Genomic DNA, 57,671 nt, shown 5'->3' on the forward strand with positions numbered 1-57,671 from the left:
GAATGGTATGCAGCTCACTCACTGCTTCATCAACGAAAATTTTATCCACGTATTCCTCCAGGGCATGCTCGCATTAAATTCGGCGGCTAGTTTGCCACGAAGACGGCGATAAATCAGCACTCACGCGGCGCCAGAGCGTGAAAATTGCGTTTTGGCTGAACGAATGTCCCCTGAGTCGGGTAAACTAACGCAAAATAAAAGATGAGACGTTCGAATGAAAAAGAAAACATCGCTCAGCGAGGAGGACCAGGCGTTGTTCCGGCAGTTAATGACCGGCACCCGCCAGATTAAGCAGGACACCATTGTCCACCGGCCGCAACGTAAAAAAATCACAGAAGTCCCGGTCAAACGTCTGATACAGGAGCAGGCTGATGCCAGCCACTATTTCTCCGATGAATTTCAACCGTTATTGAATACCGACGGCCCGGTGAAATATGTACGTGCCGACGTCAGCCATTTCGAGCTGAAGAAAATGCGTCGGGGCGACTATTCGCCGGAGTTGTTCCTGGATTTGCACGGTCTGACGCAACAACAGGCCAAACAAGAGCTGGGGGCGCTGATTGCCGCCTGTCGCCGCGAGCATGTCTTTTGCGCCTGTGTGATGCACGGCCACGGAAAGCATATTCTTAAGCAACAAACGCCGTTATGGCTGGCGCAACATCCGCACGTTATGGCCTTCCATCAGGCGCCAAAAGAGTACGGCGGGGACGCTGCGCTGTTGGTATTGATTGAAGTAGAAGAGTGGTTGCCGCCGGAGCTTCCCTGACAATGCCGATTGCCGGATGGCGGCGCAAGCGCCTTATCCGGCCTACGGGGTCAGTGCAGGATGTAGGCCTGATAAGCGAAGCGCCATCAGGCACGGTATCCAACCGACGATAATAACGTTAAATCGCTTTTGCCATTTTCAGATTACACGGGCTCATCTGCCAGTTGAAAATCCCTTTGCCGCTTTCATCAAGCGTTACGCTGGCAATCGCAGATGTGGTGAACATTGGCGGCGTCTCGCCAGGACAGAGTTCAGACACCAGATATCCCACCAAAGGCAGGTGAGAGATCACTAACACCGATGCGACGCCTTCATTCGCCAGCGTCTGTAACCAGGCGCTGACCATACCGACATCGCCGCAAGGAGTAAGCTCCGGCAAAACGTCCACATTGCCAGGCAGGTTCATACACTCCCCTACCACATCCAACGTTTGTTCGGCTCGTAGAAACGGGCTCACCAGAACACGTTCGATATCCACTTTTTGACCTTTCAGCCAGTTCGCCATAAGGCGGGATTCGTCACAACCACACGAGGTTAAGGGACGAACCGAATCACTGGCGGCATCGAGGGCCGCGTCGCCGTGACGCATGATAAAAACTTGCATATTGCACCGCTTTTGTTAACCAGAATCACCCACATTCTTAGCAAAAACCCTGACGGGTATGATAAAAATGCGGTGGCCGGCATTGTGCCTTATCCATTCACCGAATGAAACGCTGTTTTTTACCTCAATGGCGTAAGTATAGTCAATCTTTGTTTACAAATTGACCACCACACAGTCATTCGGTGCGGTCTCGTCCTGATATGACCTTATTCCTTCAGGTCTGTTTCCCCACTGTTCCAGAAACGTTCACCGCGTTCAGCCATCCGCAATAAGCGCTCGCACGGGGTAAACCGGTCGCCATACTGCGTAGCCAGTCGTTGCAGAACCGCAACCACTTCACCCGCGCCGAGAGTGTCCATATAACGGAACGGGCCGCCAAGAAACGGCGGAAAACCAATACCAAATACCGCGCCGATGTCGCCATCACGCGCGCTGCGGATCACCTTCTCATCAAAGCAGCGCGCCGCTTCATTGAGCATTAACATCACGCACCGCTCAGCCATTTGCTGCGCAGAAAGTCGGCTCTGCCCTTGCGTACCAATAAGCCTATAAATTGCAGGGTCGACCTGTTTTTTGCTTTTACGCCCTTTCACGCCATAAAGATAGAAACCGCGACCATTTTTTCTGCCTTTGCGATCGTCATTCAAAATTGAGGCAACAACGTTTGCAGGCGCGCTAAAACGTTCGCCGTAAGCGGCCTCCAGTACAGGTATAATTTTAGTGCCTGTATCGATGCCAACCTCATCCAAAAGTTGGATTGGCCCGACCGGAAAACCAAACTTGACCAGCGCGGCATCGATCGCTTCGACGCGTTCGCCTTCGGTCAGCAGCCGTATTGCTTCGTTGATATACGGGGCAAGAATACGATTAACGTAGAACCCGGCTTTATCGCTGACCACAATCGGCGTTTTGCCCTGTTTTTTCGCCAGCTTAACGGTCGTGGCGATCGACTGCGCGGAGGTTGTCGCATGAGGAATGACCTCCACCAACGGCATTTTTTCTACCGGGCTAAAGAAGTGCAAACCAATCACCTGCTCAGGCCTGGCCGCGTTAGCCGCGATGTCGCCGATGGGTAAAGATGAGGTGTTGGAGGCAAAAATGGTGTGAGGAGCGCAGTTTTGCTCGACTTCCGCCACCATCTGCTGTTTTAACGCCAGATCTTCAAACACCGCTTCAATAACCAGATCCCGATGCGAGAAGCCGCGGTAATCCGTTGAGCCGGAGATTAGCGCCAGCTGTTTGTCGCGTTCGCCCGCTTTGATATGGCGGCGGCGAACTTTGGTTTCAAGCTGATCCCAGCTGTACTTCAGCGCGTGGTTGATGCCTTTAGCATTAATATCTTTGATGCGAACCGGCAAGCCGCCTTTACAGGCCGTCACGTAAGCAATACCGCCGCCCATCAGACCTCCGCCCAGCACGCCTACGCTGGCTAACGGGCCAGGCTGCGCGTCGCTCCCCGGATCTTTTTTCACTTCGGTGCTGGCAAAAAAGATATTCCGCAACGCCTGCGACTGCGGCGTCATCGCCAGTTCGCCAAACGCCCGCGCTTCCGCGTCGTATCCGCTGCTGCTTCCCTGCGCCAGCCCGGTTTCAATCACCTCAAGGATTCGCTCTGTCGCCGGGTAATTACCCTGCGTTTTCTGCCCGGTTTTTTTACTGACCATGCGAAACAGCAGCGTGCGCCCAAGCGGCCCCGCCAGAATACGTTCACGCACCGGTAAATTCCGCTGAGCGGAACGCCCTTTAATCGCCAGTTCCACAGCGGCCTCAAGCAAGATGGCATGCGGCACGACTTCGTCCACCAGGCCAACCCTGAGCGCTTGTTTTGGCCGTAACTGCTTACCGGTGAGGATCATGTCCAGCGCTGTACTCACCCCAACCAGGCGCGGTAATCGCTGCGTACCGCCAGACCCTGGCAGCAGCCCCAGTTGCACTTCCGGCAGGCCCAGCGCGGTTTTCGCATCATCAGTACAAATGCGCCGATGGCAAGCCAGCGCCATCTCTAACCCACCGCCGAGACACGCGCCGTGAATGGCGGCGACAACCGGAACAGACAGCGCCTGAATTTCAGCCATTATCTGCTGGCCCTGACGCGCCAGCGTTTCAGCTTCCTGCGCGCTTTTGCAGTTGCCGATCATGTTGATATCCGCCCCCGCGATAAAGTTATCCGGCTTCGCAGAAATAAAAACCACACCGCGCAGCGCCTTGTTTTCCCGAATCTGTTTCAGGATGGCGCGAACCTGCGTCGCGAACTCCGCCTTCAGGGTATTCATTTTCTCACCGGGGACATCAATAGAGACGACCGCGACGTTATCCAGACGCACGTTAAGCGTGAAAGCCGATGTCATGTCCATTATTCCGCCTCCAGAACCATTGCCGCCCCTAAACCCCCCGCAGCACACGCGGTCACCAGGCCAAAACCGCCTCCCCGACGGCGTAGCTCATGCAGGGTTTGCGTGATCATCCGCGCCCCCGTTGCGGCAAACGGATGTCCATAGGCAATCGACCCGCCGAGGACGTTAAACTTACTGTCATCCACTTCTCCGGTCGCATGCGCCCTGCCCAGCACGTCGCGGGCAAAACGCTCACTGCCAAGCAGTTGAATGTTAGCCAGCGTCTGAGCGGCAAAGGCTTCATGCATATCAATTAACGAGAGATCGGCCAGCGTTAATCCGGCCCGCTCCAGCGCCAGCGGCGTCGACCAGGCCGGGCCCAGCAGCATGTCCTGCCAGACGTCAATTGCGGTAAACGCATAGCTACGCAGATAGCCCAACGGCGCCAGGCCAAGTTCTTTAGCGCGAGACTCCGTCATCAGGATGACGGCTGCCGCGCCATCCGTCAGCGGCGTACTGTTCGCCGCCGTGACCGTCCCATGTTGTCGATCAAACGCGGGGCGCAGCTTCGCATAATCTGCCAGAGTAGAGTTGCCACGAATATTATTATCTTCAGAAAAAGGCTCTTTATACGGCGGCGCATATGTCGTCATTACCTCATCCGCCAGTTTACCTTCAGCCCAGGCCTGTGCGGCACGTTGATGGGAACGATGCGCCAGCGCATCCTGCTGCTCACGCGTAATGCCATAGGTTTTCGCCATTTGCTCGGCCGTATCGCCCATCCGCAGCCCGGTGGAATATTCAGCGACCGCGGGCGGAACAGGCATCAGGTCTCGCAGACGCAGGCGGGAAAAGAGTTTGAGTTTTTGCCCGGTCGTGCGGGCTTTATTGACGTCCACCAGTATACGCGCCAACTTTTTGCTGACGCCAATGGGTAACACGGAAGAGGAGTCCGCGCCGCCAGCAATCCCCGCGCGAATCGTCCCCGCCATCAGGCTTTCCGCAACATTCGCTACCGCCTGAAAACTGGTCGCGCACGCCCGGCTTACGCTGTAGGCATCGGTGTGAACATTCATCCCCGTACCCAGCACAATTTCCCGGGCGATGTTGGGAGCTTCAGGCATTTGCACCACCTGGCCAAAAACCAGTTGCTCAATAACCTCGGCAGGTATTTCACTGCGCGCCAGCAATTCCCCAACAACCATTTTTCCCAACTCAACAGCAGGAATGCCATGAAAAGCGGTGGCCTGACGAGCAAACGGCGTACGTAATCCGCTTACAATGGCGATACGATCGCCCTGGCGGGTAACCAGTGGTAAAGCCTGACTCATAACATTCCCCTGTAAAAAATAAAATAAGTGGTCTGACCTGATCACAGTCTTAACCAATTTTTTACATTTCGCCAAGCGGAGACGCCAGAAAGTGAGAGCTAAGACACAGAGGATAGTAACAGAGGGTTACGAAAATGCCCCTGCCAGAATTTGACAGGGGCATTCAAAGAAGGGGATTAACGCAGACCCAGCTGGAAGATCAGCGTTTCAGCTTCGCAGGCGAAGACAAAGTCGATGTCCAGACGCACGCCTTCAGCTTCTTCGGTAAAGGTGGATGTAATCTGGCAAGGTTCAGACTCCACGCCACGCGCTTTTTCTGTCAGAGCCGCCAGCGTCTCTTCGGCCTGCGCGCGGTTTTCAAACACACGGCTGTAAGACGCGGTGCAATCGGAGTTGTCCATAATGGTGCCAACATCCATACAGCAGCAAACCGGGGTTTCATCAGCACTGCATTTACTCATTGTAGATTTCCTCTGTATTTGCACTCAAAGTGCCAGATAAATATTGAGGATATTTTACGCTCGTGGAAAAAGGCTCTCCAGTCGTTAATGACGCAAAATGGGATAAGTGACCGAAATCACACTTAAAAATGATCTAAAACAAAAATCGCCCAATCGAGTGAGTGCGCCAGGCCTCAAATTTGCCAGCTGGATCGCGTTTCTACGATCACAATTGAAAAATATTATAAACATACTTGCAACATTCCAGCTGGTCAGACCTATACTCACGCCACTGGTCTGATTTCTCTGTCGTACCTCAGACCCTACACTTCGCGCTCCTGTTACGGCATGTAACATAGTTTGTATAAAAATAAATCGATGAGGTTATGGTCATGAGCCAGAAAACCCTGTTTACAAAGTCTGCTCTCGCAGTCGCAGTGGCAATCGTCTCCACACAGGCCTGGTCTGCAGGCTTTCAGTTAAACGAATTTTCTTCCTCTGGCCTTGGCCGGGCTTATTCGGGTGAAGGCGCTATCGCAGATGATGCCGGTAACGTTAGCCGCAACCCGGCGTTAATTATGATGTTCGATCGCCCCACCTTCTCTGCGGGTGCGGTGTATATCGATCCAGATGTCAATGTGACCGGCCGCTCTAACTTAACCGGGCAAAATGCCAACGCGAATAATATTGCGCCAACAGCGTGGGTTCCTAACCTGCACTTCGTTGCGCCGATCAACGATCAGTTCGGTTGGGGGGCATCCATTACCTCCAACTATGGCCTCGCCACCGAATTCAATAAAGATTATTCAGCCGGTATCTATGGCGGTAAAACAGACCTGCAAACGGTGAACCTGAACCTCAGCGGCGCCTATCGCCTGAATAATAGCTGGAGCTTCGGGGTCGGTTTTGATGCGGTTTACGCGAAGGCTAAAATTGAGCGCTACGCGGGTTCCCTCGGTCCGGTGCTTTCACAACAGCTGGTTGGACAAGGCGTACCCTCTCAGTGGACGGATGGCATTAACTCCCCTGACTCCCAGATCGCCCACCTGAAGGGTGATGAGTGGGGATTCGGCTGGAATGCAGGCATCCTGTATGAACTCGACAAGGATAACCGTTGGGGCCTGACCTACCGCTCTGAAGTGAAAATCGACTTCGAAGGCGATTACAAAAGCTCCATTAACCCAAATCTGAACAATATTTTCGCCAGTATGGGGCTTTCAAGCCTGCCATACGGCACTGGCGGCGCAACACAGAATGGTTCCTTAACCCTGAACCTGCCTGAAATGTGGGAAATCTCCGGTTATAACCGCGTCGCGCCGCAATGGGCTATCCACTATAGCCTGACTTATACCAGCTGGAGCCAGTTCCAGGAGTTAAAAGCCAAAGGCGACGACGGCCAGACGCTCTTCTATAAAGATGAAAGCTTTAAGGATGCGTACCGTATCGCGTTGGGTACGACCTACTACTACGATAAGAACTGGACTTTCCGTACCGGTATCGCGTATGACGATAGCCCGGTTCCGGCAAACAAACGTTCCATTTCTATTCCCGATCAGGACCGTCTGTGGCTGAGCGCGGGTGCAACTTACGCCTTCAATGAAGATGCTTCTATTGACGTTGGCGCATCCTATATGCACGGTCAGAACGTGAAATTCACCGAAGGGGAAGGCCCGGCAGCTTACTCCTTCAAGTCTGACGGTAAAGCCTGGCTGTTCGGTACGAACTTTAACTACGCGTTCTGATTTTCATCAGACGTAAAAAAAGGTGAGTCTTTTGACTCACCTTTTTTATTAGCCTCGTGTGGTTATTCAGAATCAATCTCTTTGAGATCGTCCTGAATCGCCTGGGCATTCGGGTTTTCCTGCGGTTTAAGCTTCCCGCCGTTAGCGATGAAGTCATGACGCTGGAAGTATGCTTCACGCACCAGAATATACGGGTCGGAAGACTGACGCAGCAGACCATCGGAATCCAGCAGTTGCGCGCGGGTTTCAATTCCTTCAATGGTCCATTTACCAATAGACATCGGCCAGGTGAGCCAGGAGAGTACCGGATAAAGGGTATCGGCCATATCACCGCCATCTTCACGCAGCGTGAAGCTGCCATAGAACGGAAGTTGCACGTAGGGGCCATACCCCACACCGTAATGGCCTAACGTACTGCCGAAACGGTGCGGTTCAACACGCTGTAGTTTTGGATTCGCCATCCCCGCAACATCAATAAAGCCCCCCATTCCCAAAATACTATTCAGGAAGAAGCGGGTGAAGTGCACCATGCCCTGATAGGGATCGCCCTGCAGGAAATAGTTCACCATAATCGCAGGCTCTTCGAGGTTGCTGGTAAAATTACTCAAACCATTTCTGGCAGGCTGCGGAACATAATCACGCCAGGCGACAGCGACCGGTCGAACGACATACGGGTCCAACACGTTAAAGTTGAAGTTGTACATGGTGCGGTTAAATCCTTCGAGCGGATCTGAACGCCCCTGCTGTTCTGTACCGGAGCTTGCACATCCCACCAGCAGTGTGCTCCCCAGCGCAAGCGCCGACAGGCGAAGCTTCATAAATGTCTCCCTGTTGATTATGGCTATCGCTGATTGCCATCCATGACGGAACGAGACCGTATCCGCCTGTTTAGGTGTGAGCGATTGTAACAGCACGTCAAATGATGTCTATATACTGATTCTTGTTGATTTGATCATAGCCTGTAACTCTGGCTCATGGCGGGTTTCATTCTAACCGGGCGGGTAAAAACGCGCGTCGCCTTTTTTGCGATTTCAGAGTTTGCCCTGCCTTCAGTCGGATAAAAGCCACTACGCTTTAGACAAATGTGTTCATCACGAGGTCTCACAATGGATAAATTCAGCGAAGAGAAAATTGATCAACACAGTGACGAACTCGAAGTCGAAAGCGAAGAAAAACAACGCGGGAAAAAGATAGAGGTCGACGAGGATCGCCTCCCCTCACGCGCGATGGCGATTCACGAACATATCCGCCAGGACGGCGAAAAAGAGCTGGAGCGTGACGCTATGGCGCTGCTGTGGTCAGCCATTGCCGCAGGGCTCTCAATGGGCGCCTCGCTACTGGCGAAAGGTATTTTTCACGTACAGCTGGACGGCGTCCCCGGCAGTTTTTTACTTGAGAATCTGGGTTATACCTTTGGTTTTATCATCGTCATCATGGCGCGCCAGCAGTTGTTTACTGAAAATACCGTCACCGCCGTTCTGCCGGTGATGCAAAACCCGACGATGGGCAACGCGGGTCTGCTGATGCGGCTCTGGAGCGTGGTGTTACTGGGCAACGTAGTCGGTACTGGCATCGCCGCATGGGCTTTTGAATATATGCCTATATTTGACGAAGAAACGCGTGATGCGTTTGTCAAAATCGGCATGGATGTGATGAAAAACAGCCCTGGCGAGATGTTTGCCAATGCCATTATCTCCGGCTGGATCATTGCCACAATGGTATGGATGTTTCCCGCTGCCGGCGCCGCAAAAATCGTGGTGATCATTCTGATGACCTGGCTTATCGCCCTCGCTGACACGACCCATATCGTCGTGGGTTCGGTTGAAATCCTCTATCTGGTGTTTAACGGCACGCTGCACTGGAGCGACTTTTTCTGGCCCTTTGCTTTGCCCACGCTGGCGGGGAATATCTGCGGCGGTACATTCATCTTCGCGCTTATGAGCCATGCGCAGATCCGTAATGATATGAGCGCCAGACGCAAAGAAGAGGCCAGGCTGCGTGCCGGAAAGAAGGCGGAAAAGCAGAAAAAACAGTCCTGAATGGCGACTGTTTGAGCAGTCAGGCGGCGATATACTTACTGTGCAGGGTAAAAAACGCTATACTCGTGCCGCCTCGTCTCCTTAGTTAAATGGATATAACGAGCCCCTCCTAAGGGCTAGTTGCAGGTTCGATTCCTGCAGGGGACACCATACATACCTCTCCTGACGTCTGCCGGGTTCAGTAAAACCGCCACAATCAGCCATCGTCTTGTGATTTTGCATTTCTACATTGCCACGAGGCAGACAGGATGATGCGTGATTCAGTCCTGCCGCCCCACAACGTTCTATTATTCACCAGACGGTATAAGCTGAACGCTTATTCTTATTCCTCTTGTATGACAAAGGATTCCGCTACACTCGCAGAAAAATAGTGTGTTGCTTTTTTATTCAGAATGACGTCATCCAGTTGCTGCTGTATTTGTCTGTCATCGACAGTCGCTCTGTCGTGCTGACGCAGATGTTCAGCCAATGACGACACCATGAATGTTTCAATAAATTCATTGGATTTCTCAGGAACTACAAACAGTCCCCAGGCGTAACCGCCATCCCTTAACCGGATATTTTTTAACTTTTTCATCAAACTGATAAATTGGCCATTCTTTTCAGCATCGACATGATAATAAACAGACACCAGCATCGGGCCGGTATGGCCGGTAATATCATTAAGACCGTCCTCAGCAAGGCTAAAGTGATCTGAATGCTGCAAGTTAATATTGTCATGGTCAATTTTTACCTTTAATACGCATAACCAGACAACGACAATACCGATTGCGGCAGAAAGTAATGCTGTGGTTACTGACGTATGCGAGGCAATTTGTCCCCAGACCAGAGAACCGAATGCCATTGACCCGGAAAATACGGTCAGGTACAAGGCCAGCCCTCTTGCGCGAACCCAGTCCGGGAGCGCTGTCTGGGCTGATATCATGAGCGTTGACAAGGTAATAATCCAGCTGAAACCAGCCACAATACTGGCGAAAATGGCGGCATATTGAGATGCTGCTCCGGCGAATATCAGTAATACGGCAGCAGTACCGAATGTTCCTGAGGTAATAAGAGCGCCGGCACTGAGTCGCTTACGCAGCGCGGGCAAACTGAATGCGCCACAGACAGCGCCGATCCCGATACTGGTTGTTAACACGCCATATAATGTTGCATCTCCCTGAAGTGAGAGTCTCACCACCAGCGGGAGCATTGCCCAATACGCGCTGGCAAAAACAAAGAAGCTGGCAGCCTTTATTATTGTTCTCATTAATTCAGGGCTGTAACGGGCATAACGCAAACCTGAAACCATTGCGGCAACAACAGATTCAGCCGGAAGACTCCCGTTCGTTTTTTCTTCTCCTTTCCACCACCATACCGCAGCAATAATCGCAATAAAACTCAACGCATTCAGAAGAAAAGGAAGATAAAGACCGACCTGTGAAATCAAAATACCGGCCAGCGCGGGCCCGATCGCCCGGCTGATGTTAATACCCATACTGTTTAACGCAATCCCGGATTTTAATTCATGAGGTTCAACAATAGCAGGTACAATGGCCTGCCATGCCGGGCCTAAAAACGCGGCGCCGGACCCGAGAATAAACGTGATGAATAATAACCATCCGATACTGACAACATTAAAATAGACGATAATTGCGAGCAGAGACGCGGCACACAGCATCATAATATTAACAAGAATAAGTAATTTTCTCTTGTCGAAAATATCCGCAATAGCCCCCGCAGGTAACGCCAGCAAGAATACGGGCAGCGTGGTCATTGCCTGAATAGCGGCAATCATGACAGGGTCCGGGCTTAAATTGGTCATCAACCAACCGGCGCCAACATCATTCATCCAGGTCCCGATATTGGAAAAGAGTGTGGCTATCCATAACATGAAGAAAACACGGTTACGTAAAGGTGACCATGCTGATGAATGTTGTTCTGCCATATAAATATGCCCTCCAGCTTAAGATGACCGGTAATCATTTACTTGTCACAGATATCAACGATATCGTAATCAAAATACAAAACAGGAAAAGAAGATTTATGGGGAATATTTAGATACAGTCCCTTATCTCATGACATTACCTTTTATAAAAATAAATAACAAGAATTAAAATCCGCGTTCAGACAATACCATCTCCGGTAGAAATGTGCCTGATAATCCTTAAATAAAGTGTTATCACTGAAAAATAGAGATTATTCATGGACATCACTCTCATTATAGAACACAACTACATAATCCAGTGGGTGAAAATCAACATTAACAACACATGTCGGACAGTGAATTTCAAAAAATGAGACAATAAATTCATATCGCGATATTGTGAGAAGCCAACAAATGAACCTCTAACAACTGCCAGAGAAAACATTCAGTACAAACAACACGTTAAACAACCCCCAATGCCGACACACCCAAATCGACTTATTCCACCTTATCGCAACAGATTCATTTTTAATAAATTATCGGCTTCTGGCGCAACTTGACAAATTACCTCTCAAGGACAATAGTTGTTACATCTTTGAAAATTTCGACATCCGTCGAAACTATTTATCATATACAGGAACGCAATGATGAATAATAAAATAAAGCGCATCAGTCAGGCTGTTACGTTAGCCCTTGCCATATCTGGCGTTAGTTATGCCGCAACCTCATCACAGGCCGCAAATTCAAAACAAACCGAGATACAAGCCTCAGAACCTTTTTCCGCGCATGTCCTCATTAGCGGGCTTGATGCCCCGTGGGATATGGTGTGGGGGCCGGATGATTATTTATGGGTAACCGAACGTAAAGCCGCTTCTATCGATCGTATCAACCCGAAAACCGGTGAGAAAAAAGTCGCCATTACGCTGAGCAGGGTTCATACCGGGCCGCAGCATGAAGGCGTTCTGGGCCTGGCGTTGTCACCGAACTTCATGAAACCGGGTGGCGATAATTATGTTTATACGGCCTATACCTATATGAACGGCGACAAGGAACACGCCAAAATCGTTCGCCTGGAATATGACGAAAAAACCCAGAAGCTAGGTAATGAAAAAGAGATCCTGGCTGGATTCCCGGCGGGCAATGACCACAACGGTGGACGCCTGCGCTTTGGCCCGGACGGGAAGTTGTATTATACCATCGGTGAACAAGGGCATAACCAGGGCGCGAATTTCTGTAAACCTATCGAAGCTCAGCGTATTCCCACTGAGAATGAACTGAAGAATAAAGACTATGCCGCCTATGCCGGTAAAGTGCTGCGTCTGAATACCGATGGTTCTATTCCAGATGATAACCCCGTTATTAAAGGCATCAAAAGCCACCTGTTTACTTACGGACACCGTAACCCTCAGGGACTGGTATTTATTGGCGATACCCTTTACGCATCCGAACAAGGGCCATCCTCCGATGACGAGCTGAATATCCTCGAACCCGGCGGCAACTATGGCTGGCCACACGTTGCCGGTTTCCAGGACGATCAGGCTTATGTTTATGCCAACTACTCTGAAGCGGCGAATTGCCCGTCTCTGACCTGGGACCCTAACCATATTCCGGCAGGCGTTCCGGTCCAGAAAGAAACAGAGTGGAAAGCCGCAGACTTTAAAGCGCCGATTAAAACGTTCTTTACGGTCAAAGAAGGCTTTACCTATAACGACGCCAGCTGCGGCCCGGATTCTTCATATATCTGCTGGCCGACAATTGCACCATCCAGCGTGGCATACTACCCGGAAAACGGCGTAATTAAAGGCTGGCGAAACTCGGTGATTATCAGCTCCATGAAAAATGGCGCGCTGTACCGTGTTCTGCTGAATGCCGATAAGAAAGATGTTCAGGGTGACGTCGCGAAATATTTCCACACGGCAAACCGTTACCGCATGGTGCTGGTCAGCCCGGACACCCGTAAAATCTACGTGGCGACGGATAACTTTGGTAATGTGATGGATGAATCCAACCATCCAACGCATAATCTGAGTAACCCGGGTTCTATTATCGTCTTTGAATACACGGGCAAATAATTCAATAACAGGCGAATACGAATAAGGTATTCGCCTGCTTTTTTATCCTGCGACCACCTGGTTTCTGCCCGCCTGTTTCGCCTGGTACATCAATTCATCAGCCCGTTTCAGCGACTGAGAGACAGAGTCAACGCCCGACGGCCACACCGTCACGCCAAGAGAAATGGTGATATGCCCTACCGTCTCTATCTTTGCGGCGGCGACCTCTTTTCTCAGCCGCTCCGCAATATCCGCCGCAGCCTCTACCGACGTCTCCGGGAAAAACATCATAAACTCCTCTCCTCCCATACGGCAGGCGGTATCATTTTTACGACAGCTTCGCTTCAGCAGCTGCGCCAGCGCTTTTAACGTAACATCGCCAATGTCATGACCAAACGTGTCGTTGACGGCTTTGAAGCGATCGATATCCAGAGAAATCACCGCAAACTGTCGCTGCTGATGTTCGTATTCAGCCAGCAGTTTCTCTGCCGCCCGTCGGTTGACCAGCCCGGTAAGCGGGTCAGTGCTGGCCTGATCGTTCAGCCATTTCATTTTCTCCCGGATTAATTCCATTCCCTGAAGCAACGCGCGCCTGAGTCGGGAGGCTTCGATATACCATGATCGAACGTTTCGTACTTTTTCTGCGGACTCATCGCTGTCCATCGAAATGGCGTGATCCGCCAGTTGACGCAATGGTCTGACGATTTCATTCCCCAGCCACCAGAGAATAAACAACCCCACAATACCCAGCGGTACAACGCCGCGTATCATTTGCCACATGAGCCCATCAAGCGCAGTAAGGGTTTTATCTTTTGGTTTTTGCGCCACAACGCCCCAGCCCGAGGTGTTTATACTGGCATACCCCGCCAGCATTTCCACGCCACGGGAGTTTGTCACCTCCATCGCGCCGCTCAGCCCTTGCTCCACGGCTTTCACTGCGGCATTGCCTTCCTCTTTTTCCCCTCTGCGGGCCGGATCGGGGTGATATAAGAGCTGGTCATTTTTATCAACGACATAAATATAGCTGTCATCATTGCGGAAATGATTAGAAATGAGCGCAGAAAGAACGTTGCTTCTTTGCAGATAAATCGCGCCGCCAATAAAACCGAGGTATTTCCCCTGCGCATTCCTGACGGGATGTGAAATATACACCACCAGATTACCGGACAGAGAATTGTAGGCGCTGCTGACCGTCGGCTGCATTTCTTTGAGAGCCTCGACGCCGCCTGGCGTGGTCAGCATTTTCCCCTTCAGGTTCAGGGATTCAGGCAGCACGCCAATAATTTTGCCTTTTTCATCCACCAGCGTAACGGAATCAAAACCAAAATCTCGCCGCTGCATCCTCATCATTTCACCAGAGATAATGCTCTCATCATCGAAATGCTGACCGATGACGCTCGCACTGTATTCCAGACGCTCCATGAAAACCGCCAGATACAAATCAATAGTGGAAGCAATCCTCTCCGCATATGCCTGGTTTTCACTGAGTTCATTCTCAATAAGTACCTGCTTCTGGACACGCCAGGCTGAATAGAAACTATTGAAAAGAGTAAGGAGGGTCATCAGAAACGCAAAAGCAATAATAAGCAGACGCAAATTCAGCATCTGTAACAGTTTTTTCTTCATGATTGTGCATCCTGCAAGGGTGAACGGTAAGCCTCTAGCCATACCGGTAACGTATTCGCCGACAATGGTCGGGAAAAAAGAAATCCCTGAAGTACGGAACAGCCCATTTTTCTCAGTTGCTGATGCTGATGGGTATTTTCCACACCTTCCGCCACAACCGTCAGGTCGAGGTTATGCCCAATACTGACAACCGCTTCGACCAGCGCATTGACGCGACGATCGCGGGCGAACCGGTCAATGAAGCTTTTATCAATTTTGACCTCCGTCACCGGCAGATACGCCAGGCTGGCCAGACTGGAAAAGCCGGTGCCGAAATCATCCATTGAGACCCCCGCGCCCATCGCACGAATCTCCCTGACCCGCGCAAGCATCTCGTCCGTCAGTTCCATCATGGCGCTTTCCGTAATTTCAATGGTCAGGATATTGCCGGGCAGCTGATATTCATTCAGCAGGTCGGCGATATAACGGGGTAAATCAGGCTTACGGAAGTTATGGGCAGACAGGTTTACAGATACTGCCGACACATTCGTGCCCTTTTCCCGCCATTCAAAAAGCTGTCGGCAGACTTCACGCAGCGCCCAGAGGCCGATATGCTCTATCTCTCCCGTCTCTTCAGCCAGAGGAATAAACGTCCCTGGAGAGATGTCGCCAGCGTGCGGATCGTGCCATCGGGTCAGCGCTTCAAAACCGTATACCTGCCCGTCCGCAGCCCTGATCTGAGGCTGATATTCCAGCCGCAAATGCCCCTCCGTAATCGCATTTCGCAGCGCCATGCCCAGTTTCAGACGTTGCATGACGGCCTGATTCAGTTCCGGGTTAAAAAACTGATAGCTTCCACCGCTTTCACGTACCCGCTCCATCGCGCTCTCGGCGTGGGCCAGCAGCGTTTCCCTGTCGCCGCCAATGGAATGGCTGATCCCAATACAGGCTTTAAGCTCGAAGGTCTGCCCGGCGGCGCTCATTTCAGCGCCAACGATATGCTGCATAAGCTCAGCCAGGTGTGAGGCCTCATCAACACGACAGGCGCTCGCCACCACAACAAACTGCGCGCCACCCACCCGGCTGATAAAGTGATGCGGCCCGAACCTCTCCTGCAAGCGGTTAGCCAGCGTGATAATCACCTGGTCGCCAGCGGAATACCCCAGTGACTCATTCACCTTACGAAAACGGTTAATATCGAGGAAAAACACGGCGAGTTCCGGTTCGTTACCCGACAGCAGTTTATCCAGATGGTGATAGAGATACTGACGATTGGGCAGCCCCGTAAGGGCATCGAACCGAACCAGCCGGTCGATTTGCTGGCGACCTTCCTCCCGCTCAATCGCCAGAGCGCAAAGATGAACGCTGGCATCGGCAATGCGAACCAGAAATGTATCCGGCTCATTCTGTGTCCTGAAATAAAAAGCAAACGTCCCTGCCACGGAACCATCTCGACGTTTTACAGGGTATGTCCAGCATGCCCGAAAACCATGAGGCAACATCTGATGTTTATAGGGAGCCCATAGAGGATCGGTGCTGATATCCTGGACCATGACGGGCTCGCCACGCACAGCACAAGTACCGCAGCTTGCCACGCCTTCACCGACGGCCACGCCATCCCAGTATTCACCATATTCTTTTGGAAAACCGGGAGCTGCCCACGGGCGCATCCGGTTATCGACGATCCGGCATACCGAGACCAGTACGCCTGGCGCAATATTTCCAATTCGCTGGCAGATGTAATCACCCGTTTCCTGGAAAGTCATCCGGCTGGTCAGCGCGGCCAGTACATCCCGTTCCAGATTACGAATATTACGTTCTTCCGTAATATCAACGAAGGTTACGACAAGGTTACGGGTCTGGCGGTGGTCACGCTCATTGAGGACAGGGTTTACCGAAACCCGGCTCCAGACTTCCCTGCCGTTTCTGGTCGCGGTGAGGAGTTCTTCCTGAAACCAGCGACTTCCCCGCAGATGTTCTTCCACACGCTTTAGCGCGTCATCGCTGTTTCCTGAAGACAGCAGGAAATCAGGGAATACCTGGTTCATGGCTTCATCTGCGCCATATCCAAACATGCTGGTGAACGCACGGTTGGTCTGGACAATACGACGTTGTTCATCCAGAACAACCACGGCTCTGTCCGTATTATTGACGGCAAGCAACAACAGACGGTTTTGCTCGCGCCTGGCCACCTCTTTGCTGACGTCCCGGGCGGCGGCCATGTAGTGGATGCGGCCATCCACGTCTATTTTGGAGAGCGAAAAGCTGGTCCAGACCTGCGTGCCGTCTTTTCGTTCCAGTTGAAGTTCACGATTCATCCCGACAACCCGGGAATTTCCCCCGTCGCGGTGATGGTGGACATAATCCCCATGAACATGCTTCAGAGGCCCGGGAATTAATATATTCATATCCCGGCCAAGCACTTCATCCCTGGAATAGCCCCACAATTTCTCTGCGGCTTCGTTAAAGAACAGAACCCGGTTACGCTCGTCGACGAGGACAACCGCCATGAACGTCTGCTCAAGAGCAGGAAACAGAATATTGTCAGCCGCAGCTTTCATTTTCAGATAACTCCTCAACAGATAATGCCTGACTGACGGAAAGTCGCATTATCCTGAACAATTGTCCCTGCAAACCACAGCCTCAGGCAGGCCGATACATGGTGATGACGTCACCTGCCGCGTTTCGCTATTCAAACCCTGTAGGAAAAGTCTACTGAAGCAAACGGATTACTTCCACTCAGCGGTATAAAATATGTCACGCTTATCATGCCTGCTATTCCTTTTCTGCCCGGTTCCTTTTCTTACGCAGTACGAAGCCATGTTTGCCGTTTTCATTACCTGAACGACAGCGCACATCAACAATAAAAATCTGACATAACCTAAATTTATATCACCATTTAAAAACCCCCGCATTTTTGTGCAGGGGTTTCTTTTCAACAAAAATCAGAGGGAAATATACTTCTTCAATACTCTGACCAACTGGGTCACAAACCCGTATTCATTATCATACCAGGCGACCGTTTTGACCAGTTGCACGCCATCAAATTCGGTCACTTCCGTTTGGGTCGCATCAAAAACGGAACCAAAATGGATGCCAATAATATCAGACGATACAATTGGCTCATCCGTATAGCCAAATGACTCATTATCAACTGTTGCATTTCTCAGCGCGTTATTGACCTCTTCAACGGTGACGGTCTTATTCAGGACGGTCACTAACTCCGTCACTGAACCCGTTTTTACCGGAATACGCTGGGCATGACCTTTCAGTTTCCCGTTAAGTTCAGGAATAACAAGACCAATCGCTTTGGCCGCCCCTGTCGTATGCGGGATAATATTTTCCGCCGCAGCACGAGAAGCCCTGAAGTCTTTACCTCGGGGACCATCCACTAGAGCTTGGGTGCCGGTATAAGCATGTACCGTCGTCATCGTGCCGACGTTAATACCAAAGGCGTCATTCAGGGCTTTTGCCACCGGCGCCAGACAGTTTGTCGTACAGGACGCAACGGAAATAATGTTATCAGCAGAAGTGAGCGTTTCATCATTCACATGATAAACGATGGTCTTCATATCGCCAGCAGGCGCGGAGATAAGCACTTTTTTCGCTCCGGCTTCAATATGGGCATTCGCTTTTTCTGCTGAGGTATAAAAACCGGTACATTCCACAACAACATCAATACCCAGGCTACCCCAGGGGATATCACCCGCATTTTTCTCAGCAAATACTTTGATGACTTTACCATTGACGATAATTGAACCGTCAGCATGGGAAACCGTGCCGTTAAAGGGACCATAGTTTGAATCATATTTCAGCAAATAAGCCAAAACATCCGGCGAGGTAAGATCGTTTATAGCGACAATTTCCACATTCAGTTCGGTTTCCAGAATCCGGCGTAATACCAGTCTGCCAATACGACCGAAACCATTGATGCCAATTCTTTTCATATTCAATCCTCAAAATAAAAGCGCTCATAAGACACTACCAACATACACAACAAGATTACCGATGCTGCATAATTTTATTGCTGGTTATCATCAAAAAAACTGCACAATAAAGTTCGATATAAGCATTATGATTATGATACGTTGATACATAATCAATAACCGAAAATGGCAGATGTATTATCATGTACAAAAGTGTGCTCGACGTTCTACTTGAATGGCTCCACAACAATACAGACAAACCATTACGAATTACTGACATAGCCGCGAGATCTGGATATTCTCCCTGGCACCTCCAGAGAATATTCAAGTCGCATACCGGCGTAACCCTTGGTCAGTATGTGACAGAGTTAAAATTAAATAAGGCCTTTGAACTTTTATCGACAACCAGAACACCGATAATGGATGTGTCCTTTATCGTAGGTTTTTCCAGTCAGCAAGCCTTTTCAAGACGATTCCATCAATACTTTGGGAAAACGCCAGGACAAGTCAGACGCGATATGACAGAAAAAAGAGAACGCGTTTAATTTCAACCGAACATCAGGCAAGCATAATTTTAAAGAGCAACGAACATCTTATCCCTTCTGGAATACCAGGGATTACATCGCTTTGATGATCATATGATAGTTATCAGCGTCGGCTTGACACGGCCATTTTATGTCACTGCCTGAGCCCATCAATACTCAAATAACATATTCACTATCCTGATTTAGTTGACAACATCGGCCCCTACATCACTCATATTTTTTTAATCGGGTCGACGATGCCGGCAATTCTTTCGGCCAGAAATGGCAATAAGATCCGGGTCACTGCGCTGCGCTGGCGATGTTTTGGATACAGCGCGCTGATCGTCAGCGGAGGCGGCGAGTAATCAGACAATATCTGCACTAAAGCACCTTGTTGCAGCGAGTCTTCAACGATAAAAAGCGGCAAAAGCGCAATACCGGCCCCCGCTTCTGCGGCCTCGCGGATCACGTCCCCGTTATTACTGCTCAGATTGCCTCTGACGGCATACGTATTCGGTGAATTTTCCTCCGTCAATTTCCAGCCGAATTGCCCCTCCCGACCATACAAAAGGCAGCTATGCTGCGCCAGTTCAGAAGGCGCCAGAGGCGTACCGTGCAAACGGAGATAATCCGGGCTGGCGCAAATCACCATCGGTAATTTACCCAGACAGCGAGCAATTAAGGTAGAGTCCATCAGGTTCCCGATGCGCAAAACCATATCGTAGCCTTCGCCCACCACATCAACATATCTGTCATTCATATCAATATGAACGGTAAGTTCTGGATGCGCCGCCTGAAATTCAACAATCAGGGGGGCAAGTCGCCTGATGCCGTATGTCATCGGCAGGCTAATCCTGAATGACCCGGCCAGTTTTTGCTGCCGGGCGGAGATAACCTGCTCGGCTTCATGAACCTCTTCCAGAATGCGCCGGGCATGATGAAAAAAAGCCTGGCCGGTATCCGTAACGGACAACTTTCGGGTATTTCGCACCAGTAATCGGGCTGAAACTTTTTTCTCCAGCGCGGCCATTCTTCTGCTGACAAATTGTTTGGATAGACTCAGGTGTTCGGCTGCTGCTGTAAAACTTCCCATATTTACGATGGTTACAAAAATTCGAATATCTTCTAAATGCATTACTGTCACCAGATACGGGACGTATGATTGTCCTGTTATGAATACAGTCCCTATAATAGTTTACCGATGGTGAAATCGTAAACCCCATGAGTCATGACAAGGAACAATATTTAATAAATAATAAGTTTCCAAAAGTTTTCTTAAACATGTTGTATAAAATTCTTAAACAAGACATGAGAAAAATATGATTGTCACATTTTAAAAGACAGTGAGTAATGTTTTTGAACATTGATGTTAGCCATAAAACTTCTAAACTGAGTCTGTCGTCACATTCTGACCGACAGATCAAAATGATGGTAAAGATATTCCCCTGTCATTAATCAGATGACGGATGGATAACAAATAAAAAGGAAGAGTACGCGGATAAGGAACGAACATTGCTGACAGCACGTATACCGTAACATGAAATAAATGCGACGGGAAAATGTTGAACGTCAGGAAGGAATAACACGGCATTATTCTCTTCGGGAATGCGCATTTCTAATCATGTTGTGCTTACACTATATTAGTTCAGGAGAAAGTGATATGTCTCATTACCTTGATGTCCTCACCCCGCAGAACAGTCAACTGATTTTTATCGACCAGCAACCCCAGATGGCCTTCGGGGTACAATCTATTGACCGTCAGGTACTGAAAAACAACGTTGTTGGCCTGGCCAAAGCGGCAAAACTGTTTAATATCCCCACCACCATCACGACCGTAGAAACCGAAAGTTTTTCCGGTAACACCTATCCCGAACTCCTGGCCGTTTTCCCGGAAAACAACATCCTGGAACGTACTTCAATGAACTCATGGGACGATCAGAACGTTCGTGATGCACTGGCGGCGAATGGTCGTAAGAAAGTGATTGTTTCCGGTCTGTGGACGGAAGTCTGTAACACCACGTTTGCCCTGTGTGCAGTCAAAGACGCGGATTATCAAATCTATATGGTGGTTGATGCTTCCGGCGGCACCTCCGTTGATGCGCACAAATACGCTATCGATCGTATGGTTCAGGCAGGCATCGTACCGGTAACCTGGCAGCAGGTCATTCTTGAGTGGCAGCGCGACTGGGCCCGTAAAGAGACCTACAACGGCATTATGGATATCGTGCGTGAACACTCCGGCGCCTACGGCATGGGCGTCGATTATGCCTATACTATGGTTCATAAAGCGCCTGAGCGCGTACAACACGGCGAACGTATCGGCCCAAACCCGGCTAAATAACACCTCCAACTGATTTACGGCAGGCGTAATGCACCACGCATTGCGCCTGTCCTGATGAGGTCCGCATGAAAATGTATATCCTTTCTCTGGGTGCCGGACTTCTTGTCGGCATTATTTACAGTTTGCTGAATGTCCGCTCCCCCGCCCCACCGCTGATAGCCCTCCTTGGCTTGCTGGGAATGCTGGTCGGCGAACAAGTTATTCCGGTAGGCAAACAACTTCTGTCCGGCACAGCCTTTTCTTCGGCCTGTACCAAAACACATGCCATCAGCCATATCTTCGGGCAGCTCCCCGGCCGCCAGGCAGCTGAAGACAGTCATTCCTCAGAGGAGAAACGCTCATGACACAACATGTTGTCGCAGACGTTATTCTGCATCATGGTCTGTTTACCACTCTCGATAAAAGCAACCCAACCGCCAGCGCCGTCGCAGTCAAAGACGGGAAGTTTCTCGCGGTTGGCGGCGACGCTGAAATTATGGCCTTCGCAGGTCCGGCAACCAAAGTCGTCGACCTGAAAGGCAAACGGGTATTACCCGGGCTGATTGATAACCACACGCACGTAGTACGCGGCGGGCTTAATTACAATATGGAGCTTCGCTGGGATGGCGTACGTTCGCTGGCTGACGCGATGGATATGTTGCGTCGGCAGGTGGCCATCACCCCGGCACCGCAGTGGGTTCGCGTGGTTGGCGGTTTTACTGAACATCAGTTTGTGGAAAAGCGTCTGCCAACCATCGAAGAGATCAACGCCATTGCGCCGGACACCCCGGTGTTTCTGCTGCATCTCTATGACCGCGCGCTCCTGAACGCCGCGGCTTTGCGTGCCGTCGGGTATACAAAAGAGACGCCGGAACCACCCGGAGGCGAGATAACCCGCGATGCGAAAGGCAATCCTACCGGATTATTACTGGCACGCCCCAACGCAGGCATCCTTTATGCCACGCTGGCCAAAGGCCCCAAACTGCCGTTTGACTACCAGGTTAACTCCACCCGCCATTTCATGCGTGAGCTGAATCGTCTGGGCGTAACCGGTGTCATCGACGCCGGTGGCGGATTCCAGAATTACCCCGATGACTACGCCGTTATTCAGAAACTTGCAGATGAAAATCTGATGACCGTGCGCCTGGCCTATAACCTCTTCACGCAGAAACCCCAGGAAGAGAAAGAGGATTTTCTCAACTGGACCCGCTCCGTCACCTACAAACAGGGTAACGACTACTTCCGCCATAACGGCGCCGGTGAAATGCTGGTATTTTCAGCGGCGGATTTCGAAGACTTCCGCCAGCCGCGACCGGATATGCCGCCGGAAATGGAAGGCGAGCTGGAAGAAGTTGTTCGCATTCTGGCGGAAAACCGCTGGCCCTGGCGTCTGCATGCCACCTATGACGAGACCATTTCTCGCGCCCTCGATGTTTTTGAGAAGGTCAATCAGGATATCCCGCTTGAAGGGATTAACTGGTTCTTCGACCACGCCGAAACAATTTCTGAGCGTTCAATCGATCGTATCGCGGCGTTAGGCGGCGGTATTGCGGTTCAGCACCGTATGGCATATCAGGGTGAATATTTCGTTGAGCGTTACGGTGCCGGCGCTGCGGAAGCCACGCCACCTATTGCCCGTATGCTGGAAAAAGGGGTGAAAGTGTCCGCCGGTACGGATGCCACCCGCGTAGCATCCTATAACCCGTGGGTTTCTCTCGCCTGGATGATCACCGGGAAAACCGTGGGAGGCATGCAGCTTTATCCGCGTCGTAACTGTCTGGATCGGGAAACAGCGCTCCGAATGTGGACGGAGAACGTCACCTGGTTCTCCAATGAAGAAGGTAAAAAAGGTCGTATTCAGGCCGGTCAGTTCGCTGATCTCATTGTGCCGGACAAAGACTTTTTTGCCTGCGCCGAGGATGAGATCTCCTTCCTGTCTTCAGAGTTAACGATGGTGGGCGGAAAAATCGTCTGGGGGGCGGGTCCTTTCGAATCCCTGGATGACAATCCTGTCCCACCCGCGATGCCAGACTGGTCGCCGACGCGCACCTTCAAAGGCTACGCCGCATGGGGAGAGCCAGAAGGCGCGGGGAAAAACTCGCTTGCCGTACGACAAATGGCGATGGCCTCCTGCGGTTGCTCTCACGGCTGCGGCCTGCACGGGCACGATCATGCTGGCGCATGGACATCCAGCCTGCCGGTATCGGATCTGAAAGGGTTCTTTGGCGCGCTTGGCTGCTCCTGCTGGGCTGTCTGACCGTGGAACCTGACATGACATTTTCACAACGTCTGACGCATGCCGTTCGCCCCCTTATCGGGGCGGCGGTATGCCGTTGGCTGGCTGGACGTGCAGAAAAAGACGGCTGACGAGTAAAAAAACATTCAACAATGGCGGTAATCCGTGGTGGATCATTCGTGACAGTCGTGAACTGTACCCGCCACTTACTCCGGGTAATATGCGCATGATATATCGATAACTTTCGAATTATTATCAGAAATTAACACAGTAATACTTTGTCGCTCTGAATAATATACTGCATTAAATGAAAACTGGACAATGGCATTGACCAGTAATTCCCCTGTTGTAAAACAACACCGCGCAGTGATAAATAGTGGTACTGCTGATCATTTTCAATACCATCCGCGATAATCGTATAGTTTTTATTTACTGCCGAACGAATAATATCATCAACACTCGCGACAGGTTCTTTGGAGTCCGAAATTAATCTGGTAACTGACTTTTCAATTCTGACAGCATCAACCGGAAGGTATAAATTACGGTCAGCATTTAAACGTTCTAAAAATAAGGAGCTCATTTTAATTTTAATGCCTTCGACACGTAACCTCCTGAGAACTGAATCAAACTCAAGCGTTGTATCACGATAAACAACCTCAGGAAATTCCAGCGTCAGTTTTACATCGCTGGGCAAGCGTTTTTGAAACTCAACAAACGAATCAATAAGTTCTGGCATAGCGATCATCGATTCACTAAGTCGGAAATTAATGTAGAATGTTCTCGGCAGTCTGAGGCGTAAAGAGAGTATATCTTTTTCCACCTGTCGTAAAATGAAGTTAACTAATGGAGATATCATCCCGGTTTTATTTGCCAGAGAGATAATCTCTTCATTAATAACGGATGTATCGTTCCCCTTCTTCCATCGCATGACCACTTCTGCGCCATATAACGCCCCGGAAGCACAATTCATGACGGGTTCGTAATAAGGAACGAACTGCTGTTTGCGCAGCCCCCGGCGAAGTTGTATATACCGGGACATCGCGATTCGTTGTAGCGTATAGTTAAACAGAAAAGCGGCAGGGACGGCAATCGCTGCGGATAAAAAGAGAATAAAAATAAAGTTAAGAACAGAAGCAATGCCCGTATGTTCCGGGTATTCCATTACCTGATAATCAAACATATTAGATTGTTGCCAGGCGGAGTTTTGAAAATCAATACTGTTTGTACTGATTAACTTATCATCGGAGAGAATATTTCCATTCACGTTAACAAGTAAACGACTGTCTGCAAGCAGCGACTTAAACCAGTAGGTACTGATCGTCACCACTATTGCGTTATTTCCTCTCACAGTAACGTAGGCTAATACAGGCTCCCCGCGAAATGCCGGCGTTTCATCAACTAAAAATAGCCGATTACCGTTCTCCCCTGCGGTTAAATTGCTGAGTTCAGGTTTTGCCATCCCGGATGAGCAATATACCTGCGAATCCTGCAACAGGAAAATGCCCCCAATATGCGGATAACGGTGTATCTGTTTCGTCAGCATACGCACCGTTTCATCTGAGCAGCGTTCTGTTAAATGCGCGGTCAACGAATCTGATATCTGTTTCGCTTCAAACAGCAGCGAATCTACGCGCTGGATTAATGCTCTTTTGTCATTATCTACCCGGCTGGACGCACCCAGCCAAAAAGTCACCATGCCGGTTATAGTGATGGTTAAGAATACGATCACAAAAACTAGCTTGTTTCCCACCAATCCCCCAGCATGTTGTTTCATTGAGTTCTGTAAAAGTCCCTTTAAATATAAGCAAGACTCATTGTCATCCTGGCTTACGTAGATTAAACCTCTATTAAAACCTCACTCCGCCTTTTTGTAAAGGTTTCAGGCGTGATGACAGAGAGTTTAACCGGTTTTCGCATTTGATTGTTTTTATACTCAACATACTCATGCCACAATCTCAGCCAGGCCAGATACTCAACGAAAAACTTTGTTGTTTTATTGATGCTCAGCTTTCGCAAGGCGTTCATTTTTTGATTACTGATCGTCTTTTCGCTGACCTTGAACTGTTCTGCAATTCGTCGTTGACTGATCCCCTGACAAACTTTTTTTATGACGCGTAACTCACTTACGGTTAATACTTCTCGATTCCGTCTGACAGCGGGATGAGATTTCGCTTTTGATAGCAGCGTTTCGATTTTGAATTTTCTGTTTTTCTCGGTGAGATAAATACGCCGACAATGTGAAAAAATCAAAATCGGTTCATGGAAAAAAGGCATCTTTGCCTCTTCAGTATCAAGCATATAGAGACAATCGCGCCCTGTATCAAACACAATCAAATTACGGGTGGTATTCAATGCCATTCTTTCTACTAATGCGCTAACCCCAAGATGGAAAAAACTATTTTCTGAGATTACAATCATTCATCCCTCACTCTATTCTTCCTGAAGAAAATTGTTTTTTAATGTTATAAAGATGAGAACTCACGACAGAAAAAGGGGGCACGACGCCCCCTTTCTGCTATTTAAAGTTATATTTAATCCCTACCATTGCTGAGGTGTCATTGTATCCTTTATCGCCCAGCTGGACGCCGACATTCCCCCAGACATTGAGTTGTTGATTAATTTGCCCCTCAACGCCCGTTTTTATTTCACCCAGATTACGCGCGCCTTCCTGCCGGATGCTGACACCATCCATTTTTGTGCCGAAATCGCGCATATTGTGGAGCCAGTTCACTTCCACGAACGGCTGGAACTCGCGCGCTTTGCCTTCATCAATCGCGCTGTGGCCTTTCAGGAAAGTACGTACGCCCAGTCGGGTCTGAACGTTGCCGTCCCCTTCACCGCTGATACGTGTGCCATTCGATTCACGATGATCGTCAGCTTCGACGCCCATCCAAATGGCCTGCGCCTGCGGCTGGATAAACCATTCATTTTTAGAACCCTTACTTCCTGCAAATTCACCCAGCTTGTGGGTGTACCCCAGCTCCAGCGACCCGGTGATCCCTTTGGATTTGTACGATTCGCTCTGAATATCCTGGCCTTTGACGCTGTTATTAAACCAGCTGTACTGTGCCCATGAATCCAGATAAGCGCCCTGATGCGTTTCATCATTGGCATACCACGTTGCATACACCCCGGCGCTGTAGCCGTTCACGGAACCGTCAGAGCGATACCCTGTCGATGAGGAGCGCGTGTTGCTGCTGTTGTGTCCATATCCGGCCATGACGCCAAGGTGCCAGCGATCCAGTCCGTCGCCGCTCCAGCGGGCAACATCACCCCCTACCTGCATCACATAGCGGTTACTCTGGGTTTTAAGCTGACCGGAGCTGTCCCGCCAGGCATTATGCCCGCCCGCCTGACGCATCCACATGCTGGTGACTTTCTTCTCGCCCGTCAGCGCGTCAATGTACTGCGTTTCGCCAAGACGATCGTGAAGCCGCGTAACAAACAGCGTATTGGCTGCCGCCAGGTTAGCTGTCCAGGAGCCCGGTTCAGGACGGATATCGGGTTCAGGTTTCGGGCCCGGCCCCGGATTTGGATCTGTCTTATGGCTGGTTAAATACCAGTTACCGTTGTTGTCGCCCTGACCACGGGCCAGTGAATAATCATACGCCCCGGCCACAATCCTGCCGTCCTGCGTAAACTCACCGTCGGACTGACCATCAACATGAATCACTTCAATGCCATTGATCGTCTGCGCGCCAGAACCGCCAGCATTCGTCACGCTGACGCCGGTTGTGCCAGAGGTGTTTCCTTTAACAATCAGTTTATCCGTGACGGAATTATCATCATTCAACGCGGTATTCAGATGAAGATGACCGCCATCTCCCTGATAGTTCCCGTTTACCACAAGCTGATTACCGGCATCTTTACCTTTGCTTCCGGTCCAGATATCGCCGCTGTTCGTCAGATTGCCGCCTACGGTAAAGCTGACAGGTGAAGAAACCGCTCTGCGAGCCGCGCTGACGTCATCGCCAATCAATAGCGTGCCCTGGTTAGCCATATTTCCGGCTACGCCGCCAAACCCGGATAAGCGCCCGTCTTTCCCGATATTGACCTGATGACTGGCCAGCGTGAACGCGTTATCCGCGCTGCCCAGAGTCAGACCACCGGCATTGATATCCGTCGCGCCGGTCCACTGGGCGCTGTCGCTAAGCGTGACGTTGCCGCTGCCATTCTTCACCACGCTCCCGCTACCTGTAACACCGTTCTCCAGCGACCAGTTTTCGTGAGTGTTCAGCACAAACTTACCGGCATTCTGAATCGCGGAGGTGCCTAACTGCTGCGCGGAAGAGGCCGTCAGCGTGGAGTCGTTGTCGATGTCGAAGGTCCCGGCAAAATGGCTATTGTTGCCAGCAAGCACCACATCACTGGCATCCAGTGCGACTTTCCCGGCATCGCTGATGCTGTTGTACAGCACGCCCGTGGCGTTGCTCAGATTAAGCAGTCCGGCGGCAACAATATCTCCGGTTCCCAGCCCCAGCGTATTATCCAGCACCGCCGTCGCGCCCTGAGCAATCGTGGTCGTCGCCTTCAGCCCCGTATTCGCCCCGGAGACATTCAGGGTTCCGCCTGCAACGGTGAGCTCCCCGTCGCCCGTCAGTACGCCAGACGCTTCACCACCGTTTGTCAACGTCAGATGACCGCCGTTCAAATCGGTCAGAGAGCCGCTTTCAGCCGTGAGCTTGCCGATGGTTTGTGAATGACCGCGCATATCAAACCCGGTATCGCCAGCCAGTTTCAGCTCGCGGGTATTTCCCAGCACGTTATCGTTCAGCATCGCCAGATTACCGCTGCGCACATCGGTGACGCCGCTGTAATCATTGTCCATATTCGACAGCGTCACCGTCTGGCCTTTCTGGCTGTCAAACGCCAGATCGCCGCTACCGGTCACTCTGGCGCTCAGGTCAGCCGCGTTGCCACTTTTCCCGTTCGCATCAAGGATAAGCGCATCGGCGTCTTTACCCAACAAATCGACCTGGGTCAGGCCATAGCTGACATAAAGTCCGTCATCACTGTCACCGCCGGTCAGACGATAGTCATACGTTCCTTTCGCCACCACCACGCCATTCTGGGCGATATCGGCAGTGATGCTATCGCTGATCACATTACCGTCTTTATCTTTCAGCACCAGGTTACCGGCGCCCCCCTGAACGGCGGTGTCAGAGGTCGCCAGTTTAATCAATGCCTGCGCGTCATCCTGTTCCAGTATTGGACGATGCGTATCAGCCTGAGGACGATCGTTACTGACCGTTCCGCTGTCAACCTGAACCGTACCGCGACCAGAGAGATCCATCGCGCCAGCGTGAATCGTTCCTAAAGCCGTTGGGTTACCCGGAGTTACGCCGTCAAACTGTACGGTCCCCCCTTTGAAATCCAGACCGCCGATATTCTGCTCGCCGCTGCCGACATGGGTAATGCTGCCATTTCCAGCTTGCAGCGTAGCGTTGCTAAGCGCCTGAGTATTCAGACCGTCAAGTTCAAAACGGCTGTTAGTAAGCGCCAGCGTACCGGCAAAACCATCTGCGGCATTATTAGCATCAAAGTTGAAGTGGTTATTCGCCGTATCAACGGCAACAACTCCCGTCCCGGCAAGATGGCTTTTAAAAGTCACATCCGCCGTATTCTTAATACTAAGCTGGCTGGAACCGTCAATGGTGTATCCGGTTCCCGCGCCATCAAGTTCGTCGTCACCCAGCCCCAGTGCAACGTTGTCGAGGGTAAAAACAGAATTATTCGCCAGCGCAATATGCTCCATGCCGTTAATGGCATCAGCACGGGTTAAAGTGTATGACGAATTCTCAAGCTGTAATGTGTCGTCGCCGCTGCCGCCATTTAATGACGTGAACAATGAGCCGCTTTCATTCTCGCTGATATTCTTCAGAATGAAGTTATCTTTGCCGCTGCCGCTGGTAATGTCAGTCGCAGTGCTTCCTGATTCAAGGATCACCGTATTGTCGCCATTAAGCAGATTCACCTGACCGACAATATTTGCCCCACTGGCATTGGTGAAGGTAATCCCGTTACCACTGTTCATTTCCAGCGCAGTGTGGCTGGCATCCAGCGCCAGGATATCGCCTTTATTGATAAAGCTCTCAAGTACGCCGTTATTCAAATCGACCACCGCCGCCTTGTCAGACACCGAGATCAGTTTGCCGGATTGCTCTACATTCTTCGTCGTCCCCTGGACAACCAGCGCTGATTTCCCGTCACTGTCCAGGACGTTAACGCTGGCACCGGTTTTCAGGTCGGTGGATGCTCGGGTAATAATCCCGTTCCCCTGAGCACCGTTCACATTGATCACCAGATCTCTGGAGTCAGACATATCCAGCGTCTGATCGGTGTCAGAGCCATCAGCCACGTTCTCAAACAGTATCCCTGTACCGCTGCCATTAATATTGATCGTGCCGGAGTTGGTTTGCGCCATCGATGCGCCGGTGTGAACACCCACGCCATTACCGACATTAATCGTGGTATTTTTCAACTGAATACCGCTAATCGCGGCTTTGTTTTCAATTGCGTTGCCGCTACCAGCGCTATCCATTGTGATAGTCGCACCATCAACCGTCAGGCCTTTCGCGCCAGTATCCAGTAAGATCCCGTGAGCGGTGCCCGCCGCCCGGGTTTCACCGTTACCATTCAGCGCCAGCGTGGCGTTGTTCCCAACCAGATAGGCAGCCTGGCCATCCGTTGCGGTCACCACGCCACTGTTGGTCACCTCTGAGTTAGCGCCCTGAATATTAACCGCCACGCCATTCACAGTGACATCAGAATGGTTTTCCAGGATCCCGCCATCCACCAGTATCCCGGTACTGTTGTCAGCCGTGAAATTAATCGAGCCTTCATGGATCAGACGGCCGCCATTTCTGGCGATGTAGCCAAATGCGCCGTCTGCCGTGTTTGCTGTCTCCAGCACCGCATAACTGGTTAATACGGAGTCACCTTTTTGCGCATCATTAACGGAGCCATCAAGGTTGTAATAGTTACCATCAACAATGCCGGCAGTGGTATCTTTCCCGGCCACCCTGACAATAACCGCATCCGAGGTAATTTCGCCCGTCGCGCCTCCTTCAATTCGGATGCCCGTCGCTCCTGTCCCCGTGACGCTAAGAGCAAGTTTACCGGAATCAAAGTGGCTACCAGCACCGGTTGTCCGAATAATCGTTGCGCCATCACCAGAAGCGTTTAGCTGCGCTGAGCTATCGGCAGAACCATAGAAGCTGGCGCCTCCGTCAACGCGGTACAGCGTGGCATTCTGGGTTGACGCGTCCTGAACGCTGGAGGCCGCGTTTTTGATAGTAGAACCCGCGCCAAAAATATAATAGCCCGTCTGATTAACGCCATCTTTGAAATTGACAGTACCATTCTCGGTAACATCAATTTCACCTTTATCACGCGCATGAACCCCAATAGCGCCATCGCCACTTAAATTTACGGTGCCAGACAATATTGCCAGCGCCTTTTCACCCTGGACGTAAATACCATAGTTGGCATAGTGGGTTACTGGGTCCAGTCCACCATTAATATTAATCGTGCCCGAACTGGTTATCTGACCATTTTCCAGCACCTGTATCCCGGTACTGTTCAGGCCGTTCAGATTAATGATGCCATCATGAACGACTTTAGCGGCCTGGGTTCCTGCGCGTGCAATAATACCAATATTCGAAGAAACGGACTCCCCGGTTACAGCACCATTGATATTAATGCTCCCTTTTTGATCGAGAGTTGCATTCCCGCCAACATCAATCGCTGTCGCATTCTGGACTTTACTGCCAATAATAATCTGTGAAGTATCGGAACCGTTATAAGTACCATTACCGTACAGATGAACCCCAATTGACTGCTGCTTGATCGCGATATCCGTGTTTGCATCATCAGGTGCACGCTGCGCCAGGCGACCAATATACAATGTGCCCCGGTTATTAAAGGTGGTGTTTTGTTGGGTAACGACGCCGATATTGGCACCATTACCTAATATACTGTTCGCCTCATTACTCGCTGCAATATTAATAGCACCATCATTATTAAGCGTGGCATTACCGCTCATCAACACGCCGGTATTACCATAATAGTTACCTCTGGCCGCAACATTTATCACGCCGCTGCTGTTGTTATTAATTACAGAGGAACCATTAGCCAGAATGGCAGTATGCGCACCTTGCGCTACGCCCGCCGCCCCACTTGAGAAAAAATCCGCCATTTCGGGGTTCGTGCCCGCATCAATAACGCCGTTGTTATCAACAAAAGACGTATTTCTCGCAGCAATGATATAAGCGCCGCGATAAGTATTACCTGCGGTACCAAGGGTGCCGTTGTTTGTCAGTCTGGCGCCATTTTCCAGGTTAACAACCGTAGCATCCGATCCCACTAACTGAATGTTGGCATCCTTATCGATAACCACATTGGTGCCGCTGCCCACGCCATGAATATAGGATACCGCATCCCTGTTAACAAAGGCTCTGATGGCATCATCAGCCGCAATACTCCCCGTATCAGCGAAGATCCCGTGCAGTGAGGTATCCCTGGCTTTATTCAGTTCATCAGCATATTGCGCCTCCGTTAGCTGAATTTGCCCATCCTGGAGCGCCTGAATCAACGCATCGTTATACGCCTTGAACTCATCAATGTTGGTAATATTCTGCTTACCAATAACGCTGTCAAACTCACCAACAAAATCAGCCGCCGTCATCCATGCCAGTGCATTGCTGGCGTCTTTTATATTGTTATCACTATTCCCCAGTTGAACGACTGTTTTAGACTGGTAGTTAAGGCTGCCGCCATTAGTGACATGATAAGCAGACGATAAGTTTTGCGTATTTACCGAACTTTTCATGATAACGTTGAACTGGTTATCCGCAGCACCGACCCAATTCCCCGTTTTCTGACCGACATCGACATCAAGAGAAGCGCCCGCCCCAACCTGATACAAATTACGATCGACATACTGACCATCTTTTCCGACGGGTTGAGAAACGACAACCCGGAAATCTTTGGCCGCTTCGGTCTGCATATCATTGTTATCATAAACTTTCATCGTTACCGTGCTACCGGTAACGGGGTCGGTGTAATTTATAGATTTGGTCTGCGAGCCCATACGGAAGATATCTTTATCCACCCATTGCCCGGAATCGCCAGTAATTAACCCATCCTCTCTGGCCTGACCAAGCGTTGTCCAGGTATATCCTGTTTCTCCTCGCTGTATTCCAGAAAAACCGCCTGTCAAATGCGTGGAACCAGAAATAATCTCTTCAAACGGATCCTGAGGAGAGAAATCATAAACCTGTAAATCGGCGGCGAATGTGCCAGTCGTTAAAATACACGAAATCGAAACAGCCAGCGCACTCATTAATGGGTATTTTAAAAGACTGCCAAAACTGGTGCTCCCGGCCGTGCTTTTACAATAACCACGCGCTAATTCAGATGCCACGACAAATATATTCAGCCTGGAGTTCCAGATGACTTTAAACACTTTATTCATAATTTTACCATTATTCAAAACGCCGCATTGATACGTGGCAAAACATTAAAAAGACACCATTCGCCCCAACGCATCGACTAGCAAATATCGATTTCTTGCCAGACAAGAAATCCAAATCGTTAAACAACCAATACTTCTCAGAACGTGGCGAGTTTATCACAAGCAACAAACATTGATCGATTACAACGATCGTATAGTTAATTTTGATAGGCGCTAACTATTAAAATTCAAATGATGATCGTTCATAGCGATCAATGCAGGAAAATAAAAATCATAGAAAAAACCGATATTTCCTTTTTAACCACATGATTTATATAGGTATAATTAATTACCTGACTTATATTTTTTATGTTTATTATTGTTTTTTTAAGGTGGAAAAGATTTATTTGATGGGGTAATCTGAACATCGATTATTTAATGTCTTAATTTGTTATCTAATTGATATAAAACATGTTTTTATTTAGTTAAGATTATTCTTAAAATCGCTGTTTTTTGATTTAAAATATCCTTTGTTAACTCATTTAATTAAATGCTTCCATCAATGAGAATATTTAAAGCAATTGTTATCACATTCAGAAGCGTCAGACTCTGACAGGCTTACCGGCCAGAAGCGGCTTTTCAGGGAAAACGAACATGTGCACACACATAAAAAACCATTTAAAAACAATAAATTAATAACAAAACCACCCCCATCAAAAAATATTTACGCATCTTAATTAATAATTTCTGGCTGATATTAATCCCCCGGTGGTACATTAGTTGTCCAAGCATTCATGCCCCTCGTGGTTTTGTCCTGACTAAGCTTTACACTCTTTACAGGAACCATTGTCGTACATGATGGCCTAACTATCGTGAGTGTACCGCTGCGGACAATGAATCTTCTGCGATACATATTGTTCGTATCAACAGAGGGTATTTATGTTCCCACAATGCAAATTTTCTCGTGCGCTACTGCACCCGCGCTACTGGCTTACCTGGTTTGGTCTTACTGTACTCTGGTTACTGGTGCTGCTTCCCTACCCCGTTTTACGCTTCCTGGGTACGCGAACCGGCAGACTTGCCCGTCCCTTTCTGAAACGTCGCGAATCCATCGCCCGTAAGAATCTTGAGCTTTGCTTCCCCAATCTGACGCCGGAAGAAAGGGAAAAGATGATAGTGGAGAACTTCCACTCCCTCGGTATGGCACTTATTGAAACGGGTATGGCGTGGTTCTGGCCTGATAAGCGGGTACGTAAATGGTTTGATGTGGACGGTCTGGATAACCTCACACAGGCGCAAGCGCAAAAACGCGGTGTGATGGTCGTAGGCGTCCACTTTATGTCGCTGGAATTAGGCGGTCGGGTCATGGGGCTGTGCCAGCCGATGATGGCGACATACCGCCCGCACAATAACTCGCTGATGGAGTGGGTTCAGACGCGGGGTCGCATGCGTTCAAATAAAGCGATGATTGGGCGCAACAATCTGCGCGGCATCGTCGGCGCGCTGAAAAAAGGTGAAGCCGTATGGTTCGCCCCGGATCAGGATTACGGCCGTAAAGGCAGTTCATTTGCTCCCTTCTTCGCGGTCAAAGACGTCGCAACGACTAACGGCACCTATGTGTTATCCCGCCTTTCCGGCGCAGCGATGCTGACCGTCACCATGATCAGAAAAGGTGATAACTCAGGTTATCGTCTGTATATCACGCCAGAAATGGAAGGCTACCCGGAAGAAGAGAACCAGGCGGCAGCCTATATGAACAAGATTATTGAGAAAGAGATTATGCGCGCACCTGAGCAATATCTCTGGATCCATCGTCGTTTCAAAACGCGCCCTTTAGGGGAAGCATCGTTGTATGTTTAAAAAAGGCCGCAAGGCCTTTTTTATTGCCCGGCGCTATCTTTTCACCTCAATATCCCTGTTAACCACCTGGTTTTTATGTGACTTTTTCTGAACAGCAATAGCGTCGCTGAATAGCAATTTATTACCGTCAGAAATTAAACTGTCGCCGAATCACGACAGTTGTAAGTTACTAAAAGTAAATAAAAAAATGCCTCTTGTCTCGCCTCATTTTTAGGCGTACATTAGCGCCGTCTGGAGCGATAACGCACAGAATTCTGAGGTGATGCCACAAGAAAGACGGAGAACATTCTCAATCTCATTCTGGCGGGCACCAGCTCTCTATACACAGGTAAATTTAAGTTCATTTAGGCGTGCTTAAAGCGACGCGGAGAGATGAAACGTGAAATATTTCTTTATGGGCATTTCATTTATGGTCATCGTTTGGGCCGGTACTTTTGCCCTGATGATCTAAATTGAAAAGATGCAGCAAAAAACAGGAGCCAGATGGCTCCTGTTTGCTTTTCTACTCGGTACCTTCTGTTACCGATTTCGCCCCCGCAGGCAGCAGGCCGTCTGCGCGGAACATGGTCTTAATACCTCTGATCGCCTGACGTATACGATCCCGGTTTTCTATCAGCGCGAAACGCACATGGGTGTCGCCGTAGTCGCCGAAACCGATCCCCGGCGACACGCACACTTTGGCGTCGTTGAGCAGCTTTTTCGCAAATTCCAGCGACCCCATTGCCGCGTACTGCTCCGGTATTTTTGCCCAGACATACATCGAGGCTTTTGGCATTTCGACCATCCATCCGGCTTCATGCAAGCCTTTCACCAGTACGTCGCGGCGACGTTTATACTGCTCAGCGATATCACGCACGCACTGTTGATCGCCTTCCAGCGCGGCAATCGCCGCCACCTGTAACGGCGTGAAGGTTCCGTAATCGTGGTAGCTCTTAATCCGCGACAGCGCACTGACTAACGTCTGGTTGCCCACCATAAAGCCAATGCGCCAGCCCGCCATGTTGTAACTTTTCGACAGGGTGAAAAACTCCACCGCCACGTCGCGCGCACCCGGCACCTGCATAATTGACGGCGCTTTCCAGCCGTCATATACGATATCGGCATAGGCCAGATCGTGGACCACCAGCACGTCGTAGCGTTTGGCCAGCGCAACCACTTTTTCGAAGAATTCTAACTCAACGCACTGTGCCGTCGGGTTGGAGGGGAAACCAAGAATCATCATCTTCGGTTTCGGGTAGCTTTCACGGATCGCACGTTCCAGCTCGTTGAAGAAATCCACGCCTTCCACCAGCGGAACCGAACGTACCTGCGCGCCAGCGATGACGGCGCCATAAATATGGATGGGATAACTGGGGTTCGGCACCAGCACGGTATCGCCATGATCAAGGGTTGCCAGCATCAGGTGCGCTAACCCTTCTTTCGAACCAATAGTGACGATCGCTTCCGTTTCTGGATCGATATCCACATCGTAACGTTCCTGATACCAGCGGGAGATCGCCCGGCGTAAACGCGGGATCCCGCGTGAGGTCGAGTAACCATGCGTATCCGGGCGTTGAGCCACCGTACAGAGTTTCTCGACGATATGAGGAGGCGTTGCCCCATCCGGGTTCCCCATGCTGAAGTCAATAATATCTTCGCCGCGCCGACGCGCAGCCATCTTCAGCTCAGCGGTAATGTTAAAAACGTAGGGAGGGAGACGATCAATACGCGTAAAGCGACGTTCAGGGCGGGTATCAGCCATAGTATCCTCAGATTCACGTTAGCGCCCGGACCGTCCGAGCGACGCTGCCACGACCGTGGCATGCTTAGAAAATAGCCTGAAAAAAATCCTCCTGTCGAGAGGCAAACGAAAATATTTTTCATCGGCTTAAAAGGGGAATACTAAAAAGAAAACGGGAATACTCAGCAAAATACCGCCCATAACAACCATCAATTAATTAACATTTTGATATCAATAAAATTACCTTAAGGCGTTCCTCATCCTGGTGAGGTCTTGTCATTTCTCTAACAAAAGATCAATCCCCTTTTAATATTATGGTTTTTCCTCATTAACAGCGCCGCATCAGCGGGCTGGTCATATGGGTGCGGGTTACCTATCATAGTGGTTTAACCCAGTCACAAGAGTCACCCGTGCACGAAATATTCAACATGCTGCTGGCGGTATTTGACCGGGCAGCGCTAATGCTGTTCTGTCTGTTTTTCCTCATCCGTATCCGCCTGTTTCGCGAACTGTTGCATAAGTCAGCGCACTCCCCGAAAGAGCTGCTCGCCGTTACCGCGATTTTCTCGATGTTCGCCCTGTTCAGCACCTGGTCCGGCGTACCGGTCGAAGGCTCGCTGGTGAATGTTCGCATCATCGCCGTGATGTCCGGGGGCATTTTGTTTGGCCCGTGGGTCGGGATCATTACGGGTGTGATCGCCGGTATTCACCGCTACCTTATCGATATTGGCGGGGTCACTGCCGTACCGTGTTTTATCACCAGTATTCTGGCGGGATGTATCGCGGGCTGGATAAACCGGAAAATCCCAAAAGCACAGCACTGGCGCGTGGGTATTTTGGGCGGGATGCTTTGTGAAACCTTGACCATGATTCTGGTCATTGTCTGGGCGCCGACCATCGCGCTGGGCGTAGATATCGTGTCCAAAATCGGTATCCCGATGATCCTCGGCAGCGTATGTATCGGTTTTATCGTGCTGCTGGTTCAAAGCGTGGAGGGCGAGAAAGAGGCCAGCGCCGCGCGGCAGGCCAAGCTGGCGCTGGATATCGCCAACAAAACGTTGCCGCTCTTTCGCCAGGTCAACAGCGAATCACTCCGCCAGGTGTGCGAAATCATCCGTCATGATATCCATGCCGACGCGGTAGCAATCACTAATACCGAACACGTTCTGGCCTATGTCGGCGTGGGGGAAACCAACTACCGCAATAACGATGATTTTGTCAGCCCGACCACGCAACAGGCCATCAATTACGGGAAAATCATCATTAAAAACAATGATGAAGCGCACCGCACGCCGGAAATACACTCAATGCTGGTCATCCCATTATGGGAAAAGGGCGTAGTGACCGGGACGCTAAAAATCTACTACTGCCACGCGCATCAGATCACCTCTTCCCTGCAAGAGATGGCGATCGGCCTGTCGCAGATTATCTCCACCCAACTGGAAGTGTCCCGCGCGGAGCAACTGCGGGAAATGGCAAATAAGGCAGAGCTGCGAGCGCTGCAAAGTAAAATTAATCCCCATTTCCTGTTTAATGCGCTGAACGCCATTTCGTCATCCATTCGGCTCAACCCGGACACCGCACGCCAGCTCATTTTTAATCTGTCACGCTATCTTCGCTATAACATTGAATTAAAAGATGATGAGCAAATTGATATCAAAAAGGAGCTGTATCAAATCAAGGACTACATCGCCATTGAGCAGGCTCGTTTTGGCGACAAGCTGACCGTCATTTATGATATTGATGAAGAGGTGAACTGCTACATTCCCAGCCTGCTTATTCAGCCGCTGGTAGAGAATGCAATCGTCCACGGCATTCAGCCCTGTAAAGGAAAAGGCGTAGTGACCATCAGCGTCGCCGAATGCGGCAATCGTGTGCGAATCACCGTCAGGGATACCGGCCACGGTATTGATCCTAAAGTAATTGAGCGGGTGGAGGCGAATGAAATGCCGGGAAATAAAATCGGCCTGCTGAATGTCCATCATCGCGTTAAGCTGTTATACGGTGAAGGGCTGCACATCCGCCGTCTGGAACCGGGCACCGAAATCGCCTTTTATGTACCCAATCAGCGCTCCCCTGCCGCCGCACCGGCAACGTTATTGCTTTAACCCGGAGATGAGTAGTGAAAGTCATCATCGTTGAAGATGAATTCCTGGCCCAGCAAGAATTAAGCTGGCTGATAAAAGAGCATAGCCAGATGGAGATTGTCGGTACGTTTGACGACGGTCTGGACGTGCTCAAATTTCTACAGCATAACCGCGTTGACGCCATTTTTCTGGACATCAATATTCCCTCGCTGGATGGCGTACTGCTGGCGCAAAACATCAGCCAGTTCGCCCATAAGCCGTTTATTGTGTTTATTACCGCATGGAAAGAGCACGCGGTAGAGGCGTTTGAACTGGAAGCATTTGACTACATACTGAAGCCGTACCAGGAATCACGCATCGTGGGGATGCTACAAAAGCTGGAGGCCGCCTGGCAACAGCAGCAGGCCGTCGCCGTTCCCGGCAGCCCTGTCGCCCGTGAAAACGACACCATTAATCTGATTAAAGATGAGCGCATTATCGTCACGCCGATCAACGATATCTATTACGCGGAAGCGCATGAAAAGATGACGTTTGTCTACACGCGACGGGAGTCGTATGTCATGCCGATGAATATCACCGAGTTTTGCAGCAAACTGCCAGCGTCGCATTTCTTTCGCTGCCACCGCTCGTTTTGTGTGAATTTAAACAAGATCCGCGAAATCGAACCCTGGTTTAACAACACGTACATCCTGCGGCTCAAAGATCTGGAATTTGAAATCCCGGTCAGTCGGAGTAAAGTGAAAGAGTTCAGGCAGTTAATGCATTTATGACGCAGGATTAAGTGATGAAAGAGCCAGGCTTGCCCGCAGACCAACAGTTTTTTGCCGATCTGTTCAGCGGCCTGGTGTTAAATCCGCAGCGGCTGGGACGCGTCTGGTTTGCCACGCAACATACCGCTCTCCCCACAGGCAGCCTGTGTATTGATTTACCGCGTCTCGACATCGTATTGCGCGGAGAATACGGTAACCTGCTCGAAAAAAAACAGCACGCCCTGACGGAGGGGGAGATGCTGTTTATCCCCGCCAGGGCGGCAAACCTGCCCGGTAGCGATAAACCGGTGATGCTGTTAAGTCTGGTGTTTGCCCCGGCCTGGTTAGGATTATCGTTTTACGATAACCGTACCGCTTCTCTGTTACGCCCGGTGCGACGCATTGAGTTAGCGCACCAGCAGCGCGGCGAAGGGGAAGCCATGCTCACGGCTCTGACCCACCTGAGCCGCTCGCCTCAGGCGCAGGATATTATTCAGCCTCTGGTTCTCAGCCTGCTGCATCTGTGCCGTAGCGTGGTCAATACTCGCCCGGACTCACGCCGCCCGCGCTCGGAATTTCTCTATCACAGTATGTGCAACTGGGTGCAGGACAACTACGCCCGGCCGCTGACGCGGGAAAGCGTGGCGCAGTTTTTCAATATCACGCCGAATCACTTATCAAAACTGTTCACCCAGCACGGCACCATGAGTTTTGTCGAGTATGTTCGCTGGGTGCGAATGGCGAAGGCGCGCATCATTTTGCAGAAGTACCATCTGTCGATTAGCGAGGTGGCGGAACGTTGCGGATATCACGACAGCGACTATTTTTGCCGCCTGTTTCGTCGGCAGTTTGGCCTGACGCCGGGAGAGTACAGCGCGCGTTTTCAGGGTTAACCGCCGGATGGCGGCGTAACGCCTTATCCGGCCTACATGTAAAACAAATAACCGGGCATAACCGCCGAATGGCGGCGTAAACGCCTTATCCGGCCTACATGTAAAACGGATAACCGGGCATAACCGCCGGATGCGGTGTACACGTAAAACGAATAATTGGCGTACACGTAGGCCCGGTAAGCGAAGCGCCACCGGGCATTCACTCAGACACTCAGATTCAAAACGTCAGTTCCGCCTCCAGCAGCGCCAGAAGACTTTCGGCATCCTGAGCGGCGAACAGCGACTGACGGAAGTTTTTATTCACCAGCTTACGCGCCAGCTGCGAAAAGACTTTCACATGGTTAATCCCTTCATCAGCGCCCAGCGTCAACATAATCACCAGCTCAACCTCGCCCATCTCCGACTGCCAGTCAACAGGGCGCGCCAGCCGCGCAATGCTGATGCTGGAATGGCGTATCCACTGTGATTTGGTATGCGGGATCGCCACGCCAAAACCGACAGCAGTCGTGACAATCTCCTCGCGTTGCCAGACATCCTCTTCCAGCTCAAACGGATGCTCAGTACGCCCGTTTACGCCGAGATTGCCGCAAAGAAACTGGATCACCTGCTCTTTGTTGCTCAATGACTCGCCCACAAAGATATTTTCCAGCGCCAGCAGCGGACGCACGTCTTTTTGCGGCGCAAACTGATTCAACAGCGTTTCAATCTCCTCTGCGCTACGACACTCACAGGCCTGCGCCGCAAGCGCCCGGCACGCCTGGCTGTCCATCTGCCGCAGCTGGCTTTTCACGCCAGGGATTCGCGGGCTGCTCATGCTTAATTCATCCAGTTCCAGCCCCAGCAGTAACGGTAAATATCGGCTTTCACCGCCCAGCTCGCCGCAAATCCCCACCCATTTTCCGTGCTGATGCGCCGTGCGGACAATCTGCTGCAACATGCGCAGAAATGACGGCGTAATCGGGTTATACAGCGGCGAGACACGCGGATTATTACGATCGACGGCATACAGATACTGGGTCATATCGTTCGAGCCGATGCTAAAGAAATCCACCTCATCGCAGAAGTGGTCGATGATGTAACAGACCGACGGAACTTCCACCATAATCCCCAGCGGGATCGTTGCAGCATGGCGCAGCCCATCTCTTTTGAGTTCCACGATCGCTTTTTGCAGCTCGCTTTTAACCCACAGGATCTGATCGAGACTGTGCACCATCGGGATCATCAGTTGCGCCTGACCAAAAGTTGCCGCACGCAAAATAGCGCGAAGCTGCGTGCGAAACAGCCCGGCAAACTCAGGATAAATACGCACGGCGCGATAGCCGAGGAAAGGGTTCTCTTCCTGCGGGATATTGAGATAGCGAATATTTTTATCGCCGCCAATGTCCATCGTGCGAAAAATAACCGGCTTCTCTCCCGCCGCAAGCAGTACCTGCTGGTAGGCCTCAAACTGTTCCTGTTCGTCAGGGGCGCTGTCGCGATCCATGAACAACATTTCGGTGCGGAACAGACCGATGCCTTCCGCGCCATTGGCAAACGCGCCCGGCGCTTCCAGCGCCGTACCAATATTGGCGGCGATATCAAGACGCTGATTATCCCGGGAAAAAGCAGGCAAAGACGCTTCTCTCGCCTGTTGCTGTTGACGCTTATCCGCCAGTTGCTGCGCAATGGCGTAATAGCCGCAGACGGCGGCGTTCGGGTTAATCGCCAGCACGCCGCACTGGGCATCCAGCACCGCAGGTTGCCCGGCGTAGCGACTGAGCGCGTCCAGGGGCAGCCCACTGAGCACCGGAATCGCGGATGCGCGCGCCAGAATCAGCGTGTGCGACGTTCTGCCGGTTTTCTCCAGAATCATGCCGGACAGGTGCTGCAAATCGAGGCTCAGGAACTGGCTTGGCGTCAGATCTTCCGCCACCAGAATGGTCGGCTGTTCAAGAATCAACGTATTACGCGGGCGTCGTTCCGGCCAGGTGATATGCAGCAACTGTTCGCTAATATCACGAATATCGCTTACCCGCTCGCGTAAGTAGTCGCTTGCGGAGGACGACAGCTTGTCGCACACCTGCTCCATATTGGCGATAATCGCCGCGCCCAGCCCCTTGTGCTGCTCGTCCATCAGGCGGCGAATGTTCCCCGCAAACTCGTCATCCTGGATCAGCGACAGATGGGCGCTAAGGATCGTTTTACTTTCACCGTCACGTTCGCGAAGCTGTTGATTAAGCTGCTCCGCCAGCGTCGCCAGGCTATGTTCAAGCCGGGTGCTGTCTTCCGCGCTGGCCGGAATTGCGCGATACGCCTCCAGATTGTCGTTTTGCCACAACGTGAGCGCGCCAGCGCCGACGCCGTTAGCCAATACCGCGCCATACAGTAAATCGGGATTCAGTCGAACCAGCGAGCGCGGCAGCGGATGCGCCGCCAGTTCCGCAGAGGTCGGCTGAACGCTGTCACTGTCGATAAACCGGTGCTGGAGATAGGTCTCCAGAGAACGCCTGGCCTGCTCTTCATCACTGCCGCTAATGTTCAGACTGCAACTGTCGTTAAACAGCGTTCCGGTGCCGATCAGCGCCAGCGAGCTTTTCGCGTCCGCGCGCGCATTCTGGCGATGGTTAATAAACGTCACCTCGCTTTGCCACTGGCTACACTGCTCTTTTAGTTCCCACGCCGGACGCGCATGCAGGCCATTTGGCAACGGGCAGAGAAATTGAATCGTTAACATAACAACTCCTGATTAACGCAAGACGCTCATCTGAAATCCGTAAGATGAACGACGGTCTCACGCGTAAGACGGGTAATAAGTGCCGATAAAAGTTGCTGCGTGTGGATAATGTCGCGGCAATCCGCAATGGACGCGGCGCAATGCCCGTGACGCGTGGCGGGCCCAATAACCACCGTCGGGGTTCCCGTCCCGGTCAAATGCACCGCTCCGCCATCCGTCCCTCCATTACTGAACATATCCAGTTGCAGCGGCAGACCGGAGTCACTGGCGACGCTTTCAACCCAGGCGGTCAGTTTGGGCGGCGCGATGAGCGACTTATCGGCAAGCACCAGCATCGGCCCTTTACCGATCTGCCGATGATTCGCCGCGCCATAATCAAAGTTTTTCGCCCAGCAGGCGGTGTCCAGCACGATAGCGATATCGGGAGCAACCGCGCGAGCGGCCGTTTGCCCGCCGCGTAACCCGACCTCTTCGCTGGAGCTGGCTACCAGCCAGACCTCGGCGGGCAGCGCTGCGTCATGCCATTCACGCAGCAGCATGATCAACAAGTAGCACCCCAGTCGGTCATCAAACGCTTTCCCCATTACCCGCTGGTGTGGCAGCACCTGAAACGCAGAGTCAAAAGTGACGCGATCGCCAGGTCGAACGCCCGCCTGGATCACCTCATCATATGAGCGTGCGCCAATATCGACCCGCAAGGCGCCAACCTCATTTCCATTACGCTCGCCATCCAGCAAACCGGGAATTTTACTGTCTTCCCGCGTGGTAATACGCACGGGCTGGAGCTGGCGGGCCGCCATACGCACGTTGCCGACCGGCAACACATCGATCGCCCCTTCCGACGAGATACTGCGCACAATAAACCCCACCTCATCCATGTGCGCGCAGATCATCACTTTCGGCCCATCGGACTCATTAAGACGGATCAGCACCGATCCCAGCCCGTCAAAGCGCACCTCTTTGTGCAGACGATCCGCTTCCTCCAGTAAGATCTGGCGCACTTCCTGCTCTGAGGAGGCAATGGCATCCGCCTCGCTCAGGGCTTTTAACAGCGATAAATCCATTATGCTTCTCCCGTGAGCAATACTGTTTTCGGCATCGTGTAGAGCACTTCCGCGCCGTCTTCCGTGACCAGTACGACATCTTCAATACGCACGCCGCCCTGCCCCGGCAGGTAAATGCCCGGCTCTACGGTCAGCAACATGCCTGCGGCAAGTCGGGTGGTATCCGTTGGTGAAAAGCGCGGCGCTTCATGCACCTCAATGCCGATAGCGTGCCCGGTGTTGTGGCCAAAATAATCGCCATAGCCCGCCGCCTCAATCACCCGACGAGCCGCAGCATCCACCGCCTGGCAGCACACGCCCGGACGAATGGCGGCAATCGCCGCCTGCTGCGCATCAAGAACCGTCTGGTAAACGGCGAACAGCGGATGAGATGCGACGGGCGCATCCTGCCCGCTCACGAGGAATGTTCGCGTCATATCCGAACAATACCCCTGATATTGCGCCCCAAAATCCAGGGTAATAAATTCACCCGCCGCGACGATTTTTTCGCTGGCTTTACCGTGGGGTAACGCCCCACGCCAGCCGCTGGCGACGATGGTGTCAAAAGAGGCTTTTTCCGCCCCCTGCTGGCGCATAAACCACTCCAGCTCCGCGGCAATTTCCCGTTCGCGAAGACCGGGGCGAATAAAACGGCGGATATGCTCCGCGCTGCAATCGGCAATCCGGCAGGCCTCGCGTATCAACGCTATTTCCTGTGCCGTTTTGATCTGTCGCAGCGCGTCCGGCGACGCGCTCACCAGCTTCGCCCGCAGCCTTTCCTGCCAGCGTTGCGCGCAATCCCAACTCACCTGCGCGCCTTCAAAACCAATGACCTGCAATTGCTCGTCGTCGATTATCTGGTTCACAATGGAAGTCAGCGTCTGCGACCCGGCCAACAGATGCAGTTGATCGCCATGCGCACGCGCTTCAACGTCAGCGTAATAACGGCCATCCACCAGCAGATGCGCGCTTTTATGCGTGATAAAAACAAATCCGGCGCTGCAGGAAATCCCCAAATGCGGTTGCTTGTTCTGCCGGGATGAAATCAATACCGCATCCAGGCGTTGTTCCACCAGCCACTGGCGAAGCGATGCACGTAACGTCATGATGTCAGTCCTTTTTTCAGAGGCTTTCAATCAGCAGTTTGCCTCTGCGATACATCATGTGACGCAGGAAAACGACCATCAGCGCCGTGATCACCGCCCCTAACACGATCCCCGCCATATAGACGCCAAGATTGCTCACCAGCGGCCATGCCCAAATCGCAGACTCAGGGAACCACTGCACGGCGCCCAGCCAGACGGCGGTTGTCGAGCCGACAATCGCGCCCACCATATACGAAGGGATTGCCGTGATCGGGCTTTCCAGCGCGAAAGGAATCGCTCCCTCGCTGATCCCCATAAACGCCAGGAACATCGCGGTTTTGCCTTGCGGATACAGTTGCGCGTTAAACAGGCGTTTACCGGTTAAACGACGATCGAGAATCGTTGCCAGCCCCAGACCAATCGGCGGGATCACAATCGCGATAGAACGCGCGGTGACGGGTAAAACGTGATCGGTAGTGAAACTAAAAGCGACAAATCCTGCGGCCTTGTTAATCGGGCCGCCGAGGTCGATCGCCGTTGCCGCCGAGATCCCCATCGCATACATCAGCGTTCCTTTTTCACCCGCCGCCGTCAGCAGCGTGCGGATACCGCCGTTGATCCATCCGCCAAACGGCGTGATCACGTAGTACATCGCCAGCATCACAAAAATGGCAGACAAAATGGGCAGCAAAAAGGTGGTTTTGAAGGCCAGTAAGAAATCAGGCAACTGGATTTTTTGATTCATCCACTTCACCAGATAGCCCGCGACAATCGAGATAATCAGCGCCCCGATGAACGTTGACGGTACGGGCGCGGTCGTTACCCATTGCAGGCTGGCCGGGTCAAAATTCAGTATCTGGGTTGGCTGGGTGGACATTAAGCCGCCGATGAATCCTGCGGGAAAGGCCAGCTTACCGCCGATAGAGTTAGCGACAAACGCCGCGAACATTGGAATCGCAAAGCCAAACAACACGCCGCCAAAGGATTGCGATAGCCAGGCGAATTTCAGTAATGAGAGGTTAAAACCGTCGAATTTTCCGCTATTCAGCGCATCCATAATGCCGGTATCTGCGGGAATTTTCAGCCAGCTATAGGCAATCAGCTGGCTGAAAGCGAGAATCACCCCACCCATGATTAACGTGGGCACCATGCGCGAAATACCCGACATGACGTGCTGCGGAAGTTCGCCCCAGAAGCTGTTACGGGAGGCCGGAGGGGTTTTTATTGCCGCTGCCGCACCGGATGCGCCATGCACAACGGTTGCACTGCGTTTTTTAATGGCCATATGTGTATCCCTGTCGAAAATTATTGTTGCTCTGCCGCAATCATCTCTTCGATTTCTTTAATGATACCGGCGGCGTTTTTTATCGCGTCCTGGAGCGTAATTTCATACACATCGCGCGACTCAAACCGTTCATTGTCTTCGGGGGTTACGGCAACGGAATGGATGATTAGCGTCGCCTCAGCGATATCCTGCGCCGTCAGGCGATTCTGGATGCCGTCCGCCCCCTGGGTTTCAATTTTCACCTCGTATCCCGCTTCAACCGCCGCCTCTTCCAGCGCCTGAGCCGCCATAAATGTGTGGGCCAGCCCCATCGGGCATGCGCAAACAGCAATAAGTTTTTTCGCCATAACAGACTCCTCCAGATAGTTAACGAGAGAAATTATGGCGGTGAGAGCCTGCGCATTGTTATCAGACAAATAATGCTTTTACTGGACAAATAATCCCGTTAAACAGAAATGTGACGGGCGTCGGAAAGGTCGGCGACGGGCACAAAAAAACCGCGTCAGTGACGCGGTTTAAGACCGGATAATGCATGTCATGCCCTGCCTGATGGCGCTAACGCGTATCAGGCCTGCCGATCTTCAATTACAGAATTTGCCCTAACGTCTGGCGCAAATGCGCGCCGGAGCCGAGCAGACCGGGATTATCATGCACAATCAGGTAAACCGGAATATCCTGAACGTAGGCTTTGAAACGGCCTTTGTCTTCAAACCCGCCACGAAAGCCGGAGGCTTTAAAGAACTCCAGGAAGCGCGGCACGATGCCGCCCGCAATGTAGACGCCGCCAAACGTGCCCAGCGTCAATGCCAGATTACCGCCAAAACGGCCCATAATGACGCAAAACAGCGACAGCGCACGACGAGAGTCAATGCAGGTATCCGCCAGCGCGCGTTCGGTAATATCTTTCGGTTGCAGATTTTCCGGCAGACGGCCATCAGATTTGACGATAGCACGATACAGATTCACCAGCCCTGGCCCCGACAACACGCGCTCGGCAGAGACGTGACCAATTTCCGCACGCAGTTCTTCGAGAATAATGCCTTCCTCTTCGCTGTTCGGCGCGAAGTCAACGTGACCACCCTCGCCCGGCAGGCTGATCCAGCGTTTATCGACATGAACCAGGTGTGCCACCCCTAATCCGGTTCCGGCGCCGTAAACGGCAATCGGTTTGCCGGCAACCGGTTCCGCGCCGCCGAACTGGATCAGATGCTCTTTGCGCAGCATCGGGATCGCCATCGACACGGCGGTAAAATCGTTGATGATTTCCAGATGGCTAAAGCCAAGATTCTTTTTCATCTCCGCAATAGAAAATGCCCAGGTGTGGTTAGTCATCGCCACCCAGTCACCGGTGATCGGGCAGGCGATAGCGATACAGCCGTCTTCCACCCTGGCGTTATGCTCGTCCAGATACACGCGCACCACGGCTTCGAGGCTCGGATAGTCCAGCCCGGAATAGGTTTTCGCCTGCGAAATCTCCCCGCTGGTCATATCGCACAGAGCAAGACGCGCGTTGGTGCCGCCTACATCACCTACTAAAGCATATTTTGTCATTCTTCTACTGCTCCGCTAAAGTCAGAATAAATCTTTGCCACACTGTAAATTCATGGGGGCATAACAACAACGGTCGAAAGGCGAGCTCCCCAAAAATATCGATCTGCATCACATAATTACTTTATCGTTTCAGCACCATTTGCAGCGATGCCGTCGGGCAGGCTGTGCAAACTAAGCATATGACTCAGTATTAAGGAATAGATCATGCTCCATCCGCGAGCCAGAACGATGCTGTTATTATCGCTTCCCGCACTCATTATTGGCATTGCCTCCAGTCTGGTATTGATCGCCGTGATGAAAGTCGCCTCCGTTTTACAGCGCCTGCTGTGGGAGCAAATCCCCGTCGGCCTAGGCATTGCTCATGATTCCCCCGTCTGGATTATCGGCATGCTCACGTTTACCGGGATCATGGTCGGGCTTGTCATCCGCTACAGCCCTGGGCATGCGGGCCCGGACCCGGCGACCGAACCGCTGATCGGCGCGCCGATGACCCCTGTCGCGCTTCCGGGCCTGCTGATCGCGCTCATTCTCGGCCTGGCAGGTGGAGTAAGCCTGGGGCCGGAGCATCCCATTATGGCGGTGAATATCGCGCTGGCCGTCGCTATCGGCGCGCGCCTTTTCCCACGCATAGGGGCGCTGGACTGGACGATCCTGGCTTCCGCAGGCACTATCGGCGCGCTGTTCGGCACCCCTGTCGCCGCCGCGCTGATTTTCTCGCAAACCCTGAACAGCTCTGACGATACGCCCTTGTGGGATCGTCTGTTCGCTCCGCTGATGGCGGCAGCCGCGGGATCGTTAACCACTAGCCTGTTCTTCCATCCGCACTTCTCCTTGCCGATTGCGCACTACACGCAAATGCGGCTGAGCGATATTTTCAGCGGCGCAGTGGTGGCGGCCATTGCGATTGCGGCGGGTATGGTGGCGGTATGGTGTTTACCACGTCTGCATTCGTTGGTGCATCGTCTGAAAAATCCGGTACTTATTCTCGGTATCGGTGGTTTTATGCTGGGGATTCTGGGCGTATTGGGCGGGCCGCTGACTCTCTTTAAAGGACTGGACGAGATGCAGCAGCTGGCGTTCAGCCAAACGCTGGGCGCCACGGACTACTTTATGCTGGCGATCGTTAAGCTGGGCGCGCTGGTTATCGCCGCCGCCTGCGGTTTCCGGGGCGGGCGTATCTTCCCGGCGGTCTTTGTGGGCGTGGCGCTGGGTCTGATGCTGCACGCGCATGTTGAAGCGGTTCCGGCGGCAATTACCGTCTCATGCGCGATTCTGGGGCTGATGCTGGTCGTAACCCGTGACGGCTGGCTGAGTCTGTTTATGGCCGCAGTCGTCGTACCGGACACCACCCTGCTTCCGCTGTTGTGCATCGTTATGCTTCCCGCCTGGCTCCTGCTGGCAGGCAAGCCGATGATGGCCGCCAACCGCCACGACAGATAACCAGCCACCGCGTTTACTCCCCGTTGCGCGATTCCAGCGCGCGGGTGACGGTACGCAGCAATTCCGGCAAATCGGCTTTCGGCAGCACGACCTCAATCAGCGAAAGCCGCTGCGGGGATTTCAGGCGCGCCAGCACTTCCTCCAGCTGGATAGCCTGCGTTACCCGCCAGCACTCCGCCTGACAGTTCGCACTGAGCGCCTGCGGAACCTGCGTCCAGTTCCATCCGGCGATATCGTTATAACGCTGGTTCGCCCCATGAATGGCGCGCTCCACGGTATAGCCATCGTTATTGAGCAGCAGAATGACCGGCGACTGTCCATCCCGCATCATCGACCCCAGTTCCTGAATCGTCAGCTGCGCCGCGCCGTCTCCGGTAATCAGAATCACTCGCCGTTCCGGGCAGGCGGTTTGCGCGCCAAAGGCGGCGGGCAAAGCATAGCCGATTGATCCCCAAAGCGGTTGCACCAGCACGTCCGCGCCAGCAGGCAGTGAAAGATCCGCCGCGCCAAACGCGGCGGTTCCCTGATCGGCAAGGATAATATCGCCCGGCAGCAGGTACGCCTGTACCGTATGCCAGAAGTTTTCTTGCGTCAGCGCCCCTTTCTCAATATGGCCGCCGGGCGCATGTGCCGGGGTCGGAGGAGGCGAAAATGAAAGTTCCAGACATAACTCACGCAACGTAGTGACCGCCTGCTCCATCGACAGACCGCTGAACCAGGTATTCCCAACGCGCGAAGCATGCGGCTGGATTTCAATCGTGCATTCCTGCGACAGTTGCTGTGTGAAACCCGCCGTCAGCGTATCAACAAACCGGGTGCCTACGCAGATAACGGTATCAGCCTCTTCAATCGCCTGACGCACCGATTCACTGCTGGCTCCGGCGCTGTATGTACCGACAAAATTCGGGTGCTGCTCATTAAACAGCCCTTTGCCCATGAGCAGCGTCGCATGCGCTATTGGCGTCTCCGCCATCCAGCGTTGTAAAACCGGCTGCAAGCCGAAACGCAGGGCGAGAAAGTCTGCCAGCAGCGCCACGCGCGGGCTGTTCATCAGCCGCTGGCGCGCGCGATAGCGAAACGCCGCCACCGTGTCATTTTCCCCTTCAGCACGGTCAGGTGTGAGAACGTTTACAGGAGGGACAGCAGGTCGTTTTGCCACATCCGCCGGTAACATCAGATAGCCGGGTCTGCGCATCGTCAGCATTTCGCGTAATACGCGGTCGATTTCATAACAGGCGTTCTGTTCATTCAACACGGCGCTGGCGGCCGTTACAGCCTGGCTTATACGGTAAAAATGCTGAAAGTCGCCATCGCCGAGAGTGTGATGCATCAGTTCGCCCCGTCGCTGTGCGCCGCTGCATGGCGCGCCGACAATATGCAGCACGGGAACGTACTCTGCGTAGCTTCCCGCCAGGCCATTAAGCGCGCTTAACTCCCCTACGCCGAAAGTGGTCAACAACGCCCCTGCCCCGGCTAACCGGGCGTAGCCATCAGCCGCATAGGCGGCATTCAGCTCATTCGCGCACCCTACCCAGCATACGTCACGATGCGCAATCACATGGTCAAGAAACTGCAAATTATAATCGCCCGGCACACCAAAAAGATGCCCGATACCGCAGCCTGCCAGTCTGTCCAGCAGGTAATCCGCAACGGAATATGGGGTTTGCATGACAGCTATCCTTCTGACGGTAACCTCATGTTGAGTATTAAAGAACTGTGATAGCTGTCCAGAAAAGCTGCTGCAAAAGGGGTGGAAAGCAGGATTTACAGTTTTTCACGGTGTAATCTCATTGAATAACAATCCGTGTAAACGTATACACTGGAAACTCACGTCATTCAGAGGGCAACAACATGGTTTATCGGGCCGATGAAAATCGCTACCAGACAATGGAGTATCGCCGCTGCGGTCAGAGCGGTTTAAAGCTCCCCGCCATTTCACTTGGGCTATGGCACAATTTCGGTGATACCACTCAGGTAGAGAACAGCCGGGCGCTACTACAGCGTGCTTTTGATCTGGGAATTACCCATTTTGATCTCGCGAATAATTACGGCCCGCCGCCAGGCTCAGCAGAGCGCCATTTTGGCCGTATCCTACAGGAAGATTTTTTACCGTGGCGCGATGAACTGATCATTTCCACTAAAGCGGGTTATACCATGTGGGATGGCCCTTACGGTGACTGGGGTTCGCGCAAGTATTTGATAGCCAGCCTCGATCAAAGCCTGAAACGTCTGGGACTGGAGTATGTCGATATCTTCTATCACCACCGCCCTGACCCGGAAACGCCGCTCAAAGAGACGATGAAAGCGCTGGATCATATTGTTCGTCAGGGAAAAGCGCTGTACGTCGGGATTTCCAACTATCCGGCGGATCTGGCCAGACAGGCCATTGAGATCCTGGACGACCTGGGCACGCCGTGCCTGATTCACCAGCCCAAATACTCGATGTTCGAGCGCTGGGTCGAAGACGGCTTGCTGGCCTTATTGCAGGAGAAAGGCGTTGGCAGTATCGCCTTTTCACCGCTGGCGGGCGGGCAATTAACCGATCGTTATCTCAACGGCATTCCGGCTGATTCCCGGGCCGCCAGCGGAAGCCGCTTCCTTAACCCGGATCAGATTACCCCGGAGAAACTGGAAAAAGTGCGCCAGTTAAATGCGCTGGCCGGACGTCGGGGGCAAAAGCTGTCCCAGATGGCGCTGGCCTGGGTGCTGCGCGACGACAAAGTGACGTCAGTGCTGATTGGCGCCAGCAAGACCGCACAAATTGAAGATGCCGTGGGGATGCTGGCGAATCGTCATTTTTCTCCCGCCGAATGCGCAGAAATCAACGCAATCCTGAACGGCAGCCAATAATCACTTTTTAGCAAAAAGTGCTCTCACTCATGATTTAAGAGTTAAGGCGATGAAACGGGGCTTTACCGCCCCGTAATATTGCGTTAACAGGCCGATTACGGCTCGATCGTGAAGGAGAAAAAGAATGTTCAGGTCACTGATTCTGGCGGCAGCCTTATTGGCTTTTACACCGCTTGCCGCGAATGCTGGCGAAATCACCCTGTTGCCATCGATAAAATTACAAATTGGCGATCGCGATAATTACGGTAACTACTGGGACGGCAGATACTGGCGCGACCGGGATTACTGGCACCACCATTATGAATGGCGTAAAAATCGCTGGTGGCGACACGATAATGGCTATCATCGCGGCTGGGATAAGCGCAAAGCCTATGAACGCGGCTACCGCGAAGGCTGGCGCGATCGCGACCACCACCCTGGCCGGGGTCACGGACACCGTCATTAAAAAAAGGAGCCTGCGGGCTCCTTTTTTTATGCTTACATCTTTATGGTCAAATCCTGCGCTTTTTATTCTCCACCATTTGCCCTTGAGCAAAAATCTTCTGACCGTATCTTATCCTCAAGAGAATTCACGTCAGGATTAACTTATGAATGCTAATTTTAAGAATGAAATTCAGACATTCGGCCGATCGTTATTATTGCCGATTGCCGTGCTGGCGCCTGTTGGGATGGTCATGGGAATTAGCTCTGCGTTAGGCCAGAGCTATATGATTGATAAACTTCCCTTTCTGGGTAATGAAATTTTTAAAGCTGTATTATCTTCTCTCGGATTAATCAGTAGCGTCGTATTTAATAATATTCCTCTGTTGTTTGCGATGGGCGTGGCTTACGGCATGTCCAAAAAAGAAAAAGGAATTGCGGTATTTGCTTCCGTCGTCGCCTATTTAACGCTGCTTATCGCTATGCATGTGCATCTACAATTAGCCGGGACGCTAGCCAAAGAAAACCTGGCGCTTGTGGGACAGGGAATGGTATTAGGCATTCAGACCCTGAAAATCGAAGCGCTTGGCGGTATTATCGCCGGGTTGTTGGCAGCTAAAACTACCGACCGGTTCTACCGGTTACAACTACCGTTAGCCTTCGCCTTTTTTAGCGGTAAAAAATCCGTCGCGATTTTAGCTATCGCATTTTCTATTCCCGTTGGGCTGATCATTCCTTTTATCTGGGATCTTTTTACCGCAGGCATGCGCGCCATCTCAACAATTATGATGGCCCCCAACATTGGCGCCGGGATTTATATGACGCTCAACCGCCTACTCATCCCATTCGGTCTGCACCATGTGCTCAGTTCCACTGTGCGATTCACCGCAGCGGGCGGCACGTACCTCATTGACGGTCAAACCTACGTCGGTATTTTACCGGCCATCAATAAAATCCTTTTTGAGCTTGGCCCGTCCCACCCAGCATGGAAAGAGTATATGCCGACTCTCACCAGCTATCTTGCCTCATCCCAAATGCTGACGACGCTGTTCCGCGTCCCGGCAATTGGCCTGGCGATGTATCACATGGCTTATTTCAAGAACAAGAAATTCGCTAAAGGGATGATTCTGACTGTCGTATTAACCGCCATGCTGGGAAATATTACCGAGCCGCTGGAGTTTTCATTCCTGTTTATCGCACCGAAGCTATTTATTATCTATGCGGTACTTTGCGGATTGCTGACTATTCCGCTGCAAATACTGGAAGTATCCATCGGCTACATTCGCGGCACAATCTTCGATTTCGGTATTTTTGGCCTGATGTATGAACATACCCACTGGGTCAATCTGATTCTTCTTGGGGCCATTAACTTTGTCGTCTTCTATTTTGTCTTCCGCTTCGCTATAGGAAAATTTGATATTAAAACGCCAGGACGCGAGAGCGAAATTGCAGACAGCACTTTATTAAACAATAAAGAGTACGACAAAGTCGCCGAACTGGTTATCCAGGGACTGGGCGGGACAGAGAATATTAAGCGCGTCGAGAACTGCGTGTCGCGTCTGCGCATCGATTTAAAAGATCAGAAAAAGGTGGATATGGCCGTACTGAAAGAATCCGGCTCGCTGGGAACGTTTATTCCCTCCAGCAATCATGTCCATGTCGTGTTTGGCCCGCATGTAGAATTTGTCCGCAACGCGGTAGACGACCGCCTTGTCGGTGCGAAATAAGATCAAGGAGACGGTAATGCGCGCACTGTATGATTCAAAAAGCAAAACGATCGACGATCGTGGTATGAAAGCCCTGCTTAGCCAGCAGGCGCGAGTCCAGTCATGGCTGGATGTGGAAGCTGCTCTGGCGCAGGCGCAAGCCGAGCACGGGATAATCCCCGCCAGCGCCGCGACCAATATCGCCGCCAGTTGCCATATCGACAAAATCGATATGGCGGAAATGGAGCGTCTGCTGCGCGAAATCGGCCACGGTTTTGTCCCGGTGATCAAAGTGCTGGTCAAAGCCTGCGACAGCGAAAGCGGGAAATATGTTCACTACGGCGTAACCACCCAAAATATCCAACAAACCGCCCAGCTATATCTGGCAAAGCAATTTGACGCGCTGATGCAAGGATTCGTAAGCGATATTTTACGCAATCTGGCGAGGATGGCGTCTGACCACCAGTCCACGATTATGGCCGGACGTACCCACGGGAAACATGCGTTGCCGATCACCTGGGGCTACAAAGCCGCCGTGTGGATTGATGAGTTATTAAGCGCTCAGCAGCGAATGCAGGAAGCAGAAAAGCGTGTCTTTACCGTGATGATGGGCGGCGCGGTGGGCGCATTTCACGCCACCGGCAAAACGGGGCGACTGGTGCAGGCAAGCGTAGCGCAAAAACTGGGGATGCACTCAATGCCCATTCCCTCCCGCCACTCCCGCGTCTATCGTACGGAATACATCAGCAACCTGTGTCTGCTTGCCACAACGCTGCATAAAATTGCAGAAGAGGTGTATCAGACTTCAGGCGAGGAGTTTGCCGAGGTTTCCGAAGCGTTCACGAAAGGAACCGTTGGTAGCAGTACGATGCCGCAAAAGGTCAATCCTAAACTGGCGAAGGGGATTATCGCCAACGCGCAGAAATTGTATTCCGTTATGACGTCCTGCCTGTACGTCAGCCCTCGTCCTTTCGAGGCTGACAGCTCGGCCTATTTTATCTTCGATGCCAACATTCAGGAGAGCATGGAGTTAATGGCGGAAATTGTGATGCGCGCGGAAGAGTTGACCCGCACGCTGGTTATCAACACTGACCGTATGCGACAGAACGTCCAGTTAACTCATGGCCTCATTAACAGTGAAAAAATCATGATGCAACTGGTGGAAAGGCTGGGCAAAGATGCCGCTCATGAGCGTGTGTACCATCTTGCAATGCGCAGCACCCACGAGGGGATTCCTTATGCCAATGTTCTGCGTGAAGATCCGCTCATTCGCCAGCATTTTAGCGATGCGGAAATTGATTCGCTACTTGACCCTGCTCACTATATCGGCCTGTGTGCGGAAATCGCCCAGGAAACGGCTGTACGAGTATGGGAGAAAAATAACCGCTGACGCCCTGTTCTTTCAGGCAAGCGGCGCATCATCACGCCGGACGGGGCAAGGCGCCAGCTAGATAAAAACATCGCCATAATGCGCGTTGAGGAACGCTTTTAATGCCTCCGGGCTCAACCCCTGTACCTGCTGAACAAAAGTATCAGCAGGTATTTTTTTGCGCGTGGAGGCCAGTCCGTGTTCGCGTAACAGTCGGAAGTCCTCTTGCGTCAGCCAGAAATTCACTTTGACATAGTTCAGCCCGGCATACCTGAGGTGACTTGATATTTTATTGGTAAAGGTGATAAGCAAATCGAAATCCAGATGCTGTAGCTGAGCGATCTCATTGATATTGATGCATGCCGGAATATCAATATGAAAGCGGGAGAAAAGCACCTCTTTAAAATACCCTACCTTACTTTCCGATGAGTTAGTCACAATGATGACCCGCTTTTTCGGATCGCTCACCACCCGGTTTTTGAGTTCGTATTTTTTGATGATCAGCACCAGCGTCGCCAGGTGAATGGCTGAAAAAGACGTTTGCCAGTTATCTTCGATCTCTTTCACTGCGTGCTGAACATACGCCCACCATTCCGGGTAACGCCGCCGGACATCATGCAGTTTTTTATCATCAAACCAGAGATGGAATTTATTCTGGATGATAGCCGCGTAAATGAAGTTATAAATCTCCGTGAACCAGGCGTCTTTATTGTGGATAGTGATGCCAGGATACCCTTCTAAATCGCAGCAGGTACGTTTGACGTATAAGACAAGCCGGGCGTCGTATAACGTGAAAGGACGATGGGTAAACGTCAGCGAGGCAATCAACAGATTCAGGCATGCATTTTCATGCGCATCGGGTAACACATCATACGAAAACGTCGTCAAAAATTGAGCTGCGGTACTCTCTTTGATCCAATGCCCTCGCCTGATACGGTGTAATGCGAGGCTCAGATACACTAATAAGTATTTTCTGCCGTTATATCCCAGGGTAATCACGGGGCTGATGACGTTCTCATAATATGCTGCCGCCTGTTTAATCTCCGGGGAACACTCGCGGAGAAATTGTTCAGCGATGGAGCGGTTGATCGGTTCATTAGCCTGATGAGCAATCAACAGGTGATCTGCCCCGATCTCAACGGTTTTCAGAATGGACATACACACCGCGACCCGCAGTTGAAATTCATCACCTGTAAGCCGGGAGCCTTTACGTGGAATACTCTGTAATACCAGATCGTGGCCCCGTATCAACTGCATCATCACAGGGTTATCATTTTTTACCGTGCCCGCGCTGACATAGAATTTTTTGTAGTACTCATTTTTATTCACGACATCATGCAGACAGAGCGCCACGAAGAGATCTTTCACTCGCTCCTCCGCCGTAGTGATATAGCGGTTAAACTGCACGCGCTGCAAAAATTGCCGGTATTCGCTGTAGCCAATTCGGGTGGTAATAAATTGATTGTCCTGGTGGAGATGCACGTTTTCCGGCAAGAGTTCATTCAACTCTTTCATTGTTCGTTTTAGCGTTGAGAGCGTTTTGCCAAAGCGACGAACCGCCTCCTCGACAGGGAGCGAATTGTTATCCTGCAAATATTTTAAGAAAGAGAGATCAAAATAATT

41 protein-coding genes and 1 tRNA gene (2 of these 42 running past the window's edge) are annotated in these 57,671 nt (G+C 51.6%); 19 read left to right on the forward strand and 23 right to left on the reverse strand.

Annotated elements, in window-relative coordinates; translation table 11 throughout:
* Positions 1-49: the beginning of a 50S ribosomal protein L3 N(5)-glutamine methyltransferase gene (gene prmB, locus OGX84_RS11700; RefSeq protein ID WP_012131438.1), read on the reverse strand. The gene continues 884 nt to the left of window position 1, outside the view; the window shows 49 of its 933 coding nt (coding positions 1-49); its start codon is at positions 47-49; its stop codon lies beyond the left edge, outside the window.
* Between the two features lie 165 nt (positions 50-214).
* On the opposite strand from prmB, the gene smrB reads away from it, so the two are divergent.
* Positions 215-766, forward strand: a complete 552-nt coding sequence (smrB, locus tag OGX84_RS11705; protein ID WP_012131437.1) for an endonuclease SmrB — start codon at positions 215-217, stop codon at positions 764-766.
* Between the two features lie 118 nt (positions 767-884).
* Here the strand turns inward: smrB and sixA are convergent, their stop codons facing one another.
* The 4 genes from sixA to OGX84_RS11725 form a co-directional block, all read right to left on the reverse strand.
* On the reverse strand, positions 885-1,370 hold the full coding sequence (gene sixA, locus OGX84_RS11710; RefSeq protein ID WP_047462281.1) for a phosphohistidine phosphatase SixA: 486 nt from the start codon (positions 1,368-1,370) through the stop codon (positions 885-887).
* Between the two features lie 206 nt (positions 1,371-1,576).
* Positions 1,577-3,724 carry a fatty acid oxidation complex subunit alpha FadJ gene (gene fadJ / locus OGX84_RS11715; RefSeq protein ID WP_286458021.1) on the reverse strand — a complete coding sequence of 716 codons (2,148 nt, stop codon included), beginning with the start codon at positions 3,722-3,724 and terminating at the stop codon, positions 1,577-1,579.
* Positions 3,724-5,034: an acetyl-CoA C-acyltransferase FadI gene (gene fadI / locus OGX84_RS11720; RefSeq protein ID WP_012131431.1), complete on the reverse strand. Its 1,311-nt coding sequence runs from the start codon at positions 5,032-5,034 to the stop codon at positions 3,724-3,726. Before fadI ends, fadJ begins: the two co-directional genes overlap by 1 nt.
* 176 nt (positions 5,035-5,210) lie before the next feature.
* Positions 5,211-5,495 carry a YfcZ/YiiS family protein gene (locus tag OGX84_RS11725; protein ID WP_024130148.1) on the reverse strand — a complete coding sequence of 95 codons (285 nt, stop codon included), beginning with the start codon at positions 5,493-5,495 and terminating at the stop codon, positions 5,211-5,213.
* A gap of 371 nt (positions 5,496-5,866) precedes the next feature.
* Here OGX84_RS11725 and fadL point away from each other — a divergent pair, with 371 nt between their 5' ends.
* Positions 5,867-7,216, forward strand: a complete 1,350-nt coding sequence (fadL, locus tag OGX84_RS11730) for a long-chain fatty acid transporter FadL (protein WP_024130146.1) — start codon at positions 5,867-5,869, stop codon at positions 7,214-7,216.
* A gap of 62 nt (positions 7,217-7,278) precedes the next feature.
* Here the strand turns inward: fadL and mlaA are convergent, their stop codons facing one another.
* The gene (mlaA, locus tag OGX84_RS11735) at positions 7,279-8,034 is read right to left on the reverse strand and encodes a phospholipid-binding lipoprotein MlaA (protein WP_024130145.1); all 756 of its coding nucleotides are present in this window, start codon (positions 8,032-8,034) and stop codon (positions 7,279-7,281) included.
* 288 nt (positions 8,035-8,322) lie between these two features.
* Between mlaA and OGX84_RS11740 the strand changes: the two genes are divergently transcribed.
* Positions 8,323-9,255, forward strand: a complete 933-nt coding sequence (locus OGX84_RS11740) for a formate/nitrite transporter family protein (RefSeq protein WP_012131426.1) — start codon at positions 8,323-8,325, stop codon at positions 9,253-9,255.
* Between the two features lie 75 nt (positions 9,256-9,330).
* Positions 9,331-9,405 (forward strand) — tRNA-Arg (locus OGX84_RS11745).
* Positions 9,406-9,577: 172 nt separating this feature from the next.
* On the opposite strand, the gene OGX84_RS11750 is transcribed toward OGX84_RS11745, so the two are convergent.
* A complete protein-coding gene (locus OGX84_RS11750; protein WP_052194464.1) occupies positions 9,578-11,182 on the reverse strand; it encodes an MFS transporter in 1,605 nt (534 codons plus the stop codon).
* 626 nt (positions 11,183-11,808) lie between these two features.
* On the opposite strand from OGX84_RS11750, the gene OGX84_RS11755 reads away from it, so the two are divergent.
* Positions 11,809-13,233, forward strand: coding sequence for a glucose/sorbosone family PQQ-dependent dehydrogenase (locus OGX84_RS11755; RefSeq protein WP_199976271.1), 1,425 nt, complete (start codon positions 11,809-11,811; stop codon positions 13,231-13,233).
* Positions 13,234-13,275: 42 nt separating this feature from the next.
* On the opposite strand, the gene OGX84_RS11760 is transcribed toward OGX84_RS11755, so the two are convergent.
* The 3 genes from OGX84_RS11760 to gap all read right to left on the reverse strand — a co-directional run bounded on the left by OGX84_RS11760 (position 13,276) and on the right by gap (position 18,764).
* Positions 13,276-14,838, reverse strand: a complete 1,563-nt coding sequence (locus OGX84_RS11760; RefSeq protein WP_112001803.1) for a sensor domain-containing diguanylate cyclase — start codon at positions 14,836-14,838, stop codon at positions 13,276-13,278.
* The gene (gene dosP / locus OGX84_RS11765; RefSeq protein WP_112001802.1) at positions 14,835-17,378 is read right to left on the reverse strand and encodes an oxygen-sensing cyclic-di-GMP phosphodiesterase DosP; all 2,544 of its coding nucleotides are present in this window, start codon (positions 17,376-17,378) and stop codon (positions 14,835-14,837) included. The genes OGX84_RS11760 and dosP overlap by 4 nt, the downstream gene beginning before the upstream one ends.
* Positions 17,379-17,762: 384 nt before the next feature.
* Entirely contained in the window at positions 17,763-18,764 is a 1,002-nt protein-coding gene (gene gap / locus OGX84_RS11770; protein WP_012131419.1) for a type I glyceraldehyde-3-phosphate dehydrogenase, read from the reverse strand.
* A 182-nt stretch (positions 18,765-18,946) separates the two neighbouring features.
* Between gap and OGX84_RS11775 the strand changes: the two genes are divergently transcribed.
* Positions 18,947-19,288 (forward strand): helix-turn-helix transcriptional regulator, encoded by a 342-nt coding sequence (locus OGX84_RS11775; protein ID WP_071818848.1) that lies wholly within the window; start codon positions 18,947-18,949, stop codon positions 19,286-19,288.
* Between the two features lie 211 nt (positions 19,289-19,499).
* On the opposite strand, the gene OGX84_RS11780 is transcribed toward OGX84_RS11775, so the two are convergent.
* Entirely contained in the window at positions 19,500-20,402 is a 903-nt protein-coding gene (locus OGX84_RS11780; RefSeq protein ID WP_112001801.1) for a LysR family transcriptional regulator, read from the reverse strand.
* Between the two features lie 525 nt (positions 20,403-20,927).
* On the opposite strand from OGX84_RS11780, the gene OGX84_RS11785 reads away from it, so the two are divergent.
* The 3 genes from OGX84_RS11785 (at position 20,928) to OGX84_RS11795 (ending at position 23,844) form a co-directional block, all read left to right on the forward strand.
* Positions 20,928-21,608, forward strand: coding sequence for a hydrolase (locus OGX84_RS11785; RefSeq protein WP_012131416.1), 681 nt, complete (start codon positions 20,928-20,930; stop codon positions 21,606-21,608).
* A gap of 65 nt (positions 21,609-21,673) precedes the next feature.
* Positions 21,674-21,952 (forward strand): XapX domain-containing protein, encoded by a 279-nt coding sequence (locus OGX84_RS11790; RefSeq protein WP_012131415.1) that lies wholly within the window; start codon positions 21,674-21,676, stop codon positions 21,950-21,952.
* A complete protein-coding gene (locus OGX84_RS11795; RefSeq protein WP_012131414.1) occupies positions 21,949-23,844 on the forward strand; it encodes an amidohydrolase in 1,896 nt (631 codons plus the stop codon). Before OGX84_RS11790 ends, OGX84_RS11795 begins: the two co-directional genes overlap by 4 nt.
* A gap of 241 nt (positions 23,845-24,085) precedes the next feature.
* Here OGX84_RS11795 and OGX84_RS11800 read toward each other — a convergent pair whose 3' ends face one another.
* The 3 genes from OGX84_RS11800 to OGX84_RS11810 form a co-directional block, all read right to left on the reverse strand.
* On the reverse strand, positions 24,086-25,597 hold the full coding sequence (locus OGX84_RS11800; RefSeq protein ID WP_199971657.1) for an EAL domain-containing protein: 1,512 nt from the start codon (positions 25,595-25,597) through the stop codon (positions 24,086-24,088).
* A gap of 62 nt (positions 25,598-25,659) precedes the next feature.
* Complete coding sequence (locus OGX84_RS11805; RefSeq protein WP_112001799.1) at positions 25,660-26,241, reverse strand: LuxR C-terminal-related transcriptional regulator; 582 nt, start codon at positions 26,239-26,241, stop codon at positions 25,660-25,662.
* Positions 26,242-26,338: 97 nt separating this feature from the next.
* Positions 26,339-33,298, reverse strand: a complete 6,960-nt coding sequence (locus OGX84_RS11810) for an autotransporter outer membrane beta-barrel domain-containing protein (protein ID WP_112001798.1) — start codon at positions 33,296-33,298, stop codon at positions 26,339-26,341.
* 918 nt (positions 33,299-34,216) lie between these two features.
* Here OGX84_RS11810 and lpxP point away from each other — a divergent pair.
* Complete coding sequence (gene lpxP / locus OGX84_RS11815; RefSeq protein WP_012131406.1) at positions 34,217-35,137, forward strand: kdo(2)-lipid IV(A) palmitoleoyltransferase; 921 nt, start codon at positions 34,217-34,219, stop codon at positions 35,135-35,137.
* A 379-nt stretch (positions 35,138-35,516) separates the two neighbouring features.
* On the forward strand, positions 35,517-35,588 hold the full coding sequence (gene ypdK / locus OGX84_RS11820) for a membrane protein YpdK (RefSeq protein ID WP_010723117.1): 72 nt from the start codon (positions 35,517-35,519) through the stop codon (positions 35,586-35,588).
* A gap of 51 nt (positions 35,589-35,639) precedes the next feature.
* Here the strand turns inward: ypdK and alaC are convergent, their stop codons facing one another.
* Positions 35,640-36,878, reverse strand: a complete 1,239-nt coding sequence (gene alaC / locus OGX84_RS11825) for an alanine transaminase (protein WP_012131405.1) — start codon at positions 36,876-36,878, stop codon at positions 35,640-35,642.
* Between the two features lie 389 nt (positions 36,879-37,267).
* On the opposite strand from alaC, the gene ypdA reads away from it, so the two are divergent.
* From ypdA to OGX84_RS11840, 3 genes are read left to right on the forward strand one after another with little or no spacing between them, the layout of a single operon-like run.
* Positions 37,268-38,965, forward strand: a complete 1,698-nt coding sequence (gene ypdA / locus OGX84_RS11830) for a two-component system sensor histidine kinase YpdA (protein WP_096753865.1) — start codon at positions 37,268-37,270, stop codon at positions 38,963-38,965.
* Between the two features lie 14 nt (positions 38,966-38,979).
* Positions 38,980-39,714, forward strand: a complete 735-nt coding sequence (gene ypdB, locus OGX84_RS11835) for a two-component system response regulator YpdB (protein WP_058667806.1) — start codon at positions 38,980-38,982, stop codon at positions 39,712-39,714.
* A 14-nt stretch (positions 39,715-39,728) separates the two neighbouring features.
* Positions 39,729-40,586, forward strand: a complete 858-nt coding sequence (locus OGX84_RS11840; protein WP_012131402.1) for an AraC family transcriptional regulator — start codon at positions 39,729-39,731, stop codon at positions 40,584-40,586.
* Between the two features lie 217 nt (positions 40,587-40,803).
* On the opposite strand, the gene ptsP is transcribed toward OGX84_RS11840, so the two are convergent.
* From ptsP to glk, 6 genes are all read right to left on the reverse strand, one after another.
* Positions 40,804-43,299, reverse strand: coding sequence for a phosphoenolpyruvate--protein phosphotransferase (gene ptsP, locus OGX84_RS11845; RefSeq protein WP_112001797.1), 2,496 nt, complete (start codon positions 43,297-43,299; stop codon positions 40,804-40,806).
* Positions 43,300-43,325: 26 nt separating this feature from the next.
* On the reverse strand, positions 43,326-44,363 hold the full coding sequence (gene ypdE, locus OGX84_RS11850) for an aminopeptidase (protein WP_047462219.1): 1,038 nt from the start codon (positions 44,361-44,363) through the stop codon (positions 43,326-43,328).
* On the reverse strand, positions 44,363-45,448 hold the full coding sequence (ypdF, locus tag OGX84_RS11855; protein ID WP_112001796.1) for an aminopeptidase: 1,086 nt from the start codon (positions 45,446-45,448) through the stop codon (positions 44,363-44,365). Before ypdF ends, ypdE begins: the two co-directional genes overlap by 1 nt.
* A 16-nt stretch (positions 45,449-45,464) precedes the next feature.
* Positions 45,465-46,712, reverse strand: a complete 1,248-nt coding sequence (locus tag OGX84_RS11860; protein ID WP_012131398.1) for a PTS fructose transporter subunit IIC — start codon at positions 46,710-46,712, stop codon at positions 45,465-45,467.
* Between the two features lie 20 nt (positions 46,713-46,732).
* Entirely contained in the window at positions 46,733-47,059 is a 327-nt protein-coding gene (locus tag OGX84_RS11865) for a PTS fructose transporter subunit IIB (RefSeq protein ID WP_047462211.1), read from the reverse strand.
* A gap of 238 nt (positions 47,060-47,297) precedes the next feature.
* Positions 47,298-48,263, reverse strand: coding sequence for a glucokinase (glk, locus tag OGX84_RS11870; protein WP_012131396.1), 966 nt, complete (start codon positions 48,261-48,263; stop codon positions 47,298-47,300).
* Positions 48,264-48,467: 204 nt separating this feature from the next.
* Between glk and OGX84_RS11875 the strand changes: the two genes are divergently transcribed.
* Positions 48,468-49,703 carry an ion channel protein gene (locus OGX84_RS11875; RefSeq protein WP_112001795.1) on the forward strand — a complete coding sequence of 412 codons (1,236 nt, stop codon included), beginning with the start codon at positions 48,468-48,470 and terminating at the stop codon, positions 49,701-49,703.
* Between the two features lie 13 nt (positions 49,704-49,716).
* On the opposite strand, the gene OGX84_RS11880 is transcribed toward OGX84_RS11875, so the two are convergent.
* Entirely contained in the window at positions 49,717-51,372 is a 1,656-nt protein-coding gene (locus OGX84_RS11880) for an alpha-keto acid decarboxylase family protein (protein ID WP_112001794.1), read from the reverse strand.
* Positions 51,373-51,554: 182 nt separating this feature from the next.
* On the opposite strand from OGX84_RS11880, the gene mgrA reads away from it, so the two are divergent.
* The 4 genes from mgrA to OGX84_RS11900 all read left to right on the forward strand — a co-directional run bounded on the left by mgrA (position 51,555) and on the right by OGX84_RS11900 (position 56,069).
* Positions 51,555-52,553 carry an L-glyceraldehyde 3-phosphate reductase gene (mgrA, locus tag OGX84_RS11885; RefSeq protein ID WP_047462199.1) on the forward strand — a complete coding sequence of 333 codons (999 nt, stop codon included), beginning with the start codon at positions 51,555-51,557 and terminating at the stop codon, positions 52,551-52,553.
* A gap of 124 nt (positions 52,554-52,677) precedes the next feature.
* On the forward strand, positions 52,678-52,998 hold the full coding sequence (ypeC, locus tag OGX84_RS11890; protein ID WP_024130138.1) for a DUF2502 domain-containing protein YpeC: 321 nt from the start codon (positions 52,678-52,680) through the stop codon (positions 52,996-52,998).
* 142 nt (positions 52,999-53,140) lie between these two features.
* Positions 53,141-54,700 (forward strand): PTS transporter subunit EIIC, encoded by a 1,560-nt coding sequence (locus tag OGX84_RS11895; protein WP_058667820.1) that lies wholly within the window; start codon positions 53,141-53,143, stop codon positions 54,698-54,700.
* A gap of 16 nt (positions 54,701-54,716) precedes the next feature.
* The gene (locus OGX84_RS11900; RefSeq protein ID WP_286458027.1) at positions 54,717-56,069 is read left to right on the forward strand and encodes a class-II fumarase/aspartase family protein; all 1,353 of its coding nucleotides are present in this window, start codon (positions 54,717-54,719) and stop codon (positions 56,067-56,069) included.
* Between the two features lie 57 nt (positions 56,070-56,126).
* Here the strand turns inward: OGX84_RS11900 and OGX84_RS11905 are convergent, their stop codons facing one another.
* Positions 56,127-57,671 carry the 3' portion of a BglG family transcription antiterminator gene (locus OGX84_RS11905; RefSeq protein ID WP_112001791.1) on the reverse strand. It continues 3 nt past the right edge of the window, so 1,545 of the gene's 1,548 nt are visible here — the last part of the coding sequence; the start codon falls outside the window, past its right edge; its stop codon occupies positions 56,127-56,129.

This window comes from Citrobacter sp. CK202, assembly GCF_030333225.1.
Classification (GTDB): Bacteria; Pseudomonadota; Gammaproteobacteria; order Enterobacterales; family Enterobacteriaceae; genus Citrobacter_B; species Citrobacter_B koseri.

Excerpts from the sequence above, each read along its gene's own strand:
- ptsP (WP_112001797.1), bottom strand. The coding sequence starts at position 43,299 with ATGTTAACGATTCAATTTCTCTGCCCGTTGCCAAATGGCCTGCATGCG.
- ypdE (WP_047462219.1), bottom strand. The coding sequence starts at position 44,363 with ATGGATTTATCGCTGTTAAAAGCCCTGAGCGAGGCGGATGCCATTGCC.
- OGX84_RS11725 (WP_024130148.1), bottom strand. The coding sequence starts at position 5,495 with ATGAGTAAATGCAGTGCTGATGAAACCCCGGTTTGCTGCTGTATGGAT.
- fadI (WP_012131431.1), bottom strand. The coding sequence starts at position 5,034 with ATGAGTCAGGCTTTACCACTGGTTACCCGCCAGGGCGATCGTATCGCC.
- mlaA (WP_024130145.1), bottom strand. The coding sequence starts at position 8,034 with ATGAAGCTTCGCCTGTCGGCGCTTGCGCTGGGGAGCACACTGCTGGTG.
- mgrA (WP_047462199.1), top strand. The coding sequence starts at position 51,555 with ATGGTTTATCGGGCCGATGAAAATCGCTACCAGACAATGGAGTATCGC.
- OGX84_RS11805 (WP_112001799.1), bottom strand. The coding sequence starts at position 26,241 with ATGATTGTAATCTCAGAAAATAGTTTTTTCCATCTTGGGGTTAGCGCA.
- lpxP (WP_012131406.1), top strand. The coding sequence starts at position 34,217 with ATGTTCCCACAATGCAAATTTTCTCGTGCGCTACTGCACCCGCGCTAC.
- OGX84_RS11860 (WP_012131398.1), bottom strand. The coding sequence starts at position 46,712 with ATGGCCATTAAAAAACGCAGTGCAACCGTTGTGCATGGCGCATCCGGT.
- OGX84_RS11875 (WP_112001795.1), top strand. The coding sequence starts at position 48,468 with ATGCTCCATCCGCGAGCCAGAACGATGCTGTTATTATCGCTTCCCGCA.
- OGX84_RS11880 (WP_112001794.1), bottom strand. The coding sequence starts at position 51,372 with ATGCAAACCCCATATTCCGTTGCGGATTACCTGCTGGACAGACTGGCA.
- OGX84_RS11760 (WP_112001803.1), bottom strand. The coding sequence starts at position 14,838 with ATGAAGAAAAAACTGTTACAGATGCTGAATTTGCGTCTGCTTATTATT.
- alaC (WP_012131405.1), bottom strand. The coding sequence starts at position 36,878 with ATGGCTGATACCCGCCCTGAACGTCGCTTTACGCGTATTGATCGTCTC.
- OGX84_RS11865 (WP_047462211.1), bottom strand. The coding sequence starts at position 47,059 with ATGGCGAAAAAACTTATTGCTGTTTGCGCATGCCCGATGGGGCTGGCC.
- sixA (WP_047462281.1), bottom strand. The coding sequence starts at position 1,370 with ATGCAAGTTTTTATCATGCGTCACGGCGACGCGGCCCTCGATGCCGCC.
- ypeC (WP_024130138.1), top strand. The coding sequence starts at position 52,678 with ATGTTCAGGTCACTGATTCTGGCGGCAGCCTTATTGGCTTTTACACCG.
- smrB (WP_012131437.1), top strand. The coding sequence starts at position 215 with ATGAAAAAGAAAACATCGCTCAGCGAGGAGGACCAGGCGTTGTTCCGG.
- OGX84_RS11810 (WP_112001798.1), bottom strand. The coding sequence starts at position 33,298 with ATGAATAAAGTGTTTAAAGTCATCTGGAACTCCAGGCTGAATATATTT.
- ypdF (WP_112001796.1), bottom strand. The coding sequence starts at position 45,448 with ATGACGTTACGTGCATCGCTTCGCCAGTGGCTGGTGGAACAACGCCTG.
- OGX84_RS11900 (WP_286458027.1), top strand. The coding sequence starts at position 54,717 with ATGCGCGCACTGTATGATTCAAAAAGCAAAACGATCGACGATCGTGGT.
- glk (WP_012131396.1), bottom strand. The coding sequence starts at position 48,263 with ATGACAAAATATGCTTTAGTAGGTGATGTAGGCGGCACCAACGCGCGT.
- OGX84_RS11755 (WP_199976271.1), top strand. The coding sequence starts at position 11,809 with ATGAATAATAAAATAAAGCGCATCAGTCAGGCTGTTACGTTAGCCCTT.
- gap (WP_012131419.1), bottom strand. The coding sequence starts at position 18,764 with ATGAAAAGAATTGGCATCAATGGTTTCGGTCGTATTGGCAGACTGGTA.
- OGX84_RS11840 (WP_012131402.1), top strand. The coding sequence starts at position 39,729 with ATGAAAGAGCCAGGCTTGCCCGCAGACCAACAGTTTTTTGCCGATCTG.
- fadJ (WP_286458021.1), bottom strand. The coding sequence starts at position 3,724 with ATGGACATGACATCGGCTTTCACGCTTAACGTGCGTCTGGATAACGTC.
- OGX84_RS11740 (WP_012131426.1), top strand. The coding sequence starts at position 8,323 with ATGGATAAATTCAGCGAAGAGAAAATTGATCAACACAGTGACGAACTC.
- dosP (WP_112001802.1), bottom strand. The coding sequence starts at position 17,378 with ATGAAAGCTGCGGCTGACAATATTCTGTTTCCTGCTCTTGAGCAGACG.
- fadL (WP_024130146.1), top strand. The coding sequence starts at position 5,867 with ATGAGCCAGAAAACCCTGTTTACAAAGTCTGCTCTCGCAGTCGCAGTG.
- OGX84_RS11780 (WP_112001801.1), bottom strand. The coding sequence starts at position 20,402 with ATGCATTTAGAAGATATTCGAATTTTTGTAACCATCGTAAATATGGGA.
- OGX84_RS11895 (WP_058667820.1), top strand. The coding sequence starts at position 53,141 with ATGAATGCTAATTTTAAGAATGAAATTCAGACATTCGGCCGATCGTTA.
- OGX84_RS11790 (WP_012131415.1), top strand. The coding sequence starts at position 21,674 with ATGAAAATGTATATCCTTTCTCTGGGTGCCGGACTTCTTGTCGGCATT.
- OGX84_RS11800 (WP_199971657.1), bottom strand. The coding sequence starts at position 25,597 with ATGAAACAACATGCTGGGGGATTGGTGGGAAACAAGCTAGTTTTTGTG.
- OGX84_RS11785 (WP_012131416.1), top strand. The coding sequence starts at position 20,928 with ATGTCTCATTACCTTGATGTCCTCACCCCGCAGAACAGTCAACTGATT.
- OGX84_RS11775 (WP_071818848.1), top strand. The coding sequence starts at position 18,947 with ATGTACAAAAGTGTGCTCGACGTTCTACTTGAATGGCTCCACAACAAT.
- OGX84_RS11795 (WP_012131414.1), top strand. The coding sequence starts at position 21,949 with ATGACACAACATGTTGTCGCAGACGTTATTCTGCATCATGGTCTGTTT.
- OGX84_RS11750 (WP_052194464.1), bottom strand. The coding sequence starts at position 11,182 with ATGGCAGAACAACATTCATCAGCATGGTCACCTTTACGTAACCGTGTT.